The sequence below is a fragment of the Ferriphaselus amnicola genome, assembly GCF_000974685.2.
Taxonomy (GTDB): Bacteria; Pseudomonadota; Gammaproteobacteria; order Burkholderiales; family Gallionellaceae; genus Ferriphaselus; species Ferriphaselus amnicola.
This window is the reverse complement of record NZ_AP018738.1, coordinates 1,369,982-1,427,652: the sequence shown is the minus strand read 5'-3', so window position 1 is coordinate 1,427,652 and position 57,671 is coordinate 1,369,982. Positions and strand designations below refer to the sequence as shown.

Sequence of the window (57,671 nt, the reverse complement as noted above, 5' to 3'; positions counted from 1 at the left end):
TAGCATGGGCGAATCCATCGCTACCTTGGTGTTGGGTAGCTCACTGTTTGATGCGGCAGACGTGTTGAACGCGCGAACTGGCGTGCCAGATCATCGCTTCGCCAGTCTGATGGGCTTGGATGCAGTGGATAGCTTCATCGCTGCCTTGGCCGAGATCAGCGGCAAGCCTGTGCCGGAGAAGATCGAACGCCAGCGTGCGCAGTTGCAAGACGCGATGGTGGACAGTCATTTCATGTTGGGCTTTGCCCGCGTCGCCATCGCGGCTGATCCAGATTTGCTATTCGGTTTTGCCGAGCTGCTGACGGGCATGGGCGGTGAGGTGGTGGCTGCCGTCGCACCTGCTCGTGCCCACATCCTGAGTGAGGTGGCGGCGGAGAAAGTCGCCATCGGCGATCTGGAAGATTTAGAGATCGCAGCGCGCAGCAAGCACGCCCAACTTGTCATCAGCAACTCGCATGCGGTCGAGACCGCGCACCGTTTGGGTGTACCGCTGTTGCGCGCGGGTTTCCCGCAGTTCGATCTATTGGGCGGCTACCAGCGACTGTGGGTAGGTTATCGCGGCACGCGGCAGACGCTGTTCGACTTGGCGAATCTGCTGGTCGAGCATGGACACCACGAGCCAGCCCCTTATGTTTCCATCTACAACCAGCGAACAGGAGAAGTCCGTGCGACATCTGCGGCTGGTCAGACCCATTGAGGAGTCAAGTATGAGTGTGAAGATCGCCTTTGCAACGAGCGACCGCCGCGTGGTGAATCAGCACTTTGGTGCGGCGGAGGCATTTGCCATCTACGAGGTGGATGAATGCTCTGCACACTTGGTCGAGGTGGCTGAGTTCATCGAGACTGCGATGGATGGCCATGAGGGCAAGCTCGCGGCCAAGATCGAGCTGCTGCTGGATTGCGCGGCGGTGTATTGCAACGCGGCGGGTGCATCCGCCATCCAGCAATTGCTGGCCAAGGGCATCCAGCCGATGCGAGTGGATGAAGGTTCTGCGATCGAGGTGCTGTTGAGCGGCCTGCAAAAGAATCTGGTCAGCGATACGCCGGTGTGGTTGGCGAAACATCTTAAAAAGCAATCGGATACCAGCCGCTTTGCGGACGACGAGGCTTGGCAGGAATGATAGAGACCTCTGCCCGAGTGGTATCCGCTGAGTCCGGCGTGGTTCGGGTCGAACCTGCCACTGAGTCGGGATGCGGCGGCTGTAAATCGCGCAGTAGCTGCGGCGTGTCGGGCTTGGGGAAGTATTTTTCCAGCACGCGATCCGCAATCGAGATTCGCTGCGATGTCCCTGTCGCCATTGGTGAAGAGTTGCAATTGAGCATGAGCGAAGGCGATCTATTCAAGGCTGGCCTGCTGGCCTATCTGCTGCCGAGTGTCATGGCGCTGGTGGGAGCGGGCATCGCCACCACCTTGGGCGGGGGCGATGTGGGGGCAGTATTGGGCGCCGTCGCCGGTTTTTGCATCGCATTCCTGCTGGCACGATGGACCGGCTGGGCACCCACTTTGTCAGCACACAAAACGAATCATTCAACCGAAGGAGTTACACCATGAATCAGGCAGTCGAGCAAGACCCATTGTTGAGCACCGATTTCATCAAGGAGATGTCCAAGCAGATGCGCGCTGTGGATAGCTACGGTACCTATGATGGCTGGCCGGTAGAGCGCATTCTTGCGCCGTACGTGTTGACCAAGGAGCAGCGCCGCGCTATCCCCGTGATCGGCGACCCTGACGAAGTGTTGCTGGCCCGTATCAAGGCGTTCTACAACGCGATCGCGTCCTTGATCGAGAAGGAATGCGGTCTGATGGCGATCCCGATGATCAACATCACTCACGAAGGTTTTGGTCGCGCGGTCATCACCGTGGGTAAGTTGGTAGTGATGGATCGTACTTTGCGTGATGTGCATCGCTATGGTTTTGAGAGCCTATCCAAGATGAAGGACGAGGCCGACAAGCTGCTGTCGGTCGCCCTGAGCATGGTGGGCAAATATCCCGAAGTGGCCGGGCTGTAAGGAGCTGAACATGACCGAAGACGAGTTGAAAGCGCTCGACAAGGAAGTAAAGAAGCTCAAGCGCATCTCTAGCGAATGGGCCTCGCAGTTACACGATCTGGTCGAGGATAAGCTACCTGCTGGCTATGAGCAGATCCCCGGTATCGCACAGTCAACTTACGATGCGTGCGAAGCTTGGGCCGTAGCAAGTGCGAAACTAGCCGCAGCTCAGAAAGGAGTTTGATGATGGAAGCGATCACCGGAATCACTCGGGGTGGCACACCCTACACACCGACTTTTCTGACTGCGCTCGATCAGAGCACCTGCATCGGCTGTGGCCGCTGTTACAAGGTTTGCCCGCGCGATGTGTTCGAGTTGTTGGAGCGCGACGAAGACGACGAAGCCTATGACGAAGATGAGGACAACGCGATGGTGATGTCGATCGCCAATGCCATGGACTGTATCGGCTGCGGCTCTTGCGCCCGCGTCTGCCCCAAGCAGTGCCATACCCATCAATCCCTGCCCGCTGGAGCTTAGTGATGCCTAAACCGTTGAGACATGTATTCGTTTGTTCCCAATCACGCCCGCCCGGTCATCCGCGCGGCTCCTGTGGTCAAAAAGGCTGCCGTGAAGTCGTGGATGAGTTCACTCGGCAGTGGCAGCAGCGTCAACTCTTTACTCAGGTGGCAGTCACCCCTACAGGTTGCTTGGGCCCCTGCGGTATGGGGCCTAGCGTGCTGGTTTATCCTGAAGGGGTGATGTATGGCAACGTTACGGCAGCCGATGTGAACGAGATATTCGAGCAGCATCTGTTGGGTGGTCAGCCTGTGGAACGGCTGATCGTTCCTTCTGAGATATGGTAGCTGGATCGACTTCGCTTCCTTTTGAGTTGCAGGCCTTCGCCGAGCGAGTCGTGGCGGCCTTGCAACAGGAGGCCGTCAATTTCTCGGCGGGGGCCGCTACGCCGAAGATCACCTTGGCGGCGGTGCAGTTCACCCAAGTCATTGATCCCGGTAATCAACTGCCGGGTTATCAAGGCGTGTGGCGAAATGCGCGCAACGACCGCTGCGGAGTGCTGACCATCAACAGCGACCGCAGCGTGTATGCTGAATATGATTTGTTCTGTCCGCATCCACGCGACGAGCGTTGGTTCGTCGAGATGGTGACGGCTTGGGGGCGCGAGGATGACTTGCGCAGTGAGGCAACGTTGATTCCCAATATGTGAGGTGTGCAGTGAGTAGATTCCAAATGGGCGACATGGTGTTCGCGGCGCATGACCTGTACAACGAGTCGCTGGAGGAAACCGGCGAGAGCAGCATTCCCGGTGTGGAGCCGGATGCTTTGCTGGCAGCAGCAGGCACGCGCGGTGTGGTGGTCAACGTCGGCCATGCGCAAGAGATGCCGAACGAAGAGATCTATCTGGTGCGCTTCGAGATCGACGCGGATGGTACTTTGGCTGAACCCATCGGATGTCTGAGCGACGAACTGAGCGGACTGAACTAGCCGTGACGGACGCTCGGGTGGCGACTGTGCTGGCCTACCACGCGCGTAGCAAACATGGTTTGGATCGTTATGCGACGGGGCCGGGCACGCTGGACTGGGACGCACAGCCGCGTGCGTTCCGCGACTGGAGTGGCACGCAGCCGTTGGCCTTGCCGCGCGAGATCATGGTGTCCGACATTACGTGGGGCGAGCTAGCTGTGCCGCGCCAGCCTTTGCCGCTGACTCAACAAAACTTGGGGTCCTTGTTACGTCTGTGCGTCGGCCTCTCCGCGTGGAAGGAGTACGCGGGTGCGCGCTGGTCGTTGCGCGTTCATCCCTCATCCGGCAATCTGCATCCCACCGAGACTTGGCTGATCGCCGCTCAGGTGGACGGTGTGCAAGATGGCCTGTATCACTATCAGAATCTGCATCACACCTTGGAGCGGCGCGCATGGGGCTGGGCTTCAGCTCCATCCATTGGCGTGAAGCATGGAAATATGGGGAGCGCGCCTTCCGTTATTGCCAGCTCGATCTGGGGCATGTGCTGGCTGCGCTGAGTTACGCAGCCGCATTGCACGGTTGGAAACCTCGCCTATCGGGGATGGAGTTCGCATCGCTGGCACACAGTCTGGGCATGGATCGCAGCGCAGACTTCGATGGCGTGGAAGGGGAGGAAGCGGAGGTCATCGTGGCGCTAGAGGCTGCGGAGGCTACTGTACCGAGCGATTGGCAACACTGGGCCGGTAAGCCGAGTTTGCTCGACCCGCGTCCCTTGTATCAATGGCCGGTGATCGAAGAGGTCGCTACAGCGACGCGCGGTAGATCGCCGGTTTCTGCTTCGGCCTCCGCGTATTCGCCACCTGCGTCCATCGACCGTGGTGACATCCGTGCAGCGCACGTCATTTTGAAACGGCGTAGCGCCCAAGCCTTCGATGGTGTATCGACGATGCCGCTGGAGGTCTTGCATCACATCCTCCATTGCTTGCTACCCGGCGGTTCTCCCGTGTGGGAACTGTGGACGGCGGCAGCGCGTGTACATCCGGTGCTGTTGGTGCATCGCGTCGAAGGTATCGCTCCAGGGCTGTATGTGATGCCACGCACGGCCAGGGCTGAAGTCTCCTTGCGTGGTGCGTTCCGAGAGACGTTCGATTGGCAAACTGTTGCTACTGAGTTGCCGTTGTTCCAACTCATTGCCGCGCGTGCCGGCAAGACCGCGCGTACCTTGTCCTGCCATCAGGACATCGCCATGCAGTCTGCGGTCACCTTCATGATGGTTGCGGAATTCGCTGCTCCCATCGCTGCCGACTCGGCCGCTTATCGACATTTGCATTGGGAAGCGGGCATGTTGGGGCACATCATCACCCTCGAAGCCGAAGCAGCCGGATGGCGTGGCACGGGTATCGGCTGTTTCTTCGATGATGCGGTGCATGAGGTGCTCGGTCTGCAAGACGATCAGTTCCAAGTGCTCTATCACTACGCTGTCGGTCGGGCGCTCGACGATCCCCGCATCTCGACCTTACCTGCTTATGACTGAATCCAGAGGAATCAACATGAACGATCAAGCGCTGAAAGAATGGCTTGCGCAGGCCGGATTCGATGTGTCAGAACCCTTGCAGATCGACGGCACGATCGCCAATGCGACCACACCCTTGATGCACGCCGCTCGTTTGGGCCAGTTCGATATGCTCACGATGTTGTTGGCGCGAGGGGCTGATCCATGCCTGATGAATGCTGACAGCAACGGCGCGCTGTGGTTCGCGTGTTTTGCCGAGAGTGAGGCGTGTGCCTTGGCCCTCATCAAGGCGGGTGCACCGCTTGATACGCAAAACGTGAATGGAGCTACGGCGCTGATCTACTGCTCGTCAGCCGGCAAGACACCGTTGGTTCACCTGTTGTTGGAGGCGGGAGCTGACACTGCGCTGATGACACTGGACGACTTTACTGCACTGGAGCTTGCCGCCAATCGGGATTGTCTGCGTTTGCTTAAATCTGCACGAAAGGTCGCTCATGTCTGAGACGCTGACTCGAAATCTATCCGTCGAAAGTATGCAACACCGCGCTTTTGGCAAGCTGATCTGTCTGAAATTCGGAGATGAGGCCACGATCAGACTGACTCCGAAGGAAGCCTCCAGCCTTTCGTTTGCCTTAGTCGCGGTGCGTAATGGCATCAGCCCTGAACGCGAGATCTACATGAGCCCGATTGCCAGTGATGGCGCATTCGAGGGCGCGGTGAACGAGGCGGGCATGAGTATTTCCAGCGGTAACCACGTGATCGAGCTGGACTGGGACGAAGTGGAAGCTCTCGCTACGGCGCTTGCGCAGGCTCTAGGCTGAGCTCTGCACCAGTCTGGGATTTCCGCCCCGAAAAGGTGCGTAAATACGAGGCTTAATATTTAACTGGCTGAATCTATTGGTCTGAAGTCCTTGGCGCGATTTGTGCTCTAGTACAGAGTAGCCTTGATCCACACTTTGGTGCCGAAGATGATTCTTCCTGTTTGCGACTTGCTTCATGACAATAATTTCACTCCGCTGAGATGCGTAGTGTCCACTCCCTTGATCCGGCTTGGTTGTTGAGGTAAGCGATGACTATTCGCGTTGCACTTAATCACCAGACCCGTTACAGCTTTGATCGCTCCGTCAAACTCTGGCCGCATGAGATACGTTTGCGACCTGCCGCACATTGCCGCACGCCGATACACAGCTACTCGCTGAACGTCGAGCCAGCCGGTCACTTTCTGAATTGGCAGCAAGACCCATTCGGTAACTGGGTGGCACGTTTGGTGTTCCCAGAAAAAGCCGACTCACTCACGGTCACGGTCGATCTGGTCGCCGACATGACGGTGATCAACCCCTTCGATTTCTTCATCGAGGAATTCGCGGAGAGCTTCCCCTTCGCGTACCCCGATGGCCTAAGGCGCGAGTTGGGTCCGTATCTGGAGGTCGAGCCTGCCATGCCCTTATTGGCGGATTGGCTTGCGCTGACGCGTCGTGAATTGTTAAGTAAACCGTTGCGCACCATCGACATGCTGGTAGGCATCAATCAGCGGGTGCAAGATACCGTCGGCTACATCGTCCGTCTCGAAGCCGGCGTGCAGACGCCGGAACAGACACTGGAATTGAAGCGCGGTTCTTGTCGAGATTCTGCATGGCTGCTGGTACAGGCGTTGCGCCATCTGGGGCTGGCAGCTCGCTTCGCTTCCGGTTATCTCATCCAGTTGAAAGCCGACGTGAAGGCGCTCGATGGCCCTTCCGGTACCGAACACGACTTTACCGACTTGCACGCTTGGACCGAGGTGTTTATTCCGGGTGCAGGTTGGATCGGTCTCGACCCAACTTCGGGTCTATTGGCGGGCGAGGGACATATTCCACTGGCGTGCACCGCTATGCCATCGTCTGCTGCGCCGGTCATCGGCGCGACGGAGGTATGCGAATCACACTTCGATTTTGCGATGCAGGTGACGCGTATCCACGAAGATCCGCGTGTGACTCAACCTTACACCGAAGCGCAGTGGCAATCCATCCTGAATTTGGGGCATCAGGTCGATGCTGAGTTGCTCAAGCATGACGTGCGCCTCACGATGGGTGGCGAGCCAACCTTTGTGTCCATCGACGACATGGATGGGGCGGAGTGGAACTACACCGCCTTGTCCGATAAAAAACGCGAATTGGCGGGAGATCTACTCACCCGTTTGCAAGGCCATTTCGCGCCAGGATCACTGCTGCATTTCGGCCAAGGAAAATGGTATCCGGGCGAGCCGCTGCCACGCTGGGCGTTGGGATGCTACTGGCGCACCGACGGCAAACCGCTGTGGAGCAAGCAAGAGCTATTGGTCACAGCACAGGAGGAGGGCGCACATAACACCGCTGATGCGTTGCGCTTCATCCAGCAACTGGCGACTCAGTTGAGCTTGGACCCGCGCTTCGTCATTCCAGCTTACGAAGATGTCACGCAGATCCTCGACTTAGAGCAGCGCTGGCCGGAAAATCTCGATCCGCTACAGGCGGATCTGAAGCAGAGCGATGAGCGGCGGCGTTTGGCCAAGCTCATCGAGCGCGGCTTGGGCGAGCCGGTCGGTTTCGTATTGCCGCTGAAGGCCTTGCCCGCCAAACCGGTGAAGCGCAGCAAAGCGATCGTGGCGACTGGCTTTCGGTCGAGCCGCTGGCCGTTGCGGCGCGAACACCTGTACCTGACCTCGGGTGATTCACCGCTAGGGTTGCGTTTGCCCTTGGCCTCCTTGCCCTGGGTCGCTCCAGAAGATATGGAACTGGAATTCGGGCGCGATCCCTTGGATGACGTGGCTGCTTTATCGACTAGCCCGAGCAAGCTCAAAAAATCTCGGCTTTCCAAGCAGGCTGTCGATCCGCGCGAGATCATCCATACCGCTTTGTGCGTCGAGGTGAGAGCGGGCGTGTTGTGTGTGTTCTTGCCGCCCGTGCCGCTGCTGGAAGATTTTGTTGTGCTGATCGAAGCGATCGAGGCGACGGCTGATACTTTGAATCTGCCCTTGCGCTTGGAAGGCTACACGCCACCGGCTGATGCGCGCGTGAAGGACTTCAAGATCACGCCCGATCCCGGCGTGATCGAGGTGAACATTCATCCTTCTAGCTCTTGGTCGCAGTTGGTGGCGAACACGCAGACGCTGTATGAGGAGGCTAGGCTGACACGTCTGGGGACAGAGAAGTTCATGCTGGATGGTCGCCATACTGGCACCGGCGGTGGCAATCACATCACCTTGGGTGCGGCGACACCGGCGGATTCGCCCTGCTTGCGCCGCCCAGATGTACTGATGAGCTTGATCACCTATTGGCAGCATCATCCCGCGCTGTCTTACCTGTTCTCCGGCATGTTCATTGGGCCGACCAGTCAGGCGCCGCGCGTGGATGAAGCGCGTCACGACAGCTTGTACGAGCTGGAGATCGCTTTCCAGCAAATGACCGAGCACCTGAAAGCGGGCGAAGAGAATCTGCAACCTTGGCTGGTCGATCGCTTACTGCGAAACCTGCTGGTCGATCTGTCCGGCAATACTCACCGAGCTGAATTCTGTATCGACAAGCTCTACTCGCCGGACAGTGCGACCGGACGTCTGGGCTTGTTGGAGTTCCGTGGCTTCGAGATGCCACCACACGCGCAAATGTCCTTGTTGCAGATGCTGCTGTTGCGGGCCTTGGTGGCGCGCTTCTGGCAAACACCGTATCGCGGCAGTCTGACACGCTGGGGTACGGAGCTGCATGATCGCTACATGTTGCCGCATTTCGTGGCGCAGGATATGCGCGATGTGGTGCTGGATCTGCAGCGCGCAGGCTATGCGTTCGAGTTCGAGTGGTTCGCCCCGTTCTTAGAGTTCCGCTTCCCGCGTTTTGGAACTGTGGTGTATCACGGCATCGAGATCGAGCTGCGTCAGGCGATCGAGCCTTGGCATGTGCTGGGCGAAGAAGTGGCGGCAGGTGGCACGGCGCGCTACGTGGATTCTTCGGTCGAGCGTATGCAGATCAAGGTGCGTCACATGAACGACAACCGCCACATACTCACCTGCAACGGTCGACCTCTGCCATTGACGGCGACCGGTACGCGTGGCGAATACGTCGCGGGCGTGCGCTATCGCGCATGGTGCCCGCCCTCGGGGCTGCATCCGACCATCGGCGTGCAAGCGCCGCTGGTGTTCGACTTGGTGGACACATGGAGTGGACGCTCCATCGGCGGATGTACCTACCATGTCGCGCATCCGGGCGGTCGCAACTACGATACGTTCCCAGTCAACGCCAACGAAGCCGAGGCACGCCGCGTGGCTCGCTTCTGGAATCATGGCCATACTCCCGGCGAGATGCACCTCCGGCGCGAAGGTCGTAACCCCGACTATCCGCTGACACTAGATCTGCGCCGTGCGCCCGAAGTGCGGGTGGAGGGGGCGGAGCGGCAGGCAAGTGAACCGCAGCAGCAACAGCAGCAGTGAATTCTCTTTTACCACAAAATGATGAGAGTGGAACTTAAGGTGAGTTGATAGATATGGATTTTGATATTCTCATTGTAGGTTCCGGTCCCGCTGGCCAACATGCGGCTTGGCAGGCCGCGCGTATGGGTAAGCGTGCGGCGATCATCGAACGCAAACCCAAGATCGGCGGCGCTGGTTTGCAAACTGGCACCATCCCGAGCAAAGCCATGCGCGAAGTCGCCTACCTGCTTAGCCGCTCGGGCGGTATGCGTCAGGCACTCGCGCCCGATGCGCGTAGTCGGCACGGTTTATTGGCGGATGCGGTGCGCCGTAAAGAGGGCGTGATCGCTCAGCAAGAGTCGGTGATCCTGCAACGGCTACTACGTCATGGCGTGGCTCTGATTCCGGGCGAGGCTTCATTCCTCGATGCACATACGCTGGAGGTGGCTGATGCGGCAGGTCATGTGCGCCGCATTTCAGCAGATGTCATTTTGTTGGCCACCGGTTCGCGCCCGCGTCGTCCGGCGCATATCCAGTTCGACAAAAAGTCGGTGTTGGACTCGACCTCGATTTTGAATCTGCGCCATCTGCCAGAAAGCTTGCTCGTGGTGGGTGGCGGCGTGATCGCGTGTGAATTCGTCTCGATCTTTGCTGCGCTGGGGGTGCAGGTTTCGGTGGTAGATAGCCACGCGCAACTGCTGACGTATTTGAGTGACGATGTAGTGGGTGTGCTGGCGGACAGCTTCTTAGCGATGGGGGTGAAGTTCCACATGCGGGAGCGCGTGGTCGCGATCCAACGTGAAGGTGGCGGTACGCTGACCTTGCTGGAAAGCGGCCAGCAGCTACGCGCCGAAGCGGTGCTGTATGCCCAAGGACGCGAGCCGAATAGCGGCGGCTTGAACGTGGCTCGTGCCGAGGTGCGTAGCAAGGACGGCTGGATCGAAGTGAATCCACAATTTCAGACCAGCGTGCCGCATATTTACGCAGTGGGCGATTTGATCGGTCGTCCTGCGTTAGCATCCACGGGCATGGAGCAGGGCAGGGCGGCGGTACTCCACGCCTTTGGTGGTGAGCAGCATGTCTCCGCAGAGAACCTGCCGATGGCGGTATATACCATTCCCGAAATCTCCTACGTGGGCAAAACCGAAAAGGAAGTGCAACAGGAAGGCATTCCCTATGTGATCGGACGAGCTCAGTTTAAGGATAGTGCCCGTGGCCAGATCATTGGCGACGCTCAAGGTTTGTTGAAGTTGATCGTGAACGCCCAGAATGAAAAATTACTGGGCGTACATATCGTTGGTGAACAGGCGAGTGAGCTGATTCACATCGGCCAATTGGTGATGAATTTAAACGGTAGCGTGCGCGATCTGGTCAGCAACGTGTTCAATTATCCAACACTGGCTGAGTGCTATAAACTCGCCGCGCTAGACTGTTTGCATGAGATGGTGGAATTGCAAAAATAGATAAATTTACATTAATTCAATAAGCTAAAAAGGAAGTGTTAGGAATGAAAAAGTATTTTACGCGTGGTGTGGTTGATATGAGTAATTCAGTCATATCGGCTATTGAATTTGTTGGACTGATCGTGATCGCTGTGGGTACGGTGATTGCGATGGGACAGCATATTTGGCAAATGCACGGAACTGGTAGCGCATCTCTGGGTGATCTACTCCTGATGTTCCTGTATTTAGAAATACTGTTGATGGTGCGCCATTATTTGAGCTCAGGGAAGTTCCCCGTCCGCTATCACCTCTATATCGGTATCGTGGCCTTGGCGCGCTATATCATCATCGACATTAAGGAGATGGACGCGGTTAGATTGCTAGAGATTTCAGTTGCTGTGCTCATTCTTAGTATGGCGGTACTGTTGGTGCGGTATGGACATACTCGCTTTCCACCTGGCTCGGACGATCACCAAAAGTGAGGCATTGAGCTTATTCCCATGGGAAACGAGGTAAGTTATCCAAGGCTTGTACGAGTCCTAGACTCCAAGCCTCGGAAAGCTCCTTGGCAAAGGGGTCGTTCTCGGTCAGGGTCATGCGCTGACCAAAATCCAAACTGTCTTTTTTGTATATCAGCAAGTCGATTGGTGGACCGACGGTGAGGTTGCTGCGTGTGGTTGAGTTCATCGAGACCAGTGCGCAACGAGCCGCGTGAGTTAAGGGCGTGCTGCGTTTAATGACGCGATCTAAGATGGGCTTGCCATATTTGACCTCGCCGATCTGCATGAAGGGGTGCTCGTCAGATTCGTGGATGTAATTGCCTTGCGGATAGATCAGCAGAGTCTCGGGCTTGTCGGTGCCGATCTGCCCACCGAATATGAAGGTGGCTTCAAAATTGGTGCTGGAGTTATCTCGGTTGGTTTGCTGCTTCTGTACCTCCGAACTGACACCGGCAATGTAGTCCGATGCAGTTTGCATATTGGGTGCATTCCGAAGGTTTATTTTTGCAGCGTTTTCGATGTCGCTCCATAGGCGTTTGACGACGGATTGGGTCGTAGCCAGATTGCCGGCGGACAGGAGCGCGAAGGTGCGCTCGCCCGGCCAAACGAAGGTGTGCATCTTGGAGTAGATTGAGATGTTATCGAATCCAGCATTGGTACGAGAATCAGAACAGAACACCAGCCCCTGCTCGGTGTTAATGGCTACGCAATAGGTCATGTCGATACGTTTATTTGAGTTGTAATTAAATGACTTTTCTCTTCGTGTGCAACACTATCACGCAGGGGATGACTCGGCAAACTGGAATTCACTTTGTGTGATTCCCTCGGGGGCGGTGCCACCTTCGTAGGCATGGAAGTAGTGGCGTGTCAGTGCATCATGAACCCTACCCAATTTAGCCTGCATGCCATCCAAGTAATCGTGCAGGGCGGTGGAAGTGACTCCGTTAGTGTGATGTTGTGCGATATCTTGGCGTAGTTTGGCAATGACGATTTGCAGCGGCTCTGACCTTGGCATCAGCTTGATGCAAGCTTCCATTTCGGAAAGACAATGCGAGATGCTGCGTGGGAAGCGCATGTCGTGGAGCAGGAACTCAATGACTTGGCTACTGCGCACGTGCATGGAGATCAGCCGTCGATAGGTCTGATAGGCCGAGAGGGAATTCAAGGTGCTCATCCAGATACGCTCCATCAGCATCTCATGCAGCACGCTGTCGGGCGGAAGCTGAATCGCTGAGTTGAGGTCGAGGATGCGCGAGGTCATGTCGGCGCGCTCGACATTGCGCCCCAACTTGATGATCTGATAGGGCAAGTCATGCACCATCGCTCCAGACACCAAGCCTACGATGGCGTGACGCTGCTCGATGACATTGTTCAGCACCATGTAGCGATCTCGGCGGGAATGGCAGGCGCTGGCGGCATGGGCACGAACGTACAGATACAAGCTGTTGATGCGTTCCCACATCTCTGCAGGCAACACTTCCCGCAAAGTGCGCGTGTTCTCACGGGCATATTGCACACACGAGTAGATCGAGCTGGGATTACGACTATCCTCGATCAGGAAGCGCATGATGGCCTCTTCATTGGCCTCCTCGTAGTGTTTGTGGAACAGTGTGTCCAGTCCGGCGACCTCGATTAGGTTCTTCCATCCATACGAAACTTCAAGTGGCAGATCAAGTAGCACATGGGTGGTGCTATTGATGAGCCTTGCGGTATTCTCTGCGCGCTCCAAGTAGCGCGCCATCCAGTAAAGATTTTCTGCGGCACGGGCTAACATCATTACTCTCCATCCTCTACGATCCAAGTGTCTTTGCTACCACCGCCTTGCGATGAATTTACCACCAGTGAACCTTGTCGCAGCGCAACTCGTGTCAAGCCTCCCGTGGTGGCGTAGAGCTTGTCCGATTGCAATACGAATGGCCGCAGATCCAGGTGGCGTGGAGCGAGCTTGCCATCGATCAACGTGGGGGCCGTGGAGATGTCCAGCGTCGGCTGTGCCATGTAGTTACGCGGATTCGCGCGTATCAGCTCGGCGAATTGGGCACGCTCTTCCGGCGTCGCACGTGGGCCGATCAGCATGCCGTAACCGCCGGATTCGTTGGCCGGCTTGACGACGAGCTTGTCTAGATTGGCCAGCACATAGTCACGCTGATCGTCATACATGCACAGATAGCTGGGGACGTTGGCGAGGATGGGCGATTCATCCAGATAGTAGCGAATGATCTGCGGCACGAAAGCATAGACCACCTTGTCGTCCGCCACACCCGCGCCGGGTGCATTGGCGATCCCGACGGTGCCCTTGCGCCAAGCGCGCATCAGACCGGGTACGCCCAAGACTGAATCGGGGTTGAACACCTCAGGGTCGAGGAAAGCATCATCGATGCGCCGATAGATCACATCCACCTGCTGCAAACCATCGATGCTCTTCATATAGACCACATCGTCGCTGCCGACTACCAGATCCGAACCTTCAACTAGATAGGCGCCCATCTGCTGCGCTAGGTAGCTATGCTCGAAATAGGCTGAGTTGTAGATGCCCGGAGTCAGCACAGCGATGACAGGCTGCTCACCGGTGCGTGGCGATAGTGCCGCAAGCGTTTGATACAACTGGGTCGGATAATCATCCACCGGCAGGATGTTGGTGGTGCGGAACACCTCGGGAAAAATGCGCTTCATGATCTGCCGGTTTTCCAGCATGTAAGACACCCCGGACGGTACGCGCAGGTTGTCTTCTAGCACATACACGGTGCCGTCACGGTCGCGCACCAAGTCGGTGCCGCAGATGTGCGCCCAGACGCCAAAAGGGGGCGTGACGCCGACACACTGTGGTCGGAAGTTTCCCGAGCCAGTGAGCACCTCGGCGGGGAACACCCCGTCTTTGATGATGCGTTGCTCGTTGTATAGATCGTTGATGAATAGATTAAGGGCGAGCAGGCGCTGCTTCAGCCCAGACTGGATCTGCTCCCATTCAGAGCGGGCCATCACCCGAGGAATAGGGTCGAAGGGCCACGCACGGTCAATATTGCCGGCTTCACTATAGATAGTGAAGGTAATGCCCATCGCCATGATGGTGGCATCTACCGCCTGACGACGTGCAGCGAGCTCATTCTTGTCCAGAGTGTCTAGATAGTCGAATAGCGGCTGAGCGGCAGGTCGTGGCTTTAAGTCGCTGTTCAACAGTTCATCATAAGCAGTGTTACAAGCGTATTCTGAAGAGGCGAGTTCCATGTGGTCGTTCTGTAGTTGATCTTACAGAACACTAAGCGATAAGCGTGCCAGTGCAGGTGATCCGTGATGGGGCTCACTCAGTGCACTCACTTATCGAGTTTGTTGCCGACAACTATCCCAGTTCTGGTAGTTCGAATTCCGGTGCGATCAACTTTAACCACTCATTCAATCTGGAATCGGATTGGATTTTCTGATTCTCTTGATCGAGAGCCAAGCCTACGAACTCATCATCGACCAGCGCTTTGGATGAGATGAACTCATAGCCTTCCGTTGACCATGCGCCGACCACTTTTGCACCGCGCTCGACGATGAAGTGGTAAATCTCACCCATCGCATCGACGAATTCGTCAGGATATTTATCTTGGTTGCCGAGCCCGAACAGGGCGACGGTCTTACCGGTGAAATCGACATCCTTAAGTTTTGGCAGAAACTCCTCCCAGCCGCCACCCATACAGTCGGTGGAAAGTCCAGGTAACTCTCCGCCACCGAGAGTCGATGTGCCGAAGATAAGAAAGGAATACCCAGCCACCAACTCTGGACTAGCCTTATTGACGTTGAGCGCGTCAGCCATCGTGTCATCGTCATAGCGCTTCTTGATCGCCTTTGCGATACGACGAGTATTTCCTGTGCTGCTGGCAAAGAATAATCCGATGCGAGACATGAGGATTCCTTGAGTTACTTCGCCGATTGTCGTGAGTCCGACAATCGGCGGGTGATGTGACAGAAGTTAGACTGGACCTCGTCCGGCGCGCTTCAACTCCACTGTGCGGGTAAGCGCCTCTTCGAACGAGACCGCATCACCCTTGGGCTTAAAGTCATGCAGCGCTTTATAGACAGTGATGATCTTCTCAGAGGCGGACTGCCCCTTGAAGTCACTCTTGTCCAATGCGGCTAGATCAATCAGTTCGTTCCAGATCAAGCCTTCCTGCATTCCAATCGCAGCGATACGCAGGCCGGACGTTTCGATGATGAGGGGTTTGTTGATGTTCACTACAAATAGGATGATTAGAATATCTTCCGAAAAATCAGCATGATAGTAATCAATGACCTTGGGGAGGAGCGCAAGCTCATCCAAGCTACCAACGTATAGTTTAATCTTGTCGTTTTCTGACAGAACAATCGTATTTTTGATGGTTGCCACAGGAGGCTTGCGATGCCCAAGTGCGTCGCCGATTTCACCTAACTCTAAAACTAAATCACCCCGATAGGCTGCGTAGCTGCCGTTAGCTTCCTTGAAGTTCATATTGAACAGCAGCCCTTTTTGTTCATAAGCATCGAATAGCATGTTGAATCCTGTTGTTAGTGATCGGACCCTACGTTCAGCAATATTTGTACCAAGGCTAGGAAGATGGTTATTCGGAATAATGAATTGCTTTGAGTTCAGCGGCATCGCCTACCTATATTGGTACCATCTCCTCGTATAACTGCATGCAAAGGCGAACAAAACATGTATTCACCGATTCAATTATCGAATAAGTCCATAGAATAGATTGACGTGAAGGGACGTACTCCGTAGAATCCGCGCTTCATTTTTGGGTCGGTAGCTCAGCCGGTAGAGCAGCGGACTTTTAATCCGTTGGTCGCGAGTTCGAATCTCGCCCGACCCACCAAAATGAAGCCTGTGCTGGTATAATCCGCACCTGTTTAAGCCGCTTTAGCTCAGTTGGTAGAGCAACCGCCTTGTAAGCGGTAGGTCGTCAGTTCGAATCCGACAAGCGGCACCAAATTTAAGCCACGCAATCAAGTAGATGCGTGGCTTTTTCTTTATCTGCAACTATGTGAATTTACCTCATTAACCTGCCTGTGCTAGACGAGATTTAGGGCTGTAGGTATTTCAGCCCTAATATGTCATAACGGAGATTCCCCATTCAGAATCATTTCGGCAACGCGCAAAGCTTTAAGCCGGTGCGTTCTGGCATAGCCACGAATCGCATCAAAGGCATGCGAGCGAGCGATATGGTGGCGTTCCATGATGATGCCAATGGCAGTATCAATTACCCGATTGCTCTTCAGCGCTTCTAGGAGATCGGCGTTGCTTGTCTCTAACTTGGTTCGTTCATCTGCTCGGGTAAGCGCTACCTCTATTGCTGGCACTATGAGTGATATTTTGATGGGTTTGACTAGATAGCCCAGTGCGCCAGCGTCGATGGCATCCTGAACGATTTGTGCATCATTGAACGCAGACAGGAAGATGAAGGGAATCGAGGTAGAGTCACGCAGAATTCTGGCAACCTCTATGCCGGATAGTCCGGGCATGCGCACATCAAGAATCGCAAGCTCTGGGGGCTCATGGCGACAAAGCCTTATTGCTTGTTCCCCGTTATCTGCTTGAATGATCTGATGCCCAACCTGACGTAATCCCATGCTTAGAGTTGCCAGAACTGTTGAATTGCACCCAAAACTGACCCACCTAGCGCAGTAAATTGCATCCAAATTTGACCCACGTATAGATACTGTCCTGCTCAATATTTGAGCGGGAACAAACAGGAGTGATCAACGTGGCGATATTAAGCAGCATCAGGCGCTGGCATTTGCGCGACAACATGCCCATCAGAGAGATCGTTCGAAGGACCGGACTCTCCCGCAACACCATCAGGAAGTATTTGACCAACAAAGTCGTTGAGCCCAAGTACCCCAAGCGTAAGACCCCCAGCAAGCTCGACGACTATGCCGTCAAGCTAACTGCATGGCTAAAGACCGAAGCTGGCAAAGGACGCAAACAGAAGCGTAGTCTCAAGCAACTGCACAGCGACTTGGTGCAGCTAGGCTTCACAGGCTCCTACGACCGAGTGGTTGCCTTCGCTAAACGATGGCGACAGCAACAACAAGAACAGGCGCAGACGGCGGGACGCGGCACCTTCATTCCGCTCATCTTTGCACCTGGTGAAGCCTTCCAGTTCGATTGGAGCGAAGACTGGGCCGTCATCGCGGGAGAACGCACCAAACTTCAGATTGCTCACTTCAAACTCAGTCACAGTCGAGCCTTCTATCTGCGTGCCTATCCGTTGCAGACACACGAGATGCTGTTCGACGCACACAACCATGCCTTCGCTGTCTTCGACGGCGTGCCTGCGCGTGGCATCTACGACAACATGCGCACCGCAGTAGACAAGGTCCGACGCGGCAAACAACGCGACGTCAATATCCGCTTCTCTGCCATGGTGAGCCACTACCTGTTCGATGCTGAATTCTGCAATCCAGCTTCCGGTTGGGAGAAAGGACAGATTGAGAAAAACGTACAAGATGCAAGGCATCGCATCTGGAACAAACTCCCCGCGTTTGGGAGTCTGCATGAACTCAATGACTGGCTACATCAACGCTGCCTGTCGCTCTGGAAAGAACTCCCTCATCCCCTACAATCGGAACGTCGTATCGCAGATGTCTATGCGGACGAACATCCTTGCCTGATGGCGCTGTCCTGCCCATTTGATGGATTTGTTGAACACGTCAAACGCGTGTCGCCGACTTGCTTGGTCATGTTCGAGCGTAACCGCTACAGTGTTCCGGCCTCCTATGCCAACCGCCCCATCAGCCTGAGGGTGTATGCCGACAAGCTGTTGTTCGTAGCTGAATCTCAAATCATTGCCGAGCATGTGCGGATGATTTCGAATAAGCATGCTCATGGTCAGACGATCTACGACTGGCGTCATTACCTGAGCGTGCTTCAACGCAAGCCAGGTGCATTGCGCAACGGTGCACCGTTCGCTGAACTACCCGAAGGCTTCAAGCATTTGCAGAACATCTTGCTCAAGCGACTGGGTGGAGATCGGGAGATGGTAGAAATCTTAGCCCTCGTCTTACAGCACGATGAAGCTGCCGTGCTCACAGCAGTCGAGTTGGCCCTAGAGAGCGGTGTGCCATCCAAGCAGCATGTGCTCAATCTGCTGACGCGACTGATTGAGCCTGCACCACCAGCCCCTGTTGATACGCCGGCCCATCTGACGCTCGTGGTCGAGCCGCAGTCTAACGTTAGCCGCTATGACCAATTGAGGGAGGTGCGCCATGCAGCATGAAGCCATGATCACCACGCTCAAGAGCATCAAGTTATACGGCATGGCGCAGGCGGTGGATGAACTGGCTAGCCAAGGTTCACCTGCCTATCAGAGTGCACAAGTGATGTTGAGTACCTTGCTCAAGGCCGAGATGGCGGAACGCGAGGTACGCTCTATCGCCTACCAGATGAAGGCATCCCGTTTCCCAGTCTACCGTGACTTGGCGAGTTTCGACTTCAGCCAGAGCGTGGTGAACGAGGCACTCATCCGGCAGTTGCATCGATGCGAGTTCTTGGATCAGGCACACAATGTGGTGCTGGTCGGAGGCCCTGGCACGGGCAAGACGCATCTGGCGACGGCACTCGGTGTGCAGGCGGTGCAACATCAGCATCGTCGAGTCAGGTTCTTCTCGACCATTGAGTTGGTGAATGCGTTGGAGTTGGAGAAGGCTGCGGGCAAACAGGGGCAGATTGCTAACCGGATGATGTATGCCGATCTGGTGATTCTGGATGAGTTGGGCTATCTGCCGTTCAGCCAAGCGGGAGGTGCATTACTGTTCCACTTCATTGGCAAACTCTATGAGCGCACGAGTCTTGTGATCACGACCAACTTAAGCTTCGCTGAATGGGGCTGTGTGTTCGGGGATGCAAAGATGACAACGGCGTTGCTCGACAGGTTGACGCACCACTGCCACATCGTGGAGTCCGGCAACGACAGTTACCGCTTCAGAAACAGTTCAACTCAATCGGGAAAGGAGGGCAAAAACAGAAAACTATCCACAACTTGAAACGTTCAGAGATAATTCAAGGGTGGGTCAAAGTTCAATGCAATTGGTGGGTCAGTTTTACACGCAATTCAACAGTAATTTGGCCACGCTGAATATGGCCCTAGATGCGGCTCAGGAATCGGTATGGGAATGGAATCTACAGACTGGCGAAGCCAAATTCAGCCCACAGTACTACACCTTGTTGGGCTACTTGCCCGATGAGTTTCCGGCCAATCAGCAAGAGTGGCAATCACACATGCATCCGGATGATCGAGCCGTGGTGTTACAACAAATACAACGGGATATTGAGCAACAACGAGAAATTCATGTCGTCGAATTCCGGATGCGCACCAAAGACGGACGCTATCGCTGGATGCAGGGACGCGGAAAGTGTGTCGAATGCGGCGCAGATGGCCATCCTATCCGCATGCTTGGGGTCAATCTCGACATAAATGATCACAAGCAAATGGAGCTACAAGTCAGTTATCTGGCTTACCACGACAAACTCACAGGGCTAGCAAATCGCTCGCTATTCCTTGATCGTCTTTCGCAAAGTCTGTCTCAGGCTAAGCGGAGTAACACTCAGGTCGCCGTGTTATTTGCTGATCTGGATGGCTTTAAACTCGTAAATGATAAACATGGTCACGAGATTGGCGACGAGGTACTAAAAATAGCTGCGCAGCGTTTTCTTGCCTGCCTCCGCGAAACTGATACCGTCTCTCGGTTCGGCGGTGATGAGTTTGCCATTTTTCTGGGGGGGCTAACTAGCCAACGGCAAGCATCAATCGTGGCAGCAAAGATCATCGATGCATTTTCTATTCCAATGTCCCCTCCAGGGGGCGCAATCTGTGAGGTCGGTGTGAGTATCGGAATTTCCATGTTCCCAGAGAACGGCACATCTCTAGACTCCTTGCTGATGGCTTCCGACCAAGCCATGTACGATAGCAAGCGCCATGGCAAGAATTCCTATACCTTATTTAGTAATCCAGAAGGTGGGGAAGTTAAAGAATGGATTACGTTCACCGATACACATCTGATAGGTATATCAAAGATTGATGAAGAGCATCGCGGACTAGTCAATATACTCAATCAGTTGAGCAATAGTTGGCGAAATGGCGATTCGCATGATGAAATTATCAGTATTTTCAATCAATTGCTTGCTGAAACTACTAAGCACTTTACAACCGAAGAGCTGCTCATGCGCAAATACGAATATCCAGAGCATGAGCAACATGAGTTGGAACATGCCAGACTTCTCGATGAGGCGGTTCGGTTACGCAATCGTCTAAGTGACGGCGGCGAGCTGCTTGCATTGCAAACGATTAAGGATTGGTTGTTCAACCATATCGCTTACGAGGACAAGAGAATGGCAGAACATCTGAAAGCCAATGGGGTTCACTAAGCCATCGTAGATAAATGAGCGGAACCCTTCGATAGTGGATGCGAGTAATCGACTCGCTTAGCCACTAAGTTGATCCGATGAGTAGCTAAATTACTGAGAGCCCTCAGGGGGCAACAAAAGGTTATCCGTCCATCATGGGGCGAATTTTATGTAGTGAGCATAGTGACTTTGAAATTGAAAATGTGCTTCCTTATGCAGTGAAGAGAGACTATGTCAAAATTTATTATCAATTTGCACGAAGTTGTATATTCCCTTTCCGACGCATTGGATCTGGTAGGGGTTACACATATCCACCATGGAAAACGTGTAGCCTATATGGCGGTAGAGTGCGCAAAAGTAATGGGCTGGCAAAAGAAGCAAATTGACAGTCTATACCAGGCTTCAATTCTTCACGACTGTGGGGTTTCCAAGACGATTATTCACAAACGATTGGCGCAACTTGAGTGGGAGCAGGAGGGTGACCACTGCAAAATAGGTGCGTCATTATTGAAGTCATGTCCGCTTTTGGAATATCTCTCGCCTATCGTTCTTCATCACCATACGCATTGGTCCACGCTAAAAAATATGGATTTGCCTGACGAGGTTAAGTTAAGCGCAAACTGCATCTATCTGGTTGATAGAGTCGATGTTTTGTCGTTGGGTTTTATGGTTGACCAGTCGAACTTGTTATTGGCTCGAGAGGAGATACGTCAGAAGATTGCTGAAAGGAGTGGAGACTGGTTTTGCCCTGAGCTTGTCGATGCATTTATGAGAGTGTCGCGATCCGAAGCATTCTGGCTCTCGCTTGAAAACGAGCATGTTACTGAATATGTTTCTGCTTGGCTTTCAGATACTCCTGAGCGTGAAATGGATTTTGAAGAGTTACGTAGTATTGTTAGTATTTTTTCTTATATCGTCGATGCCAAGAGTAGCTTTACTAAAGATCATTCTGATGGGGTAGCCCGATTGGCGAGGTATTTAGGAGAGCAGTTCCATCTATCTGAATTGAGTTGCGATATGCTTGAACTGGCCGGTTTACTACATGACATAGGGAAGCTCAGGCAACCAGATGAATTGCTAGATAAACCAGGGAAACTGACTTCAGAGGAGTACTCAAGCATTCAGAGGCATAGCTTCGATACCTATGTGATTCTAAAAAGCATCAAAGGCTTAGAAAAAATTACTCAATGGGCAGCGCAACATCACGAACGAGCTGATGGTTCTGGTTACCCATATCACCTTCAAAATGGAAGTCTCTCACTCGAGGCGCGTATCGTGGCTGTGGCCGATGTATTCCAAGCGCTGGCACAAAAACGACCATATCGTGACTCGCTCCAGACAAGCCAGATCATCCATATTATCAATGAGATGGTGGTTGATGGAAAGCTTGATCGTGAGGTAGTCATGTGTGTCGATAAAAATTTGAGTGAATGCTGGAATATCGCTATGGGCGTTTGACTGAGCCCTCTAAACCAACTTGACTTAGAACGTATCTGAGGAAGAGAAAGATTAAGTGAAAGTTCCGAATCAGATATGAGTGAAATTCAATATTTATGACTAAGGAATTTATGATTACGGAAGCTGACATCGTTGAGGGGATCAACAAGGCTGAGTTCACGTTCTTTTATCAACCGAAAGTTTAACTGGTTACCGGTAAGGTCATTGGTGCTGAGGCGCTGATTCGTTGGCTTAAGCCTGATGGTCGAATGGTGATGCCGAGTGATTTTATTCCCGTGGCTGAACAATCTGATCTAATCAAAGAAATCACGCGCCACATGTTCCCCAAGCTAATCAAAGATATGCTTGTGTTGATGGACATAGACGAAAAGCTGACAATGTCCTTTAATGCTTCCGCTAAGGATTTTCATGACTCTTCCTTTGCGCGCCTGATGTTGGAAATACTGGGCACTTCGCAGTTGCCCGCTCACGCCTTGCAAGTGGAGTTGACTGAAACCGCTACGCTGGAAGCTGGAGATACGATCAAAGCCAATATCATGCCACTGAGAGAAGCCGGACTTGGCTTTGCTATGGATGATTTTGGGATGGGTTATTCCTCGCTGGATACACTGAGTAAATGGCCATTCACTACTATCAAATTGGATCAAGGTATCGTCAGCCGAATGATGGATTCGAATAAGAGTTCGACCATCGTCGAATCTTCAGTGCGGATGGCGCACGAGTTGGGTATCAGCGTGGTGGCCGAAGGGGTGGAAACCAACGAGCAATACCAGCACCTGTTGGAAGCGGGATGTACCAAAATACAAGGCTACTGGATTAGCAAGCCATTGCCACTAGATCGGTTCATAGCTTTTGTCGAAGAGGATATACGCTGGTCTGGCATTCCTATAGGACTCATCCACATGGCAATCATCGACCATGTTCAGTGGCGTAAACAACTAGTCAGTGAGGTGGTTAAGCTAGCCGCTTTGGCTCAAGACTCACCTCAGCGAAATTGTCAAAATGTGCCGCCGCTCTCGTGCAAAGATTGTCGATTAGGGCAGTGGTATCACGGGGCTGGGAAGGCATTCAGTGATCGTCAATCCTATATCGAACTGGCACAGCCACATTGCGATTTTCATGAGGTCGGGTTGTTACTGGTAAAAATGATCCAAGAGGGTGCCGATCTTGAGGCGCTGACTCCGCATCTGCGCGAATTGTCTGATCACTCCATGACCGTACTGAGTAAGTTGCAGGCACTGGAAAACGAAGGCTTGATTGATATGCACGCTGCTCATGGCGAGTGGACTGCCCACTCGCTTCACCCCTCAAAGTGTAATGATTGATTCAGCTATGTCGTTCAGCCACTATGTGGCTGCTTCGCCTGTCACTCCTAGTTGCCAATATAGCGGTTAATCTTAGGCTCCAGTAACACTGAACAACTGCCCCAGAAAACAACTTGGATTCTAGCCTCCGGCTAAGGTATTCTTCGACACATCAGGCGTTGTATTTCATATTTGAATCGGCAAAAGATTTGAGGCGGTAACATATTGAGCATAGGAGTAATCAGCTTGGTCAGATTTCATTTGGTTCGCTGTGTGCTGTTTGCATCGTTGGCTGTACAGCCGCTGGTTGCGCACGCAGAAACGACAGTTGTTGCGTCTTGGTGCGCTCAGCTCGGCGCTCGCTTGCATAGTGTTTCTACCGAGGCATGTCGTGTTCAGAATTTTATCGTCGCACCGGATCGCACGGTTAATGGCCATGCCTTGGTGAGCCGTGATATTGCCGCAAGGGGGGGGCAGTCGTCGGCTAGTGCAAAGCGTATTCTGGTCATCGGGGGTATTCATGGCGATGAGCTTACCTCGGTCTCGACTGTCTTCCGCTGGCTGAGCTGGATCGATCAATCCGATGCATTGAACTACCAATGGCGTGTGATCCCCGTGGCTAATCCTGATGGCCTATTTGCGCGGCCATCGACCCGTGTCAATGCCAACGGTGTCGATATCAACCGAAATTTCGAGACGCCTGACTGGGAGAAGGATGCCAAAACTTACTGGGTTGGGCGCACCCACAGTGACCCAAGGCGTGATCCAGGTAAGAATGCAGGCTCGGAAATCGAAACCCGCTGGCTGGAGGGACACGTCGAAGAGTTTCAGCCTGATTTGGTCGTCAGCGTGCATGCCCCCTACAATCTACTCGACTACGACGGCTCAGTACCGGAGCCGACTCGATTTGGTCGGTTGCACCTCAATCGCTTGGGGGTGTACCCCGGCTCCATGGGTAACTACAGCGGTGTATTCAAGCAGATTCCGATCATCACCATCGAGTTACCCAATGCCACCACGATGCCTAGTCTGAGCGATCAGCGAGCGATGTGGGATGACATGCTGAAGTGGATCAAGCGCAATTTTTCGTCGTCGAATCAGCGACGAGACTAATCTTCTTAGTTAAATATAATCAGTAAGTTCAGAACTAAATAGCGCACTATCGATGAAGCTTAAATCAGCTCCAAGCAAGGACGAGATCGCGCAGATGGCAGTGTTCGTCGGCCTTGATCTGGCACATATCCATGTTCCTCAGACACAGGAGGAATTCGAGGCGGCTGCTATTGAGATCATGGCGGCGGGCTTGGTGGGATTCGATACCGAGTCCAAGCCCACTTTCGTTGCTGGCGAGGCGAGCGATGGTCCGCATGTAGTGCAGTTCGCATTGCACGACAAGGCCTACTTGTTTCAGCCGTATCGGGCGGAAGGGTTGCCGTTCTTGGTCGAGCTGCTTCGCTCGGAACGGTTGATTAAGGTCGGTTTCGGCCTGAAGTCCGATGGCTCGCATATCCGCACTAAATTTGGCGTACACATGGGTGGCGTGGTCGATCTTAATCAAGTGTTCAGCCGCGACGGCTATCACAAGGAGATGGGCGTGCGAGCAGCGGTCGCGCAGATATTCGGACAACGCTTCGCCAAGTCACGCAAGATCACTACCTCGAACTGGGCTCAGAAAGAACTTACCCCGCAGCAACTGCTTTACGCAGCGAACGATGCCTACGCTGCGTTGAAAGTGCTGGAAGGAATGAATCTGAGCTTGGAGGCATTGCCGGTGATGGGTGGGGCTGGTACGCCACCTAAATAAAATCCAATTCTGGTTTGCACTGCTTTTTAGTGTGGTCAACGAGCCATCAAGTAACTTATAAATTAATCACTTATCGACAGGATCATGGCTGTATCCTAAAATTATCACACCTTGGTTGCCATAAAGTCATGATGATGTCCTCTGACAACACACAAATTAGTGGCGAAAATGCCTATCGTTTTAGTGATCTGGTTGATGTCCCTGCGTTCGCGCGTTTATTGGAACGCTTCTTCCAAGTGTCCGGCATTCCGAATGGCGTGGTGGATGTAAACGGCGAATTGTTGTGCATGTCTTCTGGCTCGAATGCCTGCGAGATGTTTCACCGCGCCACTCCCCAAACTGCCGAGCGTTGCCGCCAAAGCAATTTAGAGCTTGTGCGCGACCTTCGTGATGGCGGCATCGCCGGAGGGTTATGCCAAAATGGCTTGATGGATTACGCGACACCCGTGGTGATCGAAGGCCACCAAGTAGCGATGCTATTTCTGGGGCAGGTGTTCCACAAAACCCCTGATATGGAGTTCTTCAGCGCTCAAGCGGCGCAGGCGGGATTCGATGAAGCCGCTTATTTGAAGTCTATCGAAGCCATTGCCGTAGTCGATAAAAAGCGTTTGGACGATCTCATGGGCGTGATGGTCGAGATGGCGCAGATGCTGGCCGCCAGCGGATTGAATCGGTTACGGCAAGCTGCACTTGAGCGCGATGTCAGCGCTCATGCTGAACGTAGTATCCAACTCAAAGATATTCTGGATTTTTCCCCGATCGCCATGGGGTGGTCAGAAAATGAAGACCGAATCGAGTATGTGAATCGCCAATTCACTCTGTTGTTTGGCTACACCTTGGATGATCTGCCGAACCTAGAAACTTGGTATCAGCGTGCCTATCCAGATGAAAGTTATCGCAACATCGTTGTTGGTACTTGGCGAAACGCAGTCGTGCAAGCGAGGAAAAACAACACGCCGCCGCCAGCATTAGATGCATTCATCACCTGCAAAGACGGCTCCGTGCGCTCCATCATCGTGCGAGTGGCTTGGGTCGGCCATCGTCGCATGGTCAGCTTTACCGATATCACCGAACATAAGTGCATGGTAGATACGCTAAGGGCGAGTGAGGCCAAGTCCAGCAATCACGACAGACTGTTGCAGGCTGTACTAGAAAGTTCACCGGAAGTCATCGTTTTTGCACTCGACCGCGATTATCGTTATCTCGCATTCAACGACAAGCACCGCGCAACGATGCTTGCGATTTGGGGGAAAGAGATTGCCGTCGGCATGCGTATGCTCGATGTCATCGGCACCCACCCAGATCGTGAAAAAGCCAAGCAGGGATTTGATCGTGCGCTGAGTGGCGAAGCTTTTGTTATCGAAGATGCCTACGGCGACGAAGCGATCTTGCGCCTGTACTGGCAGAACTTCTTTGCACCGATCCATGGCGAGGATGGTGCGACAATCGGGCTAACCTGTTTCGTCTTGAATATCACCGAACGCAGGCGCATGGAACAGGCACTGGCCGAGCGGGAGCAGGAATTCCGCAGCCTCGCCGAAAGTTCGCCGGATGTGGTGATCCGTGTCGGTCGCGACCATCGCATCCGCTATCTCAACGCCAATATGGTTAAATTTCTGGAGCTTCGCAGCGCGCAAGAAGTGATCGGCAGGCGATCCAGAGAAATATGGCCGGATGGTCGATTCGATGAGATCGACGCGTTGCGCGAGCGTGTGGTAATGACCGGAGAAATGAAGTCCATTGAGTTGATCGTGTCTGTTCAGGGCGGAAAAAAGGCATACCACCACGTCATTAGTGTTCCTGAGCGCGATATCGATGGACACATCATCGGCACTATCACCTTTGGTCGCGACATCACGGCCATCCGCGAGACCGAGCGTAGGTTGAACAGCCTCGTGGAGAACCTGCCAGGTGTTGCCTACACCATTCGCTTGTCGCCGGAAGGAGCGCTAAGCTTCCCTTACGTCAGCGCGGGTGTCGAAGAAATCTACGGCGTCCCCCCTGACGTGGCCATGAGCGACTTTGCAGTCATGCACGGCATGATCCATCCCGACGACAAAGCAAGCATGGAGACATGCTATGCCGAATCGGCACGGACGCGGACACCATTCCGGGCTGAAGTGCGCATCTGTCCGCCTGGGCGGGAGGTGCGCTGGCTCGATATGCGATCTGATCCACAAGCACAGCCCGACGGTAGCATCCTCTCGTATGGACTCATCTTTGACATCACCGAGCGCAAGCGTATGGAGCATGCACTCGCCGAGCGCGAGCGGCAGTCGCGTACTCTCGTGGAAAACCTCCCCGACAACATCACCCGCTATACGACCGATGCGCGCCATACCTACGTGAGTCCTTCGTTGGAACACGTTTTAGGAAAGCCCAAAGAGAGTTTGCTGGGCCGCACGCCAACTGAGTGTGCTACTGGTGAAAACACACAAGAGGTCGAGCGACGAATCCGGGCCGTGGCCGCAACGGGTGTCAGCGATGAAATGGAATACACGTTGTCGATGTCGAACAGCGAAACGCGTTACCACTGGCTACGTTTTGTCGCAGAGCGTGATGAATCGAATCATGTCTCCGGCGTACTGGGCATCGGCACCGATATCACCGAACGTAGGCGGACGGAACGACGCATCCAAGCACATGATGAGATGCTTGAAATGGTGGCGCGGGGCAACAAGTTGCATGAGATTTTGGAAGCCATCGTGCGATATATGGAATCCGAAGATAAGAACGCACGATGCAGCATCTTACTGACTGATTTGGAAGGCACACACCTGCTGAGCAGCGTCGCCCCCAGTTTGCCTGCGTTCTATAACGAGGCGATCAATGGGGTTGATATTCGCGTGGGTGTTGGCTCGTGCGGTACGGCTGCTGCGCTGGGTAAGAGAGTGGTCGTCGAAGACATTCAGACTCACGAATATTGGATGCCGTATCGCCAACTGGCACAAGAAGCGGGCCTGCAAGCTTGCTGGTCAGAGCCTATCCTTTCGTCGAAAGGCAAAGTACTAGGCACGTTCGCCATCTATCATGCCCACCCCCAAGGACCGCAATCTCAGGATATCGATCGCATCGTCTTCGCCGCCAACTTGTCCGCTATCGCTATCGAAAATCACCAAGTGCGCGATGAGCTTGAACGACAAGCCCATTCCGACTACCTGACAGGACTGGATAACCGCCGCCACTTTTTGGGACAAGCGGAGATCGAGCTGGCTCGCACCCTACGCTATGACCGAGACCTTTCTATCCTGATGATAGACATCGACCATTTCAAACAGGTCAATGACACCTATGGTCATAAGGTGGGCGACATCGTGCTGCAAAAATTCGCGTCCGTCTGCCGTGCCACGCTGCGTAATATCGACATTGTCGGGAGAATCGGGGGGGAGGAGTTTGCGGTATTGCTACCAGAAGCAGGGCAAGACCAAGCCATGGATGCAGCCGAGCGTTTGTGCGCTGCACTCGCTGTAGCCCAAGTGAAGCTGGATAGTGGCTTGCCGCTACACTTCACCGCTTCATTCGGCGTGGTGACGCTCAAAGAAAAAGACACCAACATCGACATCTTGCTAAACCAAGCTGATCAGGCGCTTTACCACGCCAAGAGCCAAGGGCGCAATCAGGTGTGTTTGTATCCGGGGACGGAGAGAGCTTGCCACTACTGATTCACTCCAACCAGAGGCTGACATGCCTGTCCTGTACAAAGTCGAAGGGCTCACCATGTTCTTGCTGACGATCGACGCCTGCTGGAAACAATCGCAAACTATTGTTTGATTTCTTTGTAACTACTAGAATCACTAGGAGTATCTAGAATCAATTTTGTCCAGACCGAACGCGCCGTATTTCATGAGCCGCCTTGGAGCACGGTTTTGTTAAGACTGTTCTTCGGTATGGCGTGGCAACCTTCTAATTTTCTTGACTAGTCTGGTTCCTAGGTAAATGAGAAAGCATATATCCCATTTAATCAATAAATGCGCGAATATAAGCACAGCCCAAGAAGGAGGTTGCATTGTGAAAATCTTGCACGCTCTACTCATTAGTATCTTAGTGTTGGAGACAAACGCTGTATTGGCCGAGGATAGAATCTACACATTTGCCATAGTGCCGCAACAGGCCGTCACGGAATTGGCAAAGAGCTGGATTCCATTTTTGGCTTTGCTCTCCGAAAGGAGTGGCGTGAAGCTGAAGTTCGTTACAGCGCCTGACATACCTACTTTCGAGAAGCGGTTGGGCAATGGGGCCTATGACATTGCTTACATGAATCCTTATCACTACACGGTATTTCACAAGAAATCCGGGTACAAGGCGTTCGCTAAAGAAAAGGGACGCAAACTTACTGGGATTCTTGTTGCCCGAAAGGGTAGTGCCATTAACGACATTAGGGACTTGAATGGCCTGACTCTGGCATTCCCTGCCCCTGCAGCATTTGCTGCAAGTATTCTTCCACGAGCAAGTCTTCGCAAAGAAGGAATTGATATTAAAGCTAAGTTTGTTGCATCTCATGAATCCGTATATTTGAATGTCGCTCAAGGAATGTATCCTGCTGGTGGCGGTATCAAGCGCACGTTCGAATTAATGGACGTTGCAACCCAACAGGAATTACAGGTTATCTGGATAACACCTGGTTACACGCCACACGCCATTGCTAGCCATCCACATTTGCCGGATGCCGTTGTTAATACCTTGCAGAAAGTCATGTTGAGTTTGGATGAAGATCCAATTGGCCAGTCAGCCCTAAAGGCGATAGGTTTTAAGGGGGTTGAACAAGCTCAAGATCGAGACTGGGATGATATTCGGCAATTGAAGATTACCGAACTTGATAGTCTATAGTAATAACATGTTGTCTTTATTTGTGAATTTTCTTCACTACGTGAGGCAGGCTTGGGGAAGGACTATTCGCCGACAATTAGTCTGGTCGTTTTCTTTAGCATCGCTGTGCATCATCCTTAGCAGTGGCTATTTGCTCTATAGCTATCAGCGACACTTCTTATTTGCTCAGGACATGCAAGTTTCGATTGATTTGGTAAAAATGCTGGCAAGCAGCGCAGGTACCAAGGTTCTCTCAGAAGATATTGCTAGCCTCGATGAGTTGATGGAAGTGGCAGAGGAAACTAGGGATTTAAAGTCTGCCATTGTGACAAATTTGGGGCGTGAGATATTGGCAGGTACGCAAGGACATCACTTCGCCAAGTACTTAGATAATTCAAGTGGCTCTCGAACGCTGCCATCGTTGCCAATCACTCAGGTACTTCAGGATGAGCCCAGCTATATTGTGGTCGCAGCCCCTATCCTTGTGGCTAAACAACATATCGGTTGGATACTGATCGAAATGACAAGAGATACGTCAATTGCGAACTTGCGTGACTTCGTAATTGCCGAGTTAGGGATCGTAATTGTCCTCATTGGAATTACGACCATGGTTGCCAACATACTAGCTCGGCGGTTGACTGATGGATTGCAACGCATCGTAAAGGTGGCCGCCGATGCAGAGGGTGGAAAGACGTTCCTTCGCACTGATGTAAATCGTAGTGACGAAGTGGGTCTACTTGCAAGGCACATCTATCGAATGCTGGACACCATAAATCAAGAAAAGAGCGAACTACAGGAAAAAGAATATTTCCTATCAGAATCACAGCGTATTGCCCACATTGGTAGTTGGCGTTATGAGTTTTCAGGAAAACTTTTATGGTCTGACGAGACATATCGCATTTTTTGCGTCGACCCTAGAATCTTTTCTCCAACCGTTGAATCCCTCATTTCTCTGATTTGTCTTGATGACAAGCAGGCAATGCAGACATGGATTCGTGCTTGTGCATCTGGGAATAAGCCTGCTCCTTTAGAGTTCCGGATCAATGCGCCGGATGGGTCGGTGCGGACTCTCAGTGGCTATGGAGAGCTGCAGTATGGAGTAGGGAATGAACCGAGTCACATGGTTGGCATGGTGCTCGACATTACTGAACGCAAGCATGCCGAAAGAGAACTTCGAGTTGCTGCCATCGCTTTCGAGTCTCAGGAAGGCATTATGATCACCGACGCTAATAATGTAATCATTCGGGTGAACAAGGCATTTAGTAAAATCACCGGTTATTCGGAAGTGGAAACCATAGGTCAAACACCAAAGATTCTTAGTTCAGGACGCCATGATTCTGCTTTTTATGCCGCAATGTGGCAAAGCATTCAGCAATTCGGAACCTGGCAAGGTGAAATATGGAACAGGCGAAGAAATGGTGAGGCCTACCCCGAGCAACTTACAATCACCAGAGTTAGTGACGCGGATGGGAAGACCACCAACTATGTTGGCACGATGGATGACATCACCTACCGTAAAGCGACGGAAGACCAAATCCGTTATATGGCATTTTTTGATGCATTGACTAAGTTACCCAATCGTCGATTGTTTGGTGATCGCTTGAGTCAGGCAATGACTACTAGCAAGCGCGAAGGGCGTTATGGCGCACTCATGTTTCTGGATTTGGACAACTTCAAACCTCTCAATGATAGGTATGGGCATAAGGTCGGCGACTTACTGTTGATTGAGGTCGCAAACCGCATCGGTGCCTGTGTGAGAGAATCAGACACTGTTGGACGTTTTGGTGGGGATGAGTTCGTGGTAGTTCTGGCAGAGTTGGATGAAGACCAAGCTAGGTCGAAGGCACAAGCAAACATTGTTGCAGAGAAGATTCGAGCCTCTCTGTCGCTTACCTACAACCTTACTAATAGGCAAGAAGGCGTTGCTGAATACGTCGTCGAACACCAATGCACATCAAGCATCGGCGTGGTGATGTTCATGGGGCAAGATGTTGGCATCGACGATCTTTTCAAACGAGCTGACACAGCGATGTACAACGCTAAAGCGTCTGGTCGTAATTTGATCCGTTTTTATGATGAGTTAGTCTGAGGCTCCCTGATTGGAGTCTCGCATGTCGCATGGGCTTGGCGGCTGTCCTATTCCGGTAACAAGAAAGCCCGCATTCGCAGGCTTTCGTGTTTTCTGTATCGTGAACGGTCAGCTTATACCTTACACTTTACCCACAAGTTCCTTCAACACGAACGGCAGGATGCCGCCGTTCTTGTAGTAGTCGACTTCGATCGGTGTATCAATGCGCAGCAGCAGGGCGACGCTTTGTTTGCTGCCATCTTTGCGCGTGATGGTCAGCGTCACGTCCTGTTGCGGCTTCAGGTTGTCGTTGATGCCGAGCAGGTCGAAGGTTTCGTCGCCGGTGAGGTTCAGGCTGTCCACGCTGTCGCTGCCTTTGAACTGCAAGGGCAGCACGCCCATGCCCACCAAGTTGCTGCGGTGGATACGTTCGTAGCTCTTGGCGATGACGGCCTTCACTCCCAACAGCTGTGTACCTTTCGCTGCCCAGTCGCGCGAAGATCCTGTGCCATATTCTTCACCGGCGAAGATGACGGTCGAAGTGCCATCGGCGATGTGTTTCATCGCAGCATCGTAGATCGCTACTTGTTCGCCCTTGTACAGGGTGTAGCCGCCTTCGATGCGGCTGCCGTCGGCGTTCGGCGGGAGCATGAGGTTCTTCACGCGCACGTTGGCGAAGGTGCCACGCATCATCACTTCGTGGTTGCCGCGACGCGAGCCGTAGCTGTTGAAGTCCTTGATCTCGACCTTGTGGCTTTGCAGATACTTGCCCGCCGGCGTGGTGGGTTTGAAGCTGCCTGCTGGGCTGATGTGGTCGGTGGTGACGGAATCGCCGAACAGCGCCAGCGCCTTAGCACCCTTGATATCGCCGATCTTTGGTACAGCGGCATCGAAGAACGGCGGACGGGCGATGTAGGTGGAATCGTCCCACTGGTACAGGTCACCGGTGGGGGCCTGGATGGCGTTCCACAGCGGCAGATCCTTGGTTAGATCAGAATAAAGTTTCTGATATACCGCAGGATCGGATGCGAACTTCATCACGGTTTGGATCTCAGCGCTGTTCGGCCAGATGTCTTTCAGGTACACCGGTTGACCGTCTTTACCAACGCCCAGCGGATCGGTGTCGAGGTTGATGTTCATCTTGCCCGCGATGGCGTAGGCGACCACCAGCGGAGGCGAAGCGAGGAAGTTCGCTTTCAGGTTCGGGTGGATGCGAGCCTCGAAGTTGCGGTTGCCGGAGAGTACGGCGGCGCAGATCAGGTTGTTGTCGGTGATGGTTTTGTCGATGTCCTCGCGCAGCGGACCGGCGTTACCGATACAAGTGGTACAGCCGTAAGCGGCGAGACCGAAGCCCAGCGTGGTCAGCGGTTCCAGCAGACCGGCATTGGTCAGGTATTCAGTCACCACACGAGAACCGGGGGCCAGCGTAGTCTTGATGTGCGGCGCAACTTTCAAGCCCTTCGCCACCGCCTTCTTCGCCAGCAGACCGGCGGCTAGTAGTACGCCTGGGTTGGAGGTGTTGGTGCAGCTTGTGATCGCCGCGATCAGCACATCGCCGTTGCCGATCTCCAAGCCATCCTTGCCGGTGGCGTAACGTGTGTTCAGCTTGTCGGCGGGCTGGTTGAAGCCATTCTCGGCGATGGGTTTGCTGAATAGGGTGTTGAAGCTGTCTTTCATTGCGGGCAGCGCGATGCGGTCTTGCGGGCGCTTGGGGCCTGCAAGAGATGGCACGATGCTGTTCAGATCGAGTTCGACCACGCTGCTGTAGTCGATGCTGCCCGCAGCAGGAATGCCAAACAGGCCCTGCGCCTTGAAGTAGGACTCGAAGGCATCCACTTCGTCGGCGGTGCGACCGGTGTTTTTCATGAACTGCACGGTCACGTCGTCCACCGGGAAGAAGCCCATGGTTGCGCCGTATTCGGGGGCCATGTTCGCAATCGTGGCGCGGTCGGGTAGGGTGAGGGCAGAGGTACCTTCACCGAAGAACTCGACGAATTTGCCAACCACCTTGTGTTTGCGCATCAGTTCAGTGACGGTCAGCACCAGGTCGGTGGCGGTCACGCCTTCGCGCAGTTTGCCTTTGAGGTTCACGCCAACGACATCTGGCGTCAGGAAATATACCGGCTGACCCAACATGCCCGCTTCCGCCTCGATACCGCCCACGCCCCAGCCGACTACGCCGATGCCGTTGATCATGGTGGTGTGAGAGTCGGTGCCGACCAGTGTATCGGGATAGGTGATGCCATCCTTTTGCAGCACGCCGCGCGCCAGATACTCAAGGTTCACTTGGTGCACGATGCCGATGCCGGGTGGGACGACCTTAAATGTATCAAAGGCTTGCATGCCCCACTTCATAAAGCGATAGCGTTCGGTGTTGCGCTCGAACTCCAGCTCCATGTTGGTCTTGAGCGCGTTCGGATTGTTGTAACTGTCGATCTGCACCGAGTGGTCAACCACCAGATTTACGGGAACCAATGGCTCGATAATCTTGGGGTTTTTACCCATCGCTGCGGCAGCGTCGCGCATGGCGGCGAGGTCGGCTAACAGGGGAACACCCGTAAAATCTTGCAGCACGATGCGGGCGACCACGAAAGGGATCTCTTCAGTGCGCGGCGCAGTCGGTTTCCAGTTCGCCAGTTCGCGCACATGCTGTTCGGTCACTTTCTTGCCGTCGCAATTGCGCAGCACCGATTCCAGCACGATACGGATGGAGACGGGCAGGCGCGAGATGTTGCCGATGCCAGCGGCTTCTAGGGCGGGTAGGGAGTAAAGCGACCCTTGTTCACCGCTGGAGAGTTGATAGGTTTGACGGGAGTTGAATAAGTTATGGGGCATGAGTAAGGCTCCGTAGGGCAGGATCAGAGATTAGGTTTCTAGAAAAATCAGTGGGAAGCGAGGGGCTCCGTAGCTTTGCTTACAGACGCATCAACCGAGGGAGCCGCAGGCACGGTCGGCGTAGCGGTTTCATCACCAAAGTCGTCGTCCTCATCCTTTTCACGCGGTGGATCGCCGTCATACACCAAGCTCTGGCGGCGAGCTAGGTAAGCATCGCGGATAAATGAATATCGATCCAAGGTTGCATTTTCCAACATTTTCTCTTGGTCGAGTAATTGAGCGCGACGATTGATGCCTCTGGTCAGGATCAACTGGTTGCGTGTATAGATCGGACGTATCTGATTGAGCTGACTGGGGAAGGTATCGGCATACGAGCCAATACCATCTCGAAGGTCACTAGGACCCAACACCGGCAGCATCAGGTAAGGGCCGCTGCCGACACCCCAGTATCCCAATGTCTGGCCAAAGTCTTCGTCGTGTTTCTCCAGACCCGTGATGGTCGCCACATCCACCAAACCACCCACTCCGATCGTCGTATTGATCAGCACACGTCCCGCGTCTGAAAATGCATTACGCAACTTGAATTGGAGCACGTTATTGACAGCGACGACGACATCTTCAAGATTCGAAAAGAAGTTTCCTATCATGGTTCTGCCTACAATTGGTACGACCTTGGTATAACCCTGTGCGATGGGTTTGATGATGGCTTTATCCGCTGTATCGTTGAATTTGAAGATGGCACGATTGGCTGGCTCAAACGGATCTTGGGGGTTTCGTTGCGCAGGCGTGGCACAGCCAGCCAGTAACAGCGAAAAGATACTTAAACAGGCAATTTGAGATAGCTTCATGGTCAATATCAATGAAACAGGACGGGCAGATTATAGAGGGAACCGCCTCGAATTAACACGAGCGAATTGATAAAGAATCAGGTTTAGTGCGGCTCTGGCGGCAAAAAATCAATGATGGAGAAGCTGAACTTTCCTTGTTTTCGCTCGGCAAAGTAGCGTTGCAAGGTGTGGCGAACAGTGCGAAACGCCATATCTTCCCAAGGGATCTCGTGCTCAGCGAACAGTCGTACTTCTAAGCTTTCTTCTCCGGGACTGAAGTCTATATCTAGCAAGCGTGCACGAAACAGCAGATGGACGTGGCTGGTGAAGGCTAGGTTGTAAAACGAGTACAACTCATTGATCTCGACGCGGGCATTGGCCTCTTCCAGCGTTTCACGAGCGGCGGCTTCGGCTACGGTCTCACCGTTCTCCATGAACCCGGCAGGCAATGTCCAGTAGCCATAGCGTGGCTCGATAGCGCGCAGGCAAAGTAGGATTCGACCATCTTCCCACTCAGGGATGGCGCCGACGACCAGTTTGGGATTCTGATAGTGAACAGTTGAACAGGCAGAACAAACATGGCGAATGCGATTGTCACCCTGAGGCTGACGTAGCTCGGTCGGAGCACCGCATTCAGAGCAAAACTTCATTAGCGTTTCCAGAATTGCCACCAAGGATAGTCGGCAGCCTTCAAAATGGTTGGCGCACTCTCGCCGCCATTGGCGACCAGCACCCGTTGTGCATCATCGCGCAGATCGGTCATGCCTAAAGCATCGTAGGCGCGAACCATGATGCGTAAAGCATCCGCTGTTTGTACCGATTGCGGGTAGGTTGCAAGCACACTCTTCGCTCGATTCAGCGCGGCGATATAGGCTCCCCGGCGCAGATAGTAATTGGCCACATGGATCTCGGAGCGCGCTAACGCGTTGATTAGATATTGCATCCGCACTTTGGCATCAGGCGTGTATTGGCTGTTCGGAAAGCGGGAGGTCAGCTCGCTGAATGCGTCGAAGGACTCTTGTGCCGCTTTAGCATCGCGCTCGGACATATCCTGCTGGAAAAAATCACCGAATACGCCTAGATCAGAGTTGAAGTTGATCAGCCCCTTCAGGTAATAGACATAATCGATCTGAGGGCTATTGGGAAATTGCTTGATGAAGCGGTCGGCGGCTGCCAGCGCGGGATCAGGTTCGCGCTCTCTGTAATAAACGTAAGCGATCTCCATCTGCGCTTGCTGGGCGTAACGGCCATAAGGGTAGCGGGCGACCAAGCTTTCCAGCGTCTTGGCGGCTTTCTCGAAATTTTGATCCTCGATCTGTTGCTGGGCTTCCGCATAAAGTGTCTCGACGGGGATGCTCTTGCTTTCTTGATCGGGGCGACCATCAGGGAGAGGCGTAAAAAGCTGACAAGCAGTGAGCGTAAACAGGAGGAAAACGGCTAAACTACGGCGCATGACGGAATCCAAAAAAATTTTTACGATTATACCCGAATCCACCCACGCAACAGTTTGCTTGCAAGTGCCGATCGAGATGGGCGGCACGCGCCTCGACCAAGCCTTGGCCAAACTCTTGCCGGATTACTCCCGCAGCCGCTTGCAAAGCTGGATCGAAGAGGGACTGGTGACGCTGAACGGCGCGCCTGCCACGATCAAGCAGAAGTTATGGGGGGGGGAGCAAATCGAGGTGAGGCCCCAAACGCATCCTTCCGAACAAGTGCATCAGGCTGAGGACATCGCGCTCGACATCGTGTTCGAGGACGACGATATCCTCGTCATCAACAAACCCGTGGGGCTGGTGGTGCATCCGGGCAGTGGCAACTGGGAAGGCACGCTGCTGAATGCTTTGTTGCACCACGCGCCGCAACTGGCCGAAGTGCCTCGTGCAGGTATCGTCCATCGTTTGGACAAAGATACTAGCGGGCTGATGGTGGTTGCCAAGACCTTGATTTCCCAGACTGCGCTGGTGCGGCAGATGCAGGAACGTAGCGTCAAGCGCGAATACCTAGCGCTGGCTTGGGGTGAGTTCGCACGCGGCGGCAAGGTGGATGCACCCATCGGCCGTCATCCGACCCAGCGTGTGAAGATGGCTGTCGTGCCAGACGGCAAGCCCGCCGTCACCCATTACGCCATCGAAGAGGATTTTCCTGCCTGCACCTTGCTGCGTTGCCGCTTGGAAACCGGACGTACTCACCAGATCCGCGTTCACATGGCACACATCGGCCACCCGCTGGTGGGCGACAGCATCTATATCAAAGGTGTTCAGAAATGTCCGCCGCAACTGCGTGCCATCCTGCACGAATTTCCGCGCCAAGCGCTGCACGCGACACGATTGGCGCTCGACCATCCGACCGATCATGTGCGGATGGAATGGGAAGTCGAGATGCCGGAGGACATGGAGCAATTGCTGGACGCTATCCACGAAGCCAGTGGTGATGTCGGCTGAACACCTGATCTTTCCCGATTGGCCTGCGCCGCCTAATGTCAAATCGTTGCAAACCACGCGATTGGGCGGGTTCAGCGCTGCGCCTTATGGCAGGCTAAACCTAGGATCGCATGTAGGTGATGCGCCTTTAGTGGTAGTACGCAATCGCATGACACTGAATTCCTTGATGCCTTCCGAGCCGGTCTGGTTGAATCAGGTGCATGGTGTGGCTGTCGCAGATGTGGCGCACGCGGGTTGCTTGCCGCAAGCGGATGCCTGCATCGCCCATCAGCCAGGCGGCGTGTGCGTGGTGATGACGGCGGATTGCTTGCCAGTGTTGCTGTGCGATGCTGCGGGAACCGTGGTCGGCGCGGCTCATGCGGGTTGGCGAGGGCTGTGCGATGGGGTGATCGAGCGCACCGTCGAGGCGATGGGGGTAGTGCCAAAATCGCTCATGGCGTGGTTGGGGCCGGCCATAGGTCCGACGGCATTCGAAGTGGGCGAAGAGGTGAGGGCAGCGTTCATCGCGCATCAGCCCGAGGCCGTAACAGCTTTCGTCGAGGGAGCTCCCGGAAAGTGGCTGGCCGATATCTTTCAGCTTGCCCGTCTGCGTTTGGCGGCGTTGGGCATCAGTCACATTTACGGCGGTAGTATTTGCACTTACTCAGATGCCGAACGCTTTTACTCCTATCGTCGTGATGGCGTTACTGGGCGTATGGGCACGTTCATTTGGTTAGAGCGCTAAGCTTAGCGTTCTGCCATCTTCATTCGCATTAACGGCGGATTCTGCGATAAGTAGCGCTTCACTCCTGACAGAACGGCGTTAGCCAGTTTGTCCTGATAGTTGTCGTCGGTGAGGCGGCGCTCTTCTTCGGGATTGCTGATGAAGGCGGTCTCGACCAGGATGGACGGGATGTCAGGGGATTTGAGTACGGCGAACCCAGCCTGTTCGACATGGCCGCGATGCAGTGCGTTGATGTCGCTCAACTCGCCCAAGACGTGCTTAGCTAGCTTGAGACTGTCGTTGATGGTGGCGGTCTGCGACAAGTCGAGCAGGGTACGGGCCAGATATGGATCTTTCACGGCGATGTTCACGCCACCGATCAGATCGGCCTCGTTTTCCTTCTTGGCCAGCCAGCGAGCGGCAGCGCTGGTCGCGCCGTGTTCCGACAAGGCGAACACCGAGGAGCCATGCGCCTCGGGATTGATGAACGCATCGGCGTGGATGGAGACGAACAGGTCGGCATGGGCGGCGCGTGCTTTGGCTGTGCGCCCACCCAGCGGGATGAAGTAGTCGCCGTCGCGGATCAGTACGCCGCGCATCCCGTCCTGCGCATCCACTAGCTTTTTCAAACGACGTGCGATAGCCAGTGTGACATTCTTTTCCAATGCGCCGCCGCTACCATGTGCGCCGGGATCTTCACCGCCGTGACCGGCATCGATGGCGATGATGAGCGTGCGTTCGGTGAATTCGGCACGGCTCTTGGGTTGAGCGGAGGGTTTGCTGGTTTCAGTCGTGCCCAGCGTGGTGCTGGTTGAAAGTTTGGGCGTGGCCTCCAGCGCTACGGGCTTTTGTGAGTCAGGAGGCGAGGAGTCAGGCGTCACAGATGCTGCTTTGCCCGGTTGTAATAGAGCCATCAGCGGGTCGATAGGTTTTGCCGGATAGACGTCCAGAACCAAACGGTAGCCGTATTCTGCCACCGGTTTGAGCTCGAACAACTGCGGCTTGGCCTCGGCTTTGAGGTCGAGCACCAGACGCACTACGCCGGGCTTGAAACGTCCAACGCGCACACTCTTGATATATGGATCGTCGTTGCCGATCTTGCTCGTCAGGTTTTTGAGGACGTCGTTCAGCTCGATGTCCTCAAGGTCGATCACCAGCCGTTCGGGATCTTTGATAGTGAACAGGGTATAGCTAACCGACTGTTTCGACTCTAGCGTCAGGCGCGTGTAATCCTGTGCAGGCCACACGCGTGCCGAGCTGATGAGCGTCGTCGCCTGCGTGGGCGTGAGCCACAGCAGGCAGAGCAGGGCAACCAGTTTTAGAGTGCGTTCAAACATCGTGTTCCAAGTTCGCTAAACGTGCGCAATCGCGCAGCCCGTCCATTTTCTAGAATCTGCAAGTCGATTTCTATATCGGCCTGAGGCACTAAGCCTTGCGCCATTTCTGGCCACTCGACCAGACATAGATTCCGACCATCGAATTCATCGCGAAAACCTGCAGCTTCCCATTCATTTTCGTCCTGAAAACGGTACAAGTCGAAATGCCGCACCTCGAATTCGCCCGCCTGATACGGCTCGACCAAGGTATAGGTCGGGCTCTTCACTCGCCCCGGATAGCCCAAACCGTGCAGCAGGGCGCGCACCAGTGTGGTTTTTCCTGCCCCTAAGTCGCCGCGCAGCCAAATCACCAGCCCCGCTTGCACCGCGTGAGCCAGCCTCGTGCCGAGCGCGATGGTCGCCGCTTCGTCGGGCAGGTTCAAGGTATCATCGGCGTTATGCAACAGAATTCATCTCCACAGGACTTGGCTACACTTGCCGAACGCATCAAGGCGTGGGGCAAGGAGCTGCGTTTCCAGGCCGTCGGCATCAGCGGTACCGATCTGTCCAGCGCCGAAGCCGGTCTGACGGATTGGCTGGCACAGGGTTTTCACGGCGGCATGGATTATATGGCAAAACATGGCCTCAAACGTGCTCGCCCAGATGAACTATTGCCCGGCACGCTGAGCGTCATCTCGGTGCGTCTGGACTATCGCAGTGCCCATGCCCGAGATGGCTGGGAGGTGCTGGCAGACGGTTCGCGTGCTTACATCTCCCGTTATGCCCTGGGGCGCGACTATCATAAGGTGCTGCGTAATCGTTTGGAGAGATTAGCTCAGCGCATCCGCGCAGAGGTTGGGGAGTTCGGCTACCGCGTATTCACCGACAGTGCGCCGGTACTTGAGGTTGAACTGGCGAAGCGAGCGCGGCTGGGCTGGCGCGGCAAGCACACGCTGCTGCTCAATCGAGAACACGGCTCCTGGTTCTTTCTCGGTGAGATATTTACCGACCTGCCGTTACCCGCTGATACGCCCGAAGCGGATCACTGCGGCAGTTGCCGCCGCTGCCTAGAGATATGTCCGACACAAGCCATCGTCGCCCCATACCGACTGGATGCCCGCCGCTGCATCTCGTACCTGACCATCGAGCACAAAGGCAGCATTCCTCTTGAGTTGCGCCCGCTCATCGGCAATCGCATCTATGGCTGTGACGACTGCCAGCTAGTTTGTCCGTGGAACCGCTTCGCCCAGATTAGCCAGGAAAGCGACTTCGCCGTGCGGCACGGCCTTGATGATGTACGTCTGATTGAATTATTCGCTTGGGACGAAACGACCTTCCAGTCGCGCATGGCCGGCAGTCCCATCTATCGCATCGGCTACGAACAATGGCTGCGCAACATCGCAGTTGCACTCGGCAATGCTCAAACTGATGCCAAAGTCATTGAATCATTGAGTGCTCGCGCCCAGCATTCCTCCGAGCTGGTGCGCGAACACATACACTGGGCGCTAGAGCAGCAAAGAAAACACGAAAAAGGCCTTGAATAATTCTCCGGCCTCGCCTAGAATGCGCGCCTCGTTTGGGTCGTTAGCTCAGCTGGTAGAGCAGCGGACTCTTAATCCGTTTGTCGCAGGTTCGATCCCCGCACGACCCACCAAACATTCAAGGACTTGCAGTGATGCAAGTCCTTTTTGTTTTTGGTTAGTAGACCATTAGTAGACCGAAATGCATGATGCAAAAATGCATAATGCAGTTACTTGTTGTAAAGTGGTGTCTGGGGTAATACTAAATGATGACTAATTCGTAATCAGTAGGTTGGGTGTTCGATTCACCTCATCAGCACCATAAATTCATTGAGTTATATGAGCTCGCCTCCCGAAGAGTTTCCGATGTAGACAGCATGTAGTCGACTGGATTGCGAGTCCACCCAATAATCCTAATAAACCACCAAACACTACACTTCCCCCTGACTAGTCGCATTCGTCGAGGCAAGCATGGTACATTTCGAAGATAACTTCCAAGGCAACCAAAAATGAGACTGCATTCTTTGAAATATACAGAGTACAAGGAGGAGGAGTTTAGTTGGAATCTCCCAGATCTTGTGCTTGGCACGATAAATCTGGTTGTCGGAAAGAATGCAACAGGGAAATCACGAATTCTTAGGATAGTAATTGGATTGTCGCGGCTATTCGATGGTCGGGTTTTACCCTCAGCCCTCGAAACAGGTCATTATATTGTTCAATTCTCCGACAAGAACAATGAACCGTTTATTACCTATGAATTAGAACTGTATAAAAGAAAAGTAAAAAGTGAGAAGCTCCTGCTAAAGAATGAGTTAAGGCTTTCTCGAGGAGCCGGTGGCAGGGGTAGGCTTTGGTTTGATAAGGTTAATGATTTTATAGATGTTCAGATTCCAGAGGATCAGCTGGCTGTAACATCAAGAAGAGACAGTGAGCAGCATAGCTTTCTTGAGTATTTGCACGAGTGGGCATTAAATTCTCACTTTGTTGATTTCGCATCTACAAAACCCAAAGAAACATTTAGCGCGATAGATAAGGCAACTCTAAAGCAGCTGAGAGATAATCAGTTAGATGACGATATAGTGTCTCTATTCAGACTTGGAGTTGAAAAATGGGGGCGTGACTTTACCCGTCAGATTTGCGCAAACATACGAAAAATTGGGTTCAATGTATCAGAGATTGGCATCCAGCCTATTCAAGGAGTTCCGGCAGCTATACAGCTACTAGATCGCGCGTATTACATTTACGTTGTAGAGGATGGCGTAAAGAAAAAGCTTCCTCAGTATGAATTGTCATCTGGAATGTTTAGGGCAATTGGCGCGCTTATTAGACTGCAATCAGCAGTAGCTGGAAAAAAACCGCACTGCCTAGTAATTGATGATATTGGTGAAGGACTAGACTTCGATAGATCATCCAGGCTAATTAATCTCCTAGTTAGCGAATACGAGTTAGATAGAAATAAATATTCTCAGCTGGTGATGACTTCAAATGACAAGTTTGTAATGAACGGAGTTGATATCAAATATTGGTGCGTGGTTGAGAGGGATGGTGGAAATATAAGAACATTTAATCAGCTCAACTCAGCTGAAATATTTGATGACTTTATACAATATGGGTTTAGTAATTTCGACTTCTTCCAAAATGGATTTTTTTCTAAAACCATTAAAAGTAGTCAGTAATGAAAACGATTGTATTTGTGGTTGAGGGGCAGACGGAGCTGATTTTTACCCAACAATTTATTGATAAGCTCGTATCATTAAGCAGCGTTCATGTAACTCATCAGAAGCTCCGTAACGGCATTGTCTCGACCATTGGATGCCGCGGGGTTTCGATCGAAAATGCAGACATTGTAATAACCATCCTCAATGCCGAGGGCGACAACTCAGTCAATAGCTACATTCTATCTAGGTGGCAGGAATTCAAGAAGAAGAATGTATATGCCGTGTATGGCCTTAGAGACAGATATTCAGGAAGTGGTGTTCCAATAGACTATCGAGCTCTAGAAGCATTCTTTGAAGAAAAGTCCAGAGAATGGGGTATTTACGTAAGGCTGATTGTGGCTGTGGAAGAAATCGAGGCCTGGTTTCTTGCTGTCCCATCCTTTTTCCAAAGGATTGATGAAAATTTAACAGAACAAAGGGTGATTGAAATTCTGGGCTCTGAGATAAGCGATGGAGTCGTAGAAAGTATCAGGCATCCAGCCCAATCAATTAATAGGGTTCTAAATTCTGTTTCCAAGCGATATACCAAACGATTGGATGACACCTACAGTATTGCCACCAAGCTTGACTATGACTGCTTGTATCTTGAAAAATCCGCCGATATCCAAGCATTGAAGAAATTTGTGGACGCGCTAGAGTTAAGCTTGGCTCCGCCAAGTGTGGATGTCTAAAATTCACTTCAGCTCAAAACTTGTTGGTCGCATAAGCATCAACAGGAAGTTATTTTCAAGTCATTAAGTGTCCTCTAATCCAGTCTAGATTGGAATTTCTGGATTCTTTGATCTCAGCGTACAGTTATTGACAGAACTCCAAGGCGGCTACGCCGCCCGTCTCCCGCTGGTGCGCGCGGGGCGCGCATCCATCGCGAGCCGTTGCGGGTAGCCTAGCTGTTGTGACTCGCTCAATAGTCCACTGATGCAGGCGTGTTTTCAGCATTGCATCGGTGGTTTCAACCCCGATAGTTTGGTAACCGATAGGTTCGCCATACTTTCCCGGATCTTCGATAAATTCGCGCTTTAGGTGGATAGGCTGCTCTTTGCGTGGTGTGGTGATACCGCCCATAAGCTGGATGAAAGATGACCATTTTCCTGAGTCAGCGGCTTCGTGGGCTTGCTTGAGAATGCCATCGGGAGCGTTATCTATGCGGCGCAGTTCGCGCCAGATGGAAACAGGTGCGCCGCCGAATTGCTGGAACTGGCGTATGCCCCATGTGGAAGCCCATGCCTCGACCCGTTCCGCAGCTTGCTCGGCGGGGGTGCCGTAGGTATCAGTCTCTAAGCCGAATCCGTCGATGTTCTTGGAGATGTATTTGGCGATGTAACCCACTGCCGAGCCTTTGCTCTTATCGATTGGTATGAAAGTGAAGCGATGTTTCTTTGCGCCGCGCTCATTCCCATCCTCTTGCAGCGCGTAATGCCGAAAAATCTCCCGCACTGATTTCGTTTGGCCGGACTCCATGAACAGCAGGAAATGCCAGTGGGGAGTGCCGTCGTGCTGAGGTTCGGCGATGCGGAAGCCGTAGGGCTTGATGCCGTGGCGATCCAGCTTTGCGCGTATGCGCTGCCATACCTTGTTGAGATATTTCTGCGCCTGAGCGGGGGTAGTGCCATCGAATTTAGGATTGGACTTGCCGTTCATGGCGAGGTGCGAGTGCATACGCGATGGGCAGGTGAGGCTGTAGAACTCCCCAACATGGCCGAGATCGTCGGCAATCAGTTCAAAGCCATAGATGCGCACCATGAGTTCACTACGCCGAATGCGCGGATTCGAGACACCCAACTCAGCTAGTTCACTCAATGTGAATTGCTGCCCGAGTTCGTTGCAGGCCGTGAGTCCATCCAAGACGCGATGATTGCGTGCCTTTTGATGTCTGCGTCGAGTCAGCGATTCGTCGCTGATGTAGATGCCTGCGCCTTTATGAACAAGGCCAAGCGTTCTGGCTTCGGTTTCAAGGTTGATTGCTTGGGCGCGACGTAATGCGCGTAGCCACCAGCCTTCGTCAGTCAGGCGCGCAAGTGCGCCTTTAATGGTGATTTTCTGGTTATCAGGTGAAGGAGGGCGCACACCGATTTGCTCCGCTTGCTTCCATAGTCGAATGACCGCCTCGGTGTCGTCGAGTAGCCAAGCGGTTTGCCGGAAATCGAGGGCGATGCGTTTTGCCAGCGCTTGTAATTCGTCCTCGTTTGCATCCAATGGGATATCGCCATGTGCGCAGCGTTCAAAATGTCCGAGTAGCTTGAGATTGGCGGCGCGGCGACCATCGAAGATGTAATTCTCTTGATACTCGTGCGCGACATGCTTGGCGAATCGCCGAGGCAGTCCCCGGAATATCTTTGCCCGCCATACCCTGTCGGTTTCGTCAGGCTCATCCAGCATATCGAGGATGCGTTCAGCGATGACCTCACCTGGCGCGACGAGTTCGCGGGTGTCATGTATTGAAGTGTGCATAGCACACCTCAATACTGGCTAGTGGAGAGGCGGCGGCAAGAGTCGATATAGGTGAGCAGATCGCTATAGCGATAGCGAACTGCCCGAGCGCCTATTTTGATGAAAGGCACCCGCGCCCCAGCCCAGCGGTCACGTTCTAGAAAGGCGACGCTCACGCCCAAAATGGGAGCGGCTTCTTTGGTGGTAAGTAGGTTGTTTTGCATGGCTGTAACTCCTGTCAGGTTGAAAAAGACAGAGGCAGCTTTGCAGGGTTGGCGCAGGAGAAAAAGGGGGAGTTTTTCTGTGTTAAAAACTCGGGGATTTCTGATGGTGAAACGTTATCTCTGTATCACATTGATTTAGAACGCTTGCCGCCTGTTCTAGCTTTGACTGGAGCGATATTCTTAGCCCACTCCTTGAACGACTCTAGGGTATTAAAACTCCGGGGTTTATCGAACCGAATCATATCTGGATGGTTGTATACATCGAGGTAATCCAGCAGTTGATCCTCATCCCAAAGACGTTGTGCGATGAACAGCGCCCCTGCGATTCTTTTGCGTCGGGGTGTCAGTTGATGATACCAATGTGCTTCGGGATCGGTATCGTCAGGATTGTCCACTTCATCTTGCCAAATATGCGGGATGGACAACTGATGATTGTTGCACCAGCGAATAACCTCAGGTCTCCAAACGTATAGTTTTTCTAAATATCCGACTTCAAACTTACTCTGGAGTAGCAGTTTTCTAAACTTTAGGTAATGGCGAAACTCAAGGAAGAAGGTCAGGGTGCTATCGTCGGCAAATAAAATTCCCGTTGGGGTGCGTACGGAAATGATGTCATTACGGATAGCAATCAAGATTCGGTGGATGTTGCGGCGAACTTCTGCGCTGACATCCCCACTGGTGCTTTCGGTTTGTTTAGCCCAAGAGTGAGCAAGTTGCCAAACCGTCTGATAATCGGAGTCTTCCAAGTACATAGATGCTAGGGATGCACAGCTAGATCGCGCAGCACGTCTGGATGGCGCTCTGCAATTGCAATCAGCGTTCTTGCCGCTCTGCCGGGATTCTTGTGTCCTTGCTCCCACCCTTTGAGAGTACGCAGGGAAACTCCGAACAGTTTGGCGAAGTCAGATTGTGAAAGACCGGATTTCATGCGCGCAGTTAATGCCAGCGGAGCATCAATGTGGTGGGTCTTGGCAGCGTGCCCTGCCTTCATTTGGCGAACAGATTCGAGCAATTCCGCGCCGAGGTCACGGGAGGCATCGCGTTGCACAAGTTCTTGTGGGGTCATCGCTATGTTAGGCAGCCAGCGGCATCACTTCGTGATCGATCTTGTCGCCGAGTTCATGTTCGGCGACCTCAAGGTCGTACTGCGATTGCAGGTTCATCCATGTTTGTGGAGACATGCCAAACAAACGGCCTAGACGCATAGCGGTATCTGCCGTGATAGCACGTTTACCCGCGCAGATTTCATCAATGCGCCTCTGAGGGACGCTGGTGAACTTTGCCACCTTGTAGCGGGTTAGTCCTAGCGGCTCAATGAAATCTTGCAGCAATACCTCACCCGGATGGATGGGTGCAAGGCTCTCACCAGTGGAAACGTCGTCCCATGTCATGGCGTTCAATTCTTCGCGCTGAATACTCATTTCAACTTCTCCTAGTGGTAATCAACGATCTCGACGTTCTCAGCGTGGCCGTCTTGCCAGTTAAAGCAGATTCGCCATTGATCGTTGATGCGAATGCTCCATTGTCCGGCTCGATCACCACTTAACAACTCAAGACGATTGCCGGGTGGAATCCTCAACTCTTCGATGCGGCTAGTTGCATCGATTAGCTTAAGTTTGCGTCTTGCCGTAGCTTGTATGTCTTGGGGAAGTTGGCGCACGAACTTCCCATAAAATATGGCCGCAGTGGCTTTGTCTGAAAACGACTTGATCATTTTCGAGAATAGTATTGCATGGCGTTAGTACTGTCAATCGTCATCATTTTTTGCCTGATGGTGAAGGTAGGGGGCGTCGTAGTTGAACAGACGGCGATACTTGTTTCGGCATTATATTGCTAACTGTCTGGGAGTCGCTGGAATGCCCATTGTGTTTGCGAGATGAACTGCGATACGTTGCATGGGCTCTCGCAGACGTTCTACATCTGACACGATATATCCTGCTGTCACGTCGCCATTCATCTTGTGATTGAGTAGGCGTTTCAAAGCGTATGCGGAAATATCTAAGCTTTCTGCGACGGTGATAAACGTGCGGCGCAAATCATGGATGGTGAACGTCACGCTTGAATCGAGAATTACTTTATTCATCTGCCTAGTAAGATCAGTGATACGGCCATTGCCATTCGCACTCGGAAATACAAATTGATTTACCGCACTCGCCTTGCGGTGAACTAATAGTTCATACAGAAAGTCGGGCAATGGGAGTGTGTGGTCTGAGTGGTTCTTGGTTTCTAGCACTGTGAGTGTTTTGGCGCGCAGGTCTATATTGTCCCAAGTCAGGCAGGCGGCTTCCTCCTTGCGTAGTCCAGTAAAAAGTACAAGCAAGAGATAGTCTCGAATCGTTTCCCGATTTTTTCCCTTGGTATCATTTTTTATATTCATTACGGCCTGATACCACGGAGCAAGATCGTGGGTTTTAATGATTGTCTGGCGGCGCTCGATGCGATACCACGCGCGGGTTTGTGATAGGCGCTTGACGGGGTTGTCTGATATTACTGACTCACCTTTGCTGTTCTCATATTGTCCGGCGGCAAAGTTGAATAGGGCGCGCAGATAGCGCATTGTCAAATTGGCTTGTGCTTGGCTACGCTCACCGATTTTTGCATGGCGCTTGGCTACCATGTCTTTGGTGATGTCATGGAGCGGCTTCTTCTTCCAATCGACGAGGTATACATCTAAGCACTTCTGATAGTCATGAATGGTTCGGGGTTTGAGTGCTTTGCGAGCCCCGAGAAAGTCAGCCAGAGTTTGCTCTAATGTAATGCCGCGAGCATTAGCCTCTTTCTTTACATCGCTAGGGTTGGTGCCTTGCGCCATCATCAATAACAACTCGCGCGCTCGTAGTCTGGCTTGCTCTGTGGTGAATACGCCGTGCTTGCCGATGGTTGTGCGAACCACTTTGCCGTTGATTTTGGTTTCGGCGATATAAACCTTGCCGGTAGTGCCTACTCGAAGACCAAAGCCCTTTAACTCGCTATCACGGTAAAAGGTCTGCCCTGAAGCTGCTAGGGGGATTGAGTCAATAAAGGATTTTGTGAGCTTTTGAGACATGGCACTCTCCGGTCTGGCGGTCTACTAATTAAATTAGTAGACCATTAGTAGACCGATAATATCAAAGTGCTGCAATTGCGCAATGGGTAATTAAAACAACACATATAAATAAAATGCAAATATAACAGAATGTTGCGGTGATATTAAAACAACCTAATGGAATGTAAATATCGCTAAAATAGGTGAGTATTATGACTCTTAATCCGTTTGTCGCAGGTTCGATCCCCGCACGACCCACCAAACAAATCAAAAGGTTAGCGAATTATCGCTGACCTTTTTTTCTTCCAGTTGTGCCATATTTGTGCCATTGAGCATCGTAGCTGCTAATTCTGAGTGCTCGATTAGCACTGGTTGAGACAAATGGGCATAACGTCTGACCATAGATTCGCTCTCCCAGCCGCCCAATTCTTGCAGCACATTTAACGGCGTTCCTTGTTGCGCCAGCCAGCTTGCCCATGTGTGCCGGAGATCATGCCATCTAAAGTTTTCGATCCCTGCACGCTTGAGCGCACCTGTCCAAGCCTTCGTATTCGCCCAAGCCACTGGCTTGCCGTGATAGGTAAAGACTCGTTCAGGATGCTTGCCGACCTGACGCGTTAAAACTCCCATCGCTACCGAATTCAGCGGGACAAGAATCGCTTTCCGCGCTTTCGCCTGATCGGGATGAATCCACGCTACTCGCCGATTCATATCCACTTGCGACCATTCCAATTGGACTACGTTGGATTGCCGCAATCCAGTTGATAACGCAAACAGCACCATGTCCTGCTGGTGGGGAGGCAGCTCTACTAGCAGCGTTTTCACCTGCTCGGGCGTAAGCCATCGCACGCGACGTTTAGCTTCCTTGTAAAGCCGTATCCTTGGCACTTTCTCAATCCATTCCCACTCTAGCGCCGCACGGCGAATGATCGAACGGATCAGCGCCAGAATACGGTTAGCTGTTGCGGGGCTGGACTGTTTGGCCTTGATCTCCCCGATGCGACTTATCATTTCCCGATCAATATCCCGCAGCACTTTTCCTGTGAGATAGGGCTGTATCCAGCGCAAGCGCGACTTGTCATCCTTATGAGTCGCCTTGTGCGTTGTTTCCATCAAGAACTTATAAGCGGCATCATCCCAAGTGTAGGCGGGCTTTTCGCCCAACTTATCGACACGCCATGATTCAGCTTTCAACTTGTCGTGCAGTTCCTGCGCTTGGGTTTTGTCGGTAGTGCCAGCAGAGCATCTAACGCGCTCGCCGGAGGGTGCGACAAAGTCGATGTACCACGTGTTACCGCGTTTTTTGAGTGACATAAAATGTTCTCCTTTCCAGAAGTCACTCGCAACGCTTGCCGAGGAGGAGCATAGAGCGAGCGCACATAATCGGCAAGGTCGGATTCGATAAATACCCAGCGCTTGCCCACCTTGGCCGCAGGCACGCGCCCCGACTTGGCGCGACAACGCAACTCTTCTGGATGCAATTTGAGGAAATTGGCAGCTTGTTCAAGATTGAGCGTTTCCATCATTCACCATTCGACGCTTTGCGATAGGCAGCACTGGCCGCCTCATCAAACGGCGGTGCGCCATCTGGGTTTTGAACGGTATTGAAGCGGCGATTCTTGCCCTTTACCTTCTTGCCGACGTAACGCTCAATCCCGTTATGCTTGCCCGAACGCACGGCGTGGTATTCCTTGGCCTGATGAAAATATTCGCCAATACCTTCGCCCATATCTTCAATGCCACGACTTGCCATGAACGAAGTAAGACCACCCAAGCCATGCACGAATAGCCGCTCATCCTGCGGTAAGCGGGTGGGGTAGAAACGCTCTAACTTGGGCGTTTCTGTCTCGGTATCGAATGCCTCGGTGATGAAATCCCACAATGGATGATTTCCCCAGCGGGTGCGATTGCTGTCGGTTTCAATGGGGATGGTCAGGCGCAGCCACTTTTCCGTGAGATAACGCCACAGCGCGGCCAGATTGGGGAGTAAGTCAGATAGCTTCGGCAGGTTCAAACTTACCAGCGCATTGCGCTTGGCCTCAAACTCCATCCGCCACACTGGGCAGTTGCCATCCCAGCCCTGTTGTTGCCACAGATCATGCAGGTAGAACTTTTTTGACTTCTTTTCGATTTCCAGCGTCTTGTTATACAGACGCGCCACAATGTCGCCGCCCGAGCCGAAGCTCCACCCTGAAAACAGGCCGTAGCTGTAATGCAGAGATAAGGACTCCACCCGCGTCACCCAGTCGCGTAGCGGTTCAAAGGCATCCATTTCGCAGCTAGCCGAGAAATCAGCGAATAAATCCACTCGGCTGACGTTGGCCGGTTCGCTGACCAGCCCCAGCGTATTGACCACATAGCGCAACGCCGTTTCCGCCTGTTCGATCCCAGCATGGGTAAGATATTCGCTAGAAATTTGCACATAGGCCAAGGGCAGCGACTTCGAGCGGGCGTTGCTTGCCTGTATGCGAAAGGCGTTATCCACCAACACGTAAGAGAATCGCCCAGCGCCACGATCCCGCACTTCAAACAAGTGGTCGCAGATGGATATTTGGGCAACGGCTTGGGCGACCTCTTCCTCCTGTTGCGCCAGAGTTTTTAGGCGGGCAAGTTTCTGATCCCACTCGTCAGACATCACGCCGGGATAAGACAAATACAGACTATCCACCCCAAAGCGCAAAAGCTGGGTTTCTTCGTGAATGTAATTTAAGGGTGCTCTGTTAGTGGGCGGCGCACCCTGAAAGTCGCCACGCTTGCTGCCGCCAGCGGTGCGCGCGCTGCCGCGCGCATCCCCGCCGTCGTTAGCAAGCGCAGCTCGTTCGTGGGTTGCTGGGCTAGGGGAAGTTAAGGAAACGCCCTCGGACATGTCCGAAGGCTGGTTTTTGGGTTTGGACATGGAATCCTCCGTTGCTTGGGCGACCATGCCGGATTGGCTTGTCGCAACGGATGTGGATTCTCTACATCAAGTGCCTTGAACTGAATGCAGTGAAATTCTATTTGAGTGCATGGACTATTTTGATCGTTTCTGCATGGCACGATATTCAATTCGTCGGCGGACGAGATTGTTTTCATCCTCGATGCGATTCTGGAAGCGGTCTAACCCTGCCTCATCACAAATATCGAGGATTTCCCCAGCGGTCAACGCATCCAAGCACTGAAAACTATCAAGCGTGGCGAACACCATGTACAGCGCGGGGAATCTGATTTTTCCGCGCGTGGTTGCGTTACTCAGCCGATAGTTGAGCAGTTCAAAAAAAGCCGGATCGCTGCCACGAATCAGGCGACTATGGGTTTCCTTGAAATAGGGATGCCCCAACAGCAAGTTGCGATCAATCTGCACCGCTTTGCAAAATGCCTCTTGGTCACCCTGAATTGCTAGCGGCACCAGCGTTGTCAGTTTTTGTCCATGCACCATGAGGGAAAGCATGTTGTAAAAATAGGCGTTGAAAAAAATCAGGAAGTACTGGGCACGAATGGTTTCTTGCTTTTGCTCCGCTTCTGACAGCGCATCGAATGCTTCACGGGCAGCTTGGCGTTCCTTCTCGGTTCTGGGGAAGAAAATTAGCAACTCTGACTCATCGTTGGCAAATTCTTGAGCAAAGGCATCTAGCTCTGCACCAAGCTCGCTTTCCGTCAAAGAGTGAAATTCTTCATCCAGTTGCCGAATGGCCTCTTCGGTGTTTTCGGGAAAATAGTACTTGTGGATGCATAGATGGATGCGCGCTTCGTTTTCGTAAGCGATGACATAAAAGTCGCTTACACCTAGCCGTTTAGTGGCTTCCTCCACATCGGTGGGCATTGCAAACCAGCCTGCTTTCTCGGCTTTACAGCGGGCGAGCACAGCTCCGCATTCTGGCGCGAGCAGGGTGGCGAAGCGGCTGGCAAGTTGAATAATTTTGCGATTGCACATAGTAATTTTCCAAAATTAATTAGTGGAGAGTAAATGTCCTTTGTGAGAGTGGCGTGATTTCCGACTATTGGCGTAGTATTCTCGGAAAAAGTTGAGGAATTGATTAGGAGTTCGTTCCTTGGTCACCGCCAAATCCCTGCCCAGTTTCACTGCTACGCGGTTTGTGCACGGAATAGTGCTAGAAGGTAAATCGTTATCAATTTCTTGTAGTGTAGTCACGATGCTATGGAGGTAGTTTGGCTGAGTTAATAAATTCCAACGCTAGGTCACTTAGTAAGGTCAACACATTGACATTCTTAGAGCTAATAGATGCACATGAGCGTTTGCATTCTTACGCTCCAATTTCTCAGCGGCTGCGCCACATACTACTGCGACATGGTAACCGTCTGCCATTCCATACGATCGGCGAATATATTGACGCAGGTAGTGATGGGCAATCTTTGATGATGCGATTGCCTGCGTTTGGTAGAAAAACCCTAGATGATTTGCATAGAGTAATTGCTGAGGCGAATGATCTATTTTTGGAAATGCCGGCTGATATTGCCGTTGAAACTCTTTCCGAGGAGAAGAATCTTCGGATCAATACAATTCGTGCAATGAGCTTTCCTGAGTTAATCAACCAGTCAATTGTATCGAAGCGATTGAGAAACTGTATAACTACAGGGAGTGAGTCTCTTCCCTTCCTTACTGTGGGGGAATACCTAGATAGTGGCGAAAAGGGTGTGAGGGGATTTAAGGCTATTGCAAATTTTGGAAGTAAATGTGCTCTTGAGTTGGATGCACTTGTTAAGGATGTCACAAGCAATAGCTCAGGAAGCATTACTCCTACACACAACAAAAATCTGGCGATGATTGATGAACTTGAATTTCTCTATCCGGGAGTTTTCGAGCCGCTGATTGAATCCTATCAATCAGTGCCAGAGTCAGAAATGGTGCTGTGCCAAAAATATGAAAAACAAATTCAAAAAATCCTTTCGACCCCCCGGGATGCAGATATTTGTCGTCGGCGGTTTGAAGGTGCAACGCTAGAAAGCGTAGCCAAAGATCCTGCCATTGCTATGACTCGTGAGCGTGTTCGCCAAATCGAAGCCAAATACAAGGGGCTGGTAACCAACATCTATAGCGAAACATGGTTAATACCAGCTATTCACTCTTTACTTGCGAAGCAAGAGAGTCAAATTGAACTACCCTCAAATGAGCAGTTGGCGGCGCGTCACCCCAATATGCTGCTGGCGTTGCGGAAAGTGTTCCACCTTGAAAATCATGGCAATGCTGCTCTGTCCAGCGCGGAACGATTTGACTTGGCAAAAAAACTTGGTCTTGACACAAACAAGGAGTTAATTAATTCGAGCAGATGGACTGTTCAAAAACTGATACACGAGCTGAAAGCTTTTGCGCAAGAAATCGGCAAGCCCGACTTGATGCCGATGCAGCTTGAAATGAGAGCGCGTGGCCGGAATGACCTGAATGGTGCAGTAGGTAGATTTGGCGGTCAGTCGAAGGTGGCCGAGCTTGCTGGGCTTATCTATCAAGGACAGAAGGTCGCTGAGGATGGTTCTCGAACTTACTGGACGGATGAAAGAATTGGACAATTTCTACATGAGGTGGCTGCCAAAGAGGGGCATCCCGACATCATGCCGACTATTGCGGAGTGTCAATCTCATGCGCCGAACCCGAACACCATCATCACAATCATAACGCGATCAGGACTTTATGGAAAAGGCCTGACATGGCTCGAAGTTGCTAGGCAGCACGGATTGAAATATGACAAAGTGAAGCACAGGGTGACACTGAGGTTTGTGCGTGCATTTGTACAGTCACTTGGTGATGCTTTGCACACGCTGACGCCCTCAGAAATCTACGTGTTATTTGAGCAGCAGGGTATCAATAAGAGCGGTAAAAATGCCAGCCGTGAACGGCAGTTTGATAATCTGGTTGCTGCGATGCAGTCCGGCAATTTGCCTCGCGAGGAGGTGAAACGGTGGGCATCAGGTGGACAGGCGGATTTGGTTGAAGCTCTACTTGATCCAGAGATTGAGTCGGTAGAAGATGCCTACGCCAGCATTGGCGAGAGCTACCCGAAAAAGGATCACAAATCAAAGCTTGAAAATAAGCAGGACGATGAATACCGCGAGGACTTAGAGCAAAATCTTCCCGCGCCAAGAGCTATTGAAACCCTTGCGTCATTGGAAAAAGCCAGCGAGTTGCTTGTTCAAACATCGAGTGACGAAGAGGCGTTGAATTTTTTGGTGGCAAAAGCGGCAGGCAAGTTGTGGCGGCGCTGTTTTGAGGATGAAGCAGCGGCTATTGAAGAAGCCAAACAACACCAAGGTAACCAGTATAGCGAATTAGCACGCGATACTTTTTTGGAAGAGTACACGCGCAGCAAGCAGTTGCCCCTGCCAGCAGGTTATGCTTTCAAAGATGCGGATGGGGAAGTTCGCAGGCCGAAGCTGATGCAGTTGTTGATCGCCTACAAGGTTATCAGGGATGGGCGAGTGCTCAATTTGAGCGGAACTGGCACAGGGAAAACACTATCCGCGATTTTGGCGAGTCGGGTCATCGGTTCGCAACTCACAGTGATTTCATGTCCCAATGCAACGGTTCCAGGTTGGGGGCAGGCAATTCGCAATGCGTTCCCAGATTCTGATGTGTGTGAGAAAACATGGCAGCCGGAATGGGGCAGCTTGGGGTATCCGCGTTACTTGGTTTTGAACCATGAAATGTTTCAGGATAGAACCGAAGGTGCACTAAAGCGATTCATTGAAGCCAATGCCATTGACTTTGTTGTGATTGATGAGCTTCACCAGGTGAAGCAACGCGATCCACAGTCGGAAAGTCAGCGCCGCCGAATGATTAACGGCTTGATAACCGATGTGCCAGACAATCGTCCTAAGCCAAGAGTGCTGGGGATGTCAGCTACACCAATCATCAATAACTTGCAGGAAGGCAAGTCTCTTATTGAACTGGTGAGCAGTTTGGAGCATCGAGATATTCAGACTGAAACGAATGTTCAGAACTGCATGAAGCTCTACCAGAAGTTCACCACGATGGGCTTCAGAATGATGCCGAAATATCGTTCTGATCGGATACCAAAAATCCATCCAGTCGATTGTACGCCGTCACTGGATGCCTTGCTGGCATTGGGGACGAAGCCGCATCCGCAACAAGTAGAGGCGATTCTCGTGCGGGCAAGATGGCCCGTGATTAGCCAATATTTGCGTCCGAAGACGGTGGTGTTTACCGATTACGTTAAAGACATTATTCCGTTTCTGGTTGAAGCGACCAAACAGGCTGGCTTCTCTGTGGGCGTTTATACGGGAGACGAAAAGCTTGCGACAGAAATTGGCTTTGCGGATATGCTCGATCAATTCAAGCATGGCGAGGTGGATGTGTTGCTTGCTTCAATCAAGACGGCAGGAACGGGAATTGATGGATTGCAGTTCATTTGCAACAACGTGATTTTTGCAACTCTGCCTTGGACAAACACGGACTATGAACAGGCAGTAGGGCGTTTTGATCGCGAGGGTTTCAAATTCAACTCTCTCGATATTCATATTCCCAAAACATATGCGGTACTCAGTGAAGGCGGGGAATGGAGTTGGTGTGATGCAAAACTCCGACGCATTGAGAATAAGCGCGATATAGCCAAAGCGGCAGTGGATGGCGAGATACCTGATACAACCAGCCAGCTAACACCGGAAAAGGCGGCGGGATATTGGATGGGGTGGTTGAAGCGTCTGACTGAGGAAGGAATAGCTGAGTTTGACCGAAAGTCTATTCGCGTCCCACTGGATGAAACAGATAAAGTTCAGAATCAAAGGCGATTGGCAGAATATGGCGAGCTTCCGAAATTACGCTCTCACTGGAGTGAGGAGCTTTCGCACAAAACGCACGAGCGTCTTCAGGAAAATCCAGAAGAATGGTGTTATTTCCAGACCAAACTTCAGGAGCAAGAGCGCGAATGGCAGCATATTCCTCGTAATGAGTGCATCAAGCACATCATAGAAAACCTCTCTCTCGGTTCGGTTGTTGGTGATTTCGGTTGTGGGCAAGCGCAGTTGGCAATCGCCTTGCGCGATGAGTACACCGTTCACTCGTTCGACCATGTTGCAATCAGCCCAAGTGTGGTGGCGTGCGATATGGCGCATACGCCACTGGACGATTCTATTCTTGATGTGGCAGTTTATTGTCTGTCGTTAGTTGGCGCCAACGTAAAAGATTATCTCGTTGAGGCATATCGGACTCTCAAGCCGAGTGGGCAGTTGTTGATTTATCACCCGACTGAAAATGCCGATAGACAAAAATTTGTTGTGGGACTAGAGCGATTTGGATTCGCAGTAGTTAAGCAGGAACAGATGGATCAATGGCATTACGTTTGGGCAATCAAACGAGGACGACAGGCTGAATTGGAGGTAGAAATACGTTTCTGATGTGTTCCCATACCTGAGCTTAGCCCCTTTGTTTGGTTGCAAATGACTTTGCGTGATCTTGTAGATGGAATGGCCGATGTAATAAGGGGTACTAATGAGTGAGAAGATCAAATTCGTTTGTCCAGAGTGCTTGCGTGGTGACAAA

56 protein-coding genes and 4 tRNA genes (2 of these 60 running past the window's edge) are annotated in these 57,671 nt (G+C 52.6%); 37 read left to right on the top strand and 23 right to left on the bottom strand.

The features are described from left to right. The 16 genes from nifN to OYT1_RS07040 form a co-directional block, all read left to right on the top strand. Nucleotides 1–697, top strand: partial view of a nitrogenase iron-molybdenum cofactor biosynthesis protein NifN gene (gene nifN, locus OYT1_RS07110; protein WP_062627705.1) — the final stretch only. Its footprint begins 743 nt before the window's first position; 697 of the gene's 1,440 nt are visible here — the last part of the coding sequence; its start codon lies beyond the left edge, outside the window; the stop codon is at nt 695–697. A gap of 10 nt (nt 698–707) precedes the next feature. Continuing rightward, nucleotides 708–1,121 (top strand): NifB/NifX family molybdenum-iron cluster-binding protein, encoded by a 414-nt coding sequence (locus OYT1_RS07105; protein ID WP_062627706.1) that lies wholly within the window; start codon nt 708–710, stop codon nt 1,119–1,121. Further along, nucleotides 1,118–1,552 carry a SoxR reducing system RseC family protein gene (locus OYT1_RS07100; RefSeq protein WP_062627707.1) on the top strand — a complete coding sequence of 145 codons (435 nt, stop codon included), beginning with the start codon at nt 1,118–1,120 and terminating at the stop codon, nt 1,550–1,552. Before OYT1_RS07105 ends, OYT1_RS07100 begins: the two co-directional genes overlap by 4 nt. Further along, nucleotides 1,549–2,010 carry a NifX-associated nitrogen fixation protein gene (locus OYT1_RS07095; RefSeq protein ID WP_062627708.1) on the top strand — a complete coding sequence of 154 codons (462 nt, stop codon included), beginning with the start codon at nt 1,549–1,551 and terminating at the stop codon, nt 2,008–2,010. The genes OYT1_RS07100 and OYT1_RS07095 overlap by 4 nt, the downstream gene beginning before the upstream one ends. Nucleotides 2,011–2,020: 10 nt before the next feature. Then, a complete protein-coding gene (locus tag OYT1_RS07090) occupies nt 2,021–2,233 on the top strand; it encodes a CCE_0567 family metalloprotein (RefSeq protein ID WP_062627709.1) in 213 nt (70 codons plus the stop codon). Continuing rightward, the gene (gene fdxB, locus OYT1_RS07085; protein WP_232013139.1) at nt 2,233–2,526 is read left to right on the top strand and encodes a ferredoxin III, nif-specific; all 294 of its coding nucleotides are present in this window, start codon (nt 2,233–2,235) and stop codon (nt 2,524–2,526) included. Before OYT1_RS07090 ends, fdxB begins: the two co-directional genes overlap by 1 nt. A 2-nt stretch (nt 2,527–2,528) precedes the next feature. Next, complete coding sequence (locus tag OYT1_RS07080; RefSeq protein ID WP_062627711.1) at nt 2,529–2,852, top strand: (2Fe-2S) ferredoxin domain-containing protein; 324 nt, start codon at nt 2,529–2,531, stop codon at nt 2,850–2,852. Then, nucleotides 2,846–3,214 (top strand): hypothetical protein, encoded by a 369-nt coding sequence (locus OYT1_RS07075; protein WP_062627712.1) that lies wholly within the window; start codon nt 2,846–2,848, stop codon nt 3,212–3,214. The genes OYT1_RS07080 and OYT1_RS07075 overlap by 7 nt, the downstream gene beginning before the upstream one ends. A gap of 8 nt (nt 3,215–3,222) precedes the next feature. Beyond that, nucleotides 3,223–3,492, top strand: coding sequence for a nitrogen fixation protein NifZ (locus tag OYT1_RS07070; RefSeq protein WP_084612089.1), 270 nt, complete (start codon nt 3,223–3,225; stop codon nt 3,490–3,492). Then, nucleotides 3,459–4,028, top strand: coding sequence for a nitroreductase family protein (locus OYT1_RS13750; RefSeq protein ID WP_232013138.1), 570 nt, complete (start codon nt 3,459–3,461; stop codon nt 4,026–4,028). Before OYT1_RS07070 ends, OYT1_RS13750 begins: the two co-directional genes overlap by 34 nt. Continuing rightward, nucleotides 3,923–5,005, top strand: a complete 1,083-nt coding sequence (locus tag OYT1_RS07065; RefSeq protein ID WP_197714068.1) for a nitroreductase family protein — start codon at nt 3,923–3,925, stop codon at nt 5,003–5,005. The genes OYT1_RS13750 and OYT1_RS07065 overlap by 106 nt, the downstream gene beginning before the upstream one ends. 16 nt (nt 5,006–5,021) lie before the next feature. Next, nucleotides 5,022–5,486, top strand: a complete 465-nt coding sequence (locus OYT1_RS07060) for an ankyrin repeat domain-containing protein (protein WP_062627714.1) — start codon at nt 5,022–5,024, stop codon at nt 5,484–5,486. Next, a complete protein-coding gene (locus OYT1_RS07055) occupies nt 5,479–5,805 on the top strand; it encodes a hypothetical protein (protein WP_062627715.1) in 327 nt (108 codons plus the stop codon). Before OYT1_RS07060 ends, OYT1_RS07055 begins: the two co-directional genes overlap by 8 nt. 248 nt (nt 5,806–6,053) lie before the next feature. Further along, nucleotides 6,054–9,422 (top strand): transglutaminase family protein, encoded by a 3,369-nt coding sequence (locus OYT1_RS07050; protein ID WP_062627716.1) that lies wholly within the window; start codon nt 6,054–6,056, stop codon nt 9,420–9,422. 53 nt (nt 9,423–9,475) lie between these two features. Continuing rightward, nucleotides 9,476–10,864 carry a Si-specific NAD(P)(+) transhydrogenase gene (sthA, locus tag OYT1_RS07045; RefSeq protein WP_062627717.1) on the top strand — a complete coding sequence of 463 codons (1,389 nt, stop codon included), beginning with the start codon at nt 9,476–9,478 and terminating at the stop codon, nt 10,862–10,864. Nucleotides 10,865–10,908: 44 nt separating this feature from the next. Further along, nucleotides 10,909–11,325 (top strand): phosphate-starvation-inducible protein PsiE, encoded by a 417-nt coding sequence (locus OYT1_RS07040; protein WP_232013137.1) that lies wholly within the window; start codon nt 10,909–10,911, stop codon nt 11,323–11,325. Nucleotides 11,326–11,335: 10 nt separating this feature from the next. On the opposite strand, the gene OYT1_RS07035 is transcribed toward OYT1_RS07040, so the two are convergent. From OYT1_RS07035 to OYT1_RS07015, 5 genes are all read right to left on the bottom strand, one after another. After that, nucleotides 11,336–12,061 carry a peptidase gene (locus tag OYT1_RS07035; protein ID WP_062627718.1) on the bottom strand — a complete coding sequence of 242 codons (726 nt, stop codon included), beginning with the start codon at nt 12,059–12,061 and terminating at the stop codon, nt 11,336–11,338. 57 nt (nt 12,062–12,118) lie between these two features. Further along, nucleotides 12,119–13,120, bottom strand: coding sequence for an alpha-E domain-containing protein (locus OYT1_RS07030; protein WP_062627719.1), 1,002 nt, complete (start codon nt 13,118–13,120; stop codon nt 12,119–12,121). Then, nucleotides 13,120–14,517: a circularly permuted type 2 ATP-grasp protein gene (locus OYT1_RS07025; protein ID WP_232013136.1), complete on the bottom strand. Its 1,398-nt coding sequence runs from the start codon at nt 14,515–14,517 to the stop codon at nt 13,120–13,122. The genes OYT1_RS07030 and OYT1_RS07025 overlap by 1 nt, the downstream gene beginning before the upstream one ends. A gap of 163 nt (nt 14,518–14,680) precedes the next feature. Beyond that, nucleotides 14,681–15,229 carry a flavodoxin gene (locus tag OYT1_RS07020; protein WP_062627721.1) on the bottom strand — a complete coding sequence of 183 codons (549 nt, stop codon included), beginning with the start codon at nt 15,227–15,229 and terminating at the stop codon, nt 14,681–14,683. A gap of 66 nt (nt 15,230–15,295) precedes the next feature. Beyond that, nucleotides 15,296–15,853, bottom strand: a complete 558-nt coding sequence (locus tag OYT1_RS07015) for a hypothetical protein (RefSeq protein WP_062627722.1) — start codon at nt 15,851–15,853, stop codon at nt 15,296–15,298. 249 nt (nt 15,854–16,102) lie between these two features. Here OYT1_RS07015 and OYT1_RS07010 point away from each other — a divergent pair. Both OYT1_RS07010 and OYT1_RS07005 read left to right on the top strand, forming a co-directional pair. Further along, a tRNA-Lys gene (locus OYT1_RS07010) sits at nt 16,103–16,178 on the top strand. A 38-nt stretch (nt 16,179–16,216) separates the two neighbouring features. After that, nucleotides 16,217–16,292 (top strand) — tRNA-Thr (locus OYT1_RS07005). 124 nt (nt 16,293–16,416) lie between these two features. On the opposite strand, the gene OYT1_RS07000 is transcribed toward OYT1_RS07005, so the two are convergent. Beyond that, a complete protein-coding gene (locus OYT1_RS07000; RefSeq protein WP_269460703.1) occupies nt 16,417–17,001 on the bottom strand; it encodes an ANTAR domain-containing response regulator in 585 nt (194 codons plus the stop codon). 56 nt (nt 17,002–17,057) lie between these two features. Between OYT1_RS07000 and istA the strand changes: the two genes are divergently transcribed. The 10 genes from istA to OYT1_RS06950 all read left to right on the top strand — a co-directional run bounded on the left by istA (nt 17,058) and on the right by OYT1_RS06950 (nt 32,168). Then, a complete protein-coding gene (istA, locus tag OYT1_RS06995; protein WP_062627779.1) occupies nt 17,058–18,581 on the top strand; it encodes an IS21 family transposase in 1,524 nt (507 codons plus the stop codon). Then, the gene (gene istB / locus OYT1_RS06990; RefSeq protein ID WP_062627778.1) at nt 18,571–19,347 is read left to right on the top strand and encodes an IS21-like element helper ATPase IstB; all 777 of its coding nucleotides are present in this window, start codon (nt 18,571–18,573) and stop codon (nt 19,345–19,347) included. Before istA ends, istB begins: the two co-directional genes overlap by 11 nt. 37 nt (nt 19,348–19,384) lie before the next feature. Next, nucleotides 19,385–20,728 carry a bacteriohemerythrin gene (locus OYT1_RS06985; RefSeq protein WP_119283496.1) on the top strand — a complete coding sequence of 448 codons (1,344 nt, stop codon included), beginning with the start codon at nt 19,385–19,387 and terminating at the stop codon, nt 20,726–20,728. A gap of 210 nt (nt 20,729–20,938) precedes the next feature. After that, nucleotides 20,939–22,165: an HD domain-containing phosphohydrolase gene (locus OYT1_RS06980; RefSeq protein ID WP_062627196.1), complete on the top strand. Its 1,227-nt coding sequence runs from the start codon at nt 20,939–20,941 to the stop codon at nt 22,163–22,165. A gap of 248 nt (nt 22,166–22,413) precedes the next feature. Continuing rightward, on the top strand, nt 22,414–23,490 hold the full coding sequence (locus OYT1_RS06975) for an EAL domain-containing protein (protein ID WP_062627195.1): 1,077 nt from the start codon (nt 22,414–22,416) through the stop codon (nt 23,488–23,490). A gap of 225 nt (nt 23,491–23,715) precedes the next feature. Next, the gene (locus OYT1_RS06970) at nt 23,716–24,582 is read left to right on the top strand and encodes a M14 family zinc carboxypeptidase (RefSeq protein ID WP_172588520.1); all 867 of its coding nucleotides are present in this window, start codon (nt 23,716–23,718) and stop codon (nt 24,580–24,582) included. A gap of 52 nt (nt 24,583–24,634) precedes the next feature. Next, entirely contained in the window at nt 24,635–25,273 is a 639-nt protein-coding gene (locus tag OYT1_RS06965; RefSeq protein WP_062627193.1) for a 3'-5' exonuclease, read from the top strand. Nucleotides 25,274–25,401: 128 nt separating this feature from the next. After that, nucleotides 25,402–28,935: a diguanylate cyclase gene (locus OYT1_RS06960; protein ID WP_062627192.1), complete on the top strand. Its 3,534-nt coding sequence runs from the start codon at nt 25,402–25,404 to the stop codon at nt 28,933–28,935. A 346-nt stretch (nt 28,936–29,281) separates the two neighbouring features. Continuing rightward, nucleotides 29,282–30,100 (top strand): phosphate/phosphite/phosphonate ABC transporter substrate-binding protein, encoded by an 819-nt coding sequence (locus OYT1_RS06955; protein ID WP_062627191.1) that lies wholly within the window; start codon nt 29,282–29,284, stop codon nt 30,098–30,100. Nucleotides 30,101–30,107: 7 nt separating this feature from the next. Continuing rightward, complete coding sequence (locus OYT1_RS06950; protein ID WP_062627190.1) at nt 30,108–32,168, top strand: diguanylate cyclase domain-containing protein; 2,061 nt, start codon at nt 30,108–30,110, stop codon at nt 32,166–32,168. 120 nt (nt 32,169–32,288) lie between these two features. Here OYT1_RS06950 and acnA read toward each other — a convergent pair whose 3' ends face one another. The 4 genes from acnA to OYT1_RS06930 form a co-directional block, all read right to left on the bottom strand. Beyond that, on the bottom strand, nt 32,289–34,982 hold the full coding sequence (gene acnA, locus OYT1_RS06945) for an aconitate hydratase AcnA (protein WP_062627189.1): 2,694 nt from the start codon (nt 34,980–34,982) through the stop codon (nt 32,289–32,291). Nucleotides 34,983–35,029: 47 nt separating this feature from the next. Further along, nucleotides 35,030–35,830 carry an MlaA family lipoprotein gene (locus OYT1_RS06940; RefSeq protein WP_062627188.1) on the bottom strand — a complete coding sequence of 267 codons (801 nt, stop codon included), beginning with the start codon at nt 35,828–35,830 and terminating at the stop codon, nt 35,030–35,032. 83 nt (nt 35,831–35,913) lie between these two features. After that, nucleotides 35,914–36,459, bottom strand: coding sequence for an NUDIX hydrolase (locus OYT1_RS06935; protein ID WP_062627187.1), 546 nt, complete (start codon nt 36,457–36,459; stop codon nt 35,914–35,916). Continuing rightward, on the bottom strand, nt 36,459–37,262 hold the full coding sequence (locus OYT1_RS06930) for an outer membrane protein assembly factor BamD (RefSeq protein WP_062627186.1): 804 nt from the start codon (nt 37,260–37,262) through the stop codon (nt 36,459–36,461). Before OYT1_RS06930 ends, OYT1_RS06935 begins: the two co-directional genes overlap by 1 nt. Before the next feature lie 64 nt (nt 37,263–37,326). Between OYT1_RS06930 and rluD the strand changes: the two genes are divergently transcribed. Beyond that, entirely contained in the window at nt 37,327–38,250 is a 924-nt protein-coding gene (rluD, locus tag OYT1_RS06925; protein ID WP_331838580.1) for a 23S rRNA pseudouridine(1911/1915/1917) synthase RluD, read from the top strand. Then, nucleotides 38,240–38,974, top strand: coding sequence for a peptidoglycan editing factor PgeF (gene pgeF, locus OYT1_RS06920; protein WP_088178226.1), 735 nt, complete (start codon nt 38,240–38,242; stop codon nt 38,972–38,974). The genes rluD and pgeF overlap by 11 nt, the downstream gene beginning before the upstream one ends. 2 nt (nt 38,975–38,976) lie before the next feature. On the opposite strand, the gene OYT1_RS06915 is transcribed toward pgeF, so the two are convergent. Both OYT1_RS06915 and tsaE read right to left on the bottom strand, forming a co-directional pair. Beyond that, nucleotides 38,977–40,290: an N-acetylmuramoyl-L-alanine amidase gene (locus OYT1_RS06915; protein WP_062627183.1), complete on the bottom strand. Its 1,314-nt coding sequence runs from the start codon at nt 40,288–40,290 to the stop codon at nt 38,977–38,979. Continuing rightward, nucleotides 40,272–40,733, bottom strand: a complete 462-nt coding sequence (gene tsaE, locus OYT1_RS06910; protein WP_088178225.1) for a tRNA (adenosine(37)-N6)-threonylcarbamoyltransferase complex ATPase subunit type 1 TsaE — start codon at nt 40,731–40,733, stop codon at nt 40,272–40,274. The genes OYT1_RS06915 and tsaE overlap by 19 nt, the downstream gene beginning before the upstream one ends. Between tsaE and queG the strand changes: the two genes are divergently transcribed. From queG to OYT1_RS06890, 5 genes are all read left to right on the top strand, one after another. Continuing rightward, complete coding sequence (queG, locus tag OYT1_RS06905; protein WP_062627182.1) at nt 40,728–41,813, top strand: tRNA epoxyqueuosine(34) reductase QueG; 1,086 nt, start codon at nt 40,728–40,730, stop codon at nt 41,811–41,813. The two genes, tsaE and queG, sit on opposite strands and share 6 nt — an antisense overlap. A gap of 34 nt (nt 41,814–41,847) precedes the next feature. Beyond that, nucleotides 41,848–41,923, top strand: a tRNA-Lys gene (locus OYT1_RS06900). Between the two features lie 105 nt (nt 41,924–42,028). Then, nucleotides 42,029–42,111: transfer RNA gene (locus OYT1_RS13660), tRNA-Thr, on the top strand. Nucleotides 42,112–42,298: 187 nt separating this feature from the next. Continuing rightward, nucleotides 42,299–43,465, top strand: a complete 1,167-nt coding sequence (locus OYT1_RS06895) for an AAA family ATPase (protein WP_062627181.1) — start codon at nt 42,299–42,301, stop codon at nt 43,463–43,465. Continuing rightward, complete coding sequence (locus OYT1_RS06890) at nt 43,465–44,178, top strand: hypothetical protein (RefSeq protein ID WP_062627180.1); 714 nt, start codon at nt 43,465–43,467, stop codon at nt 44,176–44,178. Before OYT1_RS06895 ends, OYT1_RS06890 begins: the two co-directional genes overlap by 1 nt. 124 nt (nt 44,179–44,302) lie before the next feature. On the opposite strand, the gene OYT1_RS06885 is transcribed toward OYT1_RS06890, so the two are convergent. The 11 genes from OYT1_RS06885 to OYT1_RS06835 all read right to left on the bottom strand — a co-directional run bounded on the left by OYT1_RS06885 (nt 44,303) and on the right by OYT1_RS06835 (nt 53,093). Then, entirely contained in the window at nt 44,303–45,955 is a 1,653-nt protein-coding gene (locus tag OYT1_RS06885) for a replication endonuclease (RefSeq protein WP_062627179.1), read from the bottom strand. Nucleotides 45,956–45,963: 8 nt separating this feature from the next. Continuing rightward, a complete protein-coding gene (locus OYT1_RS06880; protein WP_062627178.1) occupies nt 45,964–46,158 on the bottom strand; it encodes a helix-turn-helix transcriptional regulator in 195 nt (64 codons plus the stop codon). 125 nt (nt 46,159–46,283) lie between these two features. Next, the gene (locus tag OYT1_RS06875) at nt 46,284–46,904 is read right to left on the bottom strand and encodes a hypothetical protein (RefSeq protein WP_172588519.1); all 621 of its coding nucleotides are present in this window, start codon (nt 46,902–46,904) and stop codon (nt 46,284–46,286) included. A gap of 11 nt (nt 46,905–46,915) precedes the next feature. Next, nucleotides 46,916–47,224: a helix-turn-helix domain-containing protein gene (locus OYT1_RS06870; protein ID WP_062627176.1), complete on the bottom strand. Its 309-nt coding sequence runs from the start codon at nt 47,222–47,224 to the stop codon at nt 46,916–46,918. Between the two features lie 7 nt (nt 47,225–47,231). After that, nucleotides 47,232–47,579 carry a HigA family addiction module antitoxin gene (locus OYT1_RS06865; RefSeq protein WP_062627175.1) on the bottom strand — a complete coding sequence of 116 codons (348 nt, stop codon included), beginning with the start codon at nt 47,577–47,579 and terminating at the stop codon, nt 47,232–47,234. Nucleotides 47,580–47,590: 11 nt separating this feature from the next. After that, a complete protein-coding gene (locus tag OYT1_RS06860) occupies nt 47,591–47,818 on the bottom strand; it encodes a type II toxin-antitoxin system RelE/ParE family toxin (protein WP_456298209.1) in 228 nt (75 codons plus the stop codon). A gap of 165 nt (nt 47,819–47,983) precedes the next feature. Then, the gene (locus OYT1_RS06855; protein WP_062627173.1) at nt 47,984–49,204 is read right to left on the bottom strand and encodes a tyrosine-type recombinase/integrase; all 1,221 of its coding nucleotides are present in this window, start codon (nt 49,202–49,204) and stop codon (nt 47,984–47,986) included. A gap of 246 nt (nt 49,205–49,450) precedes the next feature. Further along, the gene (locus OYT1_RS06850) at nt 49,451–50,464 is read right to left on the bottom strand and encodes a tyrosine-type recombinase/integrase (protein WP_269460713.1); all 1,014 of its coding nucleotides are present in this window, start codon (nt 50,462–50,464) and stop codon (nt 49,451–49,453) included. Continuing rightward, nucleotides 50,374–50,706: a helix-turn-helix domain-containing protein gene (locus OYT1_RS13880; protein ID WP_232013250.1), complete on the bottom strand. Its 333-nt coding sequence runs from the start codon at nt 50,704–50,706 to the stop codon at nt 50,374–50,376. Before OYT1_RS13880 ends, OYT1_RS06850 begins: the two co-directional genes overlap by 91 nt. Then, nucleotides 50,706–52,079, bottom strand: coding sequence for a hypothetical protein (locus OYT1_RS06840; RefSeq protein ID WP_088178224.1), 1,374 nt, complete (start codon nt 52,077–52,079; stop codon nt 50,706–50,708). Before OYT1_RS06840 ends, OYT1_RS13880 begins: the two co-directional genes overlap by 1 nt. Nucleotides 52,080–52,193: 114 nt before the next feature. Then, nucleotides 52,194–53,093 carry a hypothetical protein gene (locus OYT1_RS06835; protein ID WP_062627170.1) on the bottom strand — a complete coding sequence of 300 codons (900 nt, stop codon included), beginning with the start codon at nt 53,091–53,093 and terminating at the stop codon, nt 52,194–52,196. 236 nt (nt 53,094–53,329) lie between these two features. On the opposite strand from OYT1_RS06835, the gene OYT1_RS06830 reads away from it, so the two are divergent. Next, nucleotides 53,330–57,526, top strand: a complete 4,197-nt coding sequence (locus OYT1_RS06830) for a helicase-related protein (RefSeq protein ID WP_145983681.1) — start codon at nt 53,330–53,332, stop codon at nt 57,524–57,526. Nucleotides 57,527–57,620: 94 nt separating this feature from the next. Next, nucleotides 57,621–57,671: the 5' portion of an RES domain-containing protein gene (locus OYT1_RS06825; protein WP_062627168.1), read on the top strand. 1,215 nt of this gene lie beyond the right edge of the window; the window shows 51 of its 1,266 coding nt (coding positions 1–51); it begins with the start codon at nt 57,621–57,623; the stop codon falls past the right edge of the window.

Bases quoted from the DNA above. Each gene is read 5' to 3' on its own strand.
- OYT1_RS07105 (WP_062627706.1), top strand. From the start codon at position 708: ATGAGTGTGAAGATCGCCTTTGCAACGAGCGACCGCCGCGTGGTGAAT.
- OYT1_RS07100 (WP_062627707.1), top strand. From the start codon at position 1,118: ATGATAGAGACCTCTGCCCGAGTGGTATCCGCTGAGTCCGGCGTGGTT.
- OYT1_RS07095 (WP_062627708.1), top strand. From the start codon at position 1,549: ATGAATCAGGCAGTCGAGCAAGACCCATTGTTGAGCACCGATTTCATC.
- OYT1_RS07090 (WP_062627709.1), top strand. From the start codon at position 2,021: ATGACCGAAGACGAGTTGAAAGCGCTCGACAAGGAAGTAAAGAAGCTC.
- fdxB (WP_232013139.1), top strand. From the start codon at position 2,233: ATGATGGAAGCGATCACCGGAATCACTCGGGGTGGCACACCCTACACA.
- OYT1_RS07080 (WP_062627711.1), top strand. From the start codon at position 2,529: ATGCCTAAACCGTTGAGACATGTATTCGTTTGTTCCCAATCACGCCCG.
- OYT1_RS07075 (WP_062627712.1), top strand. From the start codon at position 2,846: ATGGTAGCTGGATCGACTTCGCTTCCTTTTGAGTTGCAGGCCTTCGCC.
- OYT1_RS13750 (WP_232013138.1), top strand. From the start codon at position 3,459: ATGTCTGAGCGACGAACTGAGCGGACTGAACTAGCCGTGACGGACGCT.
- OYT1_RS07065 (WP_197714068.1), top strand. From the start codon at position 3,923: ATGGGGCTGGGCTTCAGCTCCATCCATTGGCGTGAAGCATGGAAATAT.
- OYT1_RS07060 (WP_062627714.1), top strand. From the start codon at position 5,022: ATGAACGATCAAGCGCTGAAAGAATGGCTTGCGCAGGCCGGATTCGAT.
- OYT1_RS07055 (WP_062627715.1), top strand. From the start codon at position 5,479: ATGTCTGAGACGCTGACTCGAAATCTATCCGTCGAAAGTATGCAACAC.
- OYT1_RS07050 (WP_062627716.1), top strand. From the start codon at position 6,054: ATGACTATTCGCGTTGCACTTAATCACCAGACCCGTTACAGCTTTGAT.
- sthA (WP_062627717.1), top strand. From the start codon at position 9,476: ATGGATTTTGATATTCTCATTGTAGGTTCCGGTCCCGCTGGCCAACAT.
- OYT1_RS07040 (WP_232013137.1), top strand. From the start codon at position 10,909: ATGAAAAAGTATTTTACGCGTGGTGTGGTTGATATGAGTAATTCAGTC.
- OYT1_RS07035 (WP_062627718.1), bottom strand. From the start codon at position 12,061: ATGACCTATTGCGTAGCCATTAACACCGAGCAGGGGCTGGTGTTCTGT.
- OYT1_RS07030 (WP_062627719.1), bottom strand. From the start codon at position 13,120: ATGATGTTAGCCCGTGCCGCAGAAAATCTTTACTGGATGGCGCGCTAC.
- OYT1_RS07020 (WP_062627721.1), bottom strand. From the start codon at position 15,229: ATGTCTCGCATCGGATTATTCTTTGCCAGCAGCACAGGAAATACTCGT.
- OYT1_RS07015 (WP_062627722.1), bottom strand. From the start codon at position 15,853: ATGCTATTCGATGCTTATGAACAAAAAGGGCTGCTGTTCAATATGAAC.
- istB (WP_062627778.1), top strand. From the start codon at position 18,571: ATGCAGCATGAAGCCATGATCACCACGCTCAAGAGCATCAAGTTATAC.
- OYT1_RS06985 (WP_119283496.1), top strand. From the start codon at position 19,385: ATGCAATTGGTGGGTCAGTTTTACACGCAATTCAACAGTAATTTGGCC.
- OYT1_RS06980 (WP_062627196.1), top strand. From the start codon at position 20,939: ATGTCAAAATTTATTATCAATTTGCACGAAGTTGTATATTCCCTTTCC.
- OYT1_RS06975 (WP_062627195.1), top strand. From the start codon at position 22,414: ATGGTGATGCCGAGTGATTTTATTCCCGTGGCTGAACAATCTGATCTA.
- OYT1_RS06965 (WP_062627193.1), top strand. From the start codon at position 24,635: ATGAAGCTTAAATCAGCTCCAAGCAAGGACGAGATCGCGCAGATGGCA.
- OYT1_RS06960 (WP_062627192.1), top strand. From the start codon at position 25,402: ATGATGATGTCCTCTGACAACACACAAATTAGTGGCGAAAATGCCTAT.
- OYT1_RS06950 (WP_062627190.1), top strand. From the start codon at position 30,108: ATGTTGTCTTTATTTGTGAATTTTCTTCACTACGTGAGGCAGGCTTGG.
- acnA (WP_062627189.1), bottom strand. From the start codon at position 34,982: ATGCCCCATAACTTATTCAACTCCCGTCAAACCTATCAACTCTCCAGC.
- OYT1_RS06940 (WP_062627188.1), bottom strand. From the start codon at position 35,830: ATGAAGCTATCTCAAATTGCCTGTTTAAGTATCTTTTCGCTGTTACTG.
- OYT1_RS06935 (WP_062627187.1), bottom strand. From the start codon at position 36,459: ATGAAGTTTTGCTCTGAATGCGGTGCTCCGACCGAGCTACGTCAGCCT.
- OYT1_RS06930 (WP_062627186.1), bottom strand. From the start codon at position 37,262: ATGCGCCGTAGTTTAGCCGTTTTCCTCCTGTTTACGCTCACTGCTTGT.
- pgeF (WP_088178226.1), top strand. From the start codon at position 38,240: ATGTCGGCTGAACACCTGATCTTTCCCGATTGGCCTGCGCCGCCTAAT.
- OYT1_RS06915 (WP_062627183.1), bottom strand. From the start codon at position 40,290: ATGTTTGAACGCACTCTAAAACTGGTTGCCCTGCTCTGCCTGCTGTGG.
- queG (WP_062627182.1), top strand. From the start codon at position 40,728: ATGCAACAGAATTCATCTCCACAGGACTTGGCTACACTTGCCGAACGC.
- OYT1_RS06895 (WP_062627181.1), top strand. From the start codon at position 42,299: ATGAGACTGCATTCTTTGAAATATACAGAGTACAAGGAGGAGGAGTTT.
- OYT1_RS06890 (WP_062627180.1), top strand. From the start codon at position 43,465: ATGAAAACGATTGTATTTGTGGTTGAGGGGCAGACGGAGCTGATTTTT.
- OYT1_RS06885 (WP_062627179.1), bottom strand. From the start codon at position 45,955: ATGCACACTTCAATACATGACACCCGCGAACTCGTCGCGCCAGGTGAG.
- OYT1_RS06880 (WP_062627178.1), bottom strand. From the start codon at position 46,158: ATGCAAAACAACCTACTTACCACCAAAGAAGCCGCTCCCATTTTGGGC.
- OYT1_RS06870 (WP_062627176.1), bottom strand. From the start codon at position 47,224: ATGACCCCACAAGAACTTGTGCAACGCGATGCCTCCCGTGACCTCGGC.
- OYT1_RS06865 (WP_062627175.1), bottom strand. From the start codon at position 47,579: ATGAGTATTCAGCGCGAAGAATTGAACGCCATGACATGGGACGACGTT.
- OYT1_RS06855 (WP_062627173.1), bottom strand. From the start codon at position 49,204: ATGTCTCAAAAGCTCACAAAATCCTTTATTGACTCAATCCCCCTAGCA.
- OYT1_RS13880 (WP_232013250.1), bottom strand. From the start codon at position 50,706: ATGGAAACGCTCAATCTTGAACAAGCTGCCAATTTCCTCAAATTGCAT.
- OYT1_RS06840 (WP_088178224.1), bottom strand. From the start codon at position 52,079: ATGTCCAAACCCAAAAACCAGCCTTCGGACATGTCCGAGGGCGTTTCC.
- OYT1_RS06835 (WP_062627170.1), bottom strand. From the start codon at position 53,093: ATGTGCAATCGCAAAATTATTCAACTTGCCAGCCGCTTCGCCACCCTG.